53 protein-coding genes (2 of these 53 only partly in view) are annotated in these 57,671 nt (G+C 52.0%); 22 read left to right on the top strand and 31 right to left on the bottom strand.

Annotated features, from left to right (window positions below):
* Nucleotides 1-172, bottom strand: partial view of a VWA domain-containing protein gene (locus IPG22_15530; protein MBK6589699.1) — the 5' end (the start) only. 938 nt of this gene lie to the left of the window's left edge; the window shows 172 of its 1,110 coding nt (coding positions 1-172); its start codon is at nucleotides 170-172; the stop codon falls past the left edge of the window.
* 236 nt (nucleotides 173-408) lie between these two features.
* On the opposite strand from IPG22_15530, the gene IPG22_15525 reads away from it, so the two are divergent.
* A complete protein-coding gene (locus IPG22_15525) occupies nucleotides 409-2,526 on the top strand; it encodes a CHRD domain-containing protein (GenBank protein ID MBK6589698.1) in 2,118 nt (705 codons plus the stop codon).
* Between the two features lie 164 nt (nucleotides 2,527-2,690).
* Here the strand turns inward: IPG22_15525 and trxA are convergent, their stop codons facing one another.
* The 16 genes from trxA to IPG22_15445 form a co-directional block, all read right to left on the bottom strand.
* The gene (gene trxA / locus IPG22_15520) at nucleotides 2,691-3,017 is read right to left on the bottom strand and encodes a thioredoxin (GenBank protein MBK6589697.1); all 327 of its coding nucleotides are present in this window, start codon (nucleotides 3,015-3,017) and stop codon (nucleotides 2,691-2,693) included.
* A gap of 134 nt (nucleotides 3,018-3,151) precedes the next feature.
* On the bottom strand, nucleotides 3,152-3,577 hold the full coding sequence (locus tag IPG22_15515) for an OsmC family peroxiredoxin (GenBank protein ID MBK6589696.1): 426 nt from the start codon (nucleotides 3,575-3,577) through the stop codon (nucleotides 3,152-3,154).
* A 21-nt stretch (nucleotides 3,578-3,598) separates the two neighbouring features.
* On the bottom strand, nucleotides 3,599-4,633 hold the full coding sequence (locus tag IPG22_15510; protein MBK6589695.1) for an LLM class flavin-dependent oxidoreductase: 1,035 nt from the start codon (nucleotides 4,631-4,633) through the stop codon (nucleotides 3,599-3,601).
* Between the two features lie 4 nt (nucleotides 4,634-4,637).
* Nucleotides 4,638-5,708 (bottom strand): NADH:flavin oxidoreductase/NADH oxidase, encoded by a 1,071-nt coding sequence (locus IPG22_15505; GenBank protein ID MBK6589694.1) that lies wholly within the window; start codon nucleotides 5,706-5,708, stop codon nucleotides 4,638-4,640.
* A gap of 23 nt (nucleotides 5,709-5,731) precedes the next feature.
* Nucleotides 5,732-6,376, bottom strand: coding sequence for an NAD(P)-binding domain-containing protein (locus IPG22_15500; protein ID MBK6589693.1), 645 nt, complete (start codon nucleotides 6,374-6,376; stop codon nucleotides 5,732-5,734).
* An 86-nt stretch (nucleotides 6,377-6,462) separates the two neighbouring features.
* Complete coding sequence (locus IPG22_15495; protein ID MBK6589692.1) at nucleotides 6,463-7,014, bottom strand: redoxin domain-containing protein; 552 nt, start codon at nucleotides 7,012-7,014, stop codon at nucleotides 6,463-6,465.
* 2 nt (nucleotides 7,015-7,016) lie between these two features.
* Entirely contained in the window at nucleotides 7,017-8,036 is a 1,020-nt protein-coding gene (locus IPG22_15490) for an NAD(P)-dependent alcohol dehydrogenase (GenBank protein MBK6589691.1), read from the bottom strand.
* A complete protein-coding gene (locus IPG22_15485) occupies nucleotides 8,033-8,713 on the bottom strand; it encodes a YceI family protein (protein MBK6589690.1) in 681 nt (226 codons plus the stop codon). Before IPG22_15485 ends, IPG22_15490 begins: the two co-directional genes overlap by 4 nt.
* Nucleotides 8,714-8,755: 42 nt before the next feature.
* Nucleotides 8,756-9,376, bottom strand: a complete 621-nt coding sequence (locus tag IPG22_15480) for a thioredoxin family protein (GenBank protein MBK6589689.1) — start codon at nucleotides 9,374-9,376, stop codon at nucleotides 8,756-8,758.
* A 106-nt stretch (nucleotides 9,377-9,482) separates the two neighbouring features.
* Nucleotides 9,483-10,139 carry an NAD(P)H-dependent oxidoreductase gene (locus IPG22_15475; GenBank protein MBK6589688.1) on the bottom strand — a complete coding sequence of 219 codons (657 nt, stop codon included), beginning with the start codon at nucleotides 10,137-10,139 and terminating at the stop codon, nucleotides 9,483-9,485.
* 56 nt (nucleotides 10,140-10,195) lie between these two features.
* Nucleotides 10,196-10,597 (bottom strand): Rrf2 family transcriptional regulator, encoded by a 402-nt coding sequence (locus IPG22_15470; protein ID MBK6589687.1) that lies wholly within the window; start codon nucleotides 10,595-10,597, stop codon nucleotides 10,196-10,198.
* A gap of 135 nt (nucleotides 10,598-10,732) precedes the next feature.
* Nucleotides 10,733-12,505: a transglycosylase SLT domain-containing protein gene (locus IPG22_15465; protein ID MBK6589686.1), complete on the bottom strand. Its 1,773-nt coding sequence runs from the start codon at nucleotides 12,503-12,505 to the stop codon at nucleotides 10,733-10,735.
* 211 nt (nucleotides 12,506-12,716) lie between these two features.
* Entirely contained in the window at nucleotides 12,717-15,086 is a 2,370-nt protein-coding gene (lon, locus tag IPG22_15460) for an endopeptidase La (protein ID MBK6589685.1), read from the bottom strand.
* 176 nt (nucleotides 15,087-15,262) lie between these two features.
* On the bottom strand, nucleotides 15,263-15,754 hold the full coding sequence (gene nrdR, locus IPG22_15455; GenBank protein MBK6589684.1) for a transcriptional repressor NrdR: 492 nt from the start codon (nucleotides 15,752-15,754) through the stop codon (nucleotides 15,263-15,265).
* 76 nt (nucleotides 15,755-15,830) lie between these two features.
* A complete protein-coding gene (locus tag IPG22_15450) occupies nucleotides 15,831-16,883 on the bottom strand; it encodes a flippase-like domain-containing protein (protein ID MBK6589683.1) in 1,053 nt (350 codons plus the stop codon).
* 133 nt (nucleotides 16,884-17,016) lie between these two features.
* Nucleotides 17,017-18,231: an acyl-CoA dehydrogenase family protein gene (locus tag IPG22_15445; GenBank protein ID MBK6589682.1), complete on the bottom strand. Its 1,215-nt coding sequence runs from the start codon at nucleotides 18,229-18,231 to the stop codon at nucleotides 17,017-17,019.
* 106 nt (nucleotides 18,232-18,337) lie between these two features.
* On the opposite strand from IPG22_15445, the gene IPG22_15440 reads away from it, so the two are divergent.
* The 6 genes from IPG22_15440 to IPG22_15415 all read left to right on the top strand — a co-directional run bounded on the left by IPG22_15440 (nucleotide 18,338) and on the right by IPG22_15415 (nucleotide 23,561).
* Nucleotides 18,338-19,441: a M24 family metallopeptidase gene (locus IPG22_15440; protein MBK6589681.1), complete on the top strand. Its 1,104-nt coding sequence runs from the start codon at nucleotides 18,338-18,340 to the stop codon at nucleotides 19,439-19,441.
* A 31-nt stretch (nucleotides 19,442-19,472) separates the two neighbouring features.
* Nucleotides 19,473-20,666: a molybdopterin molybdotransferase MoeA gene (locus IPG22_15435; GenBank protein ID MBK6589680.1), complete on the top strand. Its 1,194-nt coding sequence runs from the start codon at nucleotides 19,473-19,475 to the stop codon at nucleotides 20,664-20,666.
* Nucleotides 20,663-21,139 carry a cyclic pyranopterin monophosphate synthase MoaC gene (moaC, locus tag IPG22_15430; protein ID MBK6589679.1) on the top strand — a complete coding sequence of 159 codons (477 nt, stop codon included), beginning with the start codon at nucleotides 20,663-20,665 and terminating at the stop codon, nucleotides 21,137-21,139. Before IPG22_15435 ends, moaC begins: the two co-directional genes overlap by 4 nt.
* A gap of 131 nt (nucleotides 21,140-21,270) precedes the next feature.
* Nucleotides 21,271-22,062: a M50 family metallopeptidase gene (locus IPG22_15425; protein ID MBK6589678.1), complete on the top strand. Its 792-nt coding sequence runs from the start codon at nucleotides 21,271-21,273 to the stop codon at nucleotides 22,060-22,062.
* A 153-nt stretch (nucleotides 22,063-22,215) separates the two neighbouring features.
* A complete protein-coding gene (locus tag IPG22_15420; GenBank protein ID MBK6589677.1) occupies nucleotides 22,216-23,313 on the top strand; it encodes a L,D-transpeptidase family protein in 1,098 nt (365 codons plus the stop codon).
* Nucleotides 23,289-23,561, top strand: a complete 273-nt coding sequence (locus IPG22_15415) for a hypothetical protein (protein MBK6589676.1) — start codon at nucleotides 23,289-23,291, stop codon at nucleotides 23,559-23,561. The genes IPG22_15420 and IPG22_15415 overlap by 25 nt, the downstream gene beginning before the upstream one ends.
* Here the strand turns inward: IPG22_15415 and IPG22_15410 are convergent.
* Nucleotides 23,543-24,349, bottom strand: coding sequence for a DUF1223 domain-containing protein (locus tag IPG22_15410; GenBank protein ID MBK6589675.1), 807 nt, complete (start codon nucleotides 24,347-24,349; stop codon nucleotides 23,543-23,545). The genes IPG22_15415 and IPG22_15410 overlap by 19 nt on opposite strands.
* Before the next feature lie 183 nt (nucleotides 24,350-24,532).
* Here IPG22_15410 and uvrA point away from each other — a divergent pair, with 183 nt between their 5' ends.
* Entirely contained in the window at nucleotides 24,533-27,370 is a 2,838-nt protein-coding gene (uvrA, locus tag IPG22_15405) for an excinuclease ABC subunit UvrA (GenBank protein ID MBK6589674.1), read from the top strand.
* An 11-nt stretch (nucleotides 27,371-27,381) separates the two neighbouring features.
* Here the strand turns inward: uvrA and IPG22_15400 are convergent, their stop codons facing one another.
* The 3 genes from IPG22_15400 to IPG22_15390 form a co-directional block, all read right to left on the bottom strand.
* Nucleotides 27,382-27,906, bottom strand: a complete 525-nt coding sequence (locus tag IPG22_15400; GenBank protein MBK6589673.1) for a GerMN domain-containing protein — start codon at nucleotides 27,904-27,906, stop codon at nucleotides 27,382-27,384.
* 8 nt (nucleotides 27,907-27,914) lie between these two features.
* Nucleotides 27,915-28,220 carry a DUF2695 domain-containing protein gene (locus IPG22_15395; GenBank protein MBK6589672.1) on the bottom strand — a complete coding sequence of 102 codons (306 nt, stop codon included), beginning with the start codon at nucleotides 28,218-28,220 and terminating at the stop codon, nucleotides 27,915-27,917.
* Nucleotides 28,221-28,310: 90 nt separating this feature from the next.
* The gene (locus IPG22_15390) at nucleotides 28,311-29,585 is read right to left on the bottom strand and encodes an MFS transporter (GenBank protein MBK6589671.1); all 1,275 of its coding nucleotides are present in this window, start codon (nucleotides 29,583-29,585) and stop codon (nucleotides 28,311-28,313) included.
* A gap of 203 nt (nucleotides 29,586-29,788) precedes the next feature.
* On the opposite strand from IPG22_15390, the gene IPG22_15385 reads away from it, so the two are divergent.
* Nucleotides 29,789-31,699 (top strand): hypothetical protein, encoded by a 1,911-nt coding sequence (locus IPG22_15385; protein MBK6589670.1) that lies wholly within the window; start codon nucleotides 29,789-29,791, stop codon nucleotides 31,697-31,699.
* Here the strand turns inward: IPG22_15385 and IPG22_15380 are convergent.
* Together IPG22_15380 and IPG22_15375 are read right to left on the bottom strand one after the other, a co-directional pair.
* A complete protein-coding gene (locus IPG22_15380) occupies nucleotides 31,686-33,098 on the bottom strand; it encodes a hypothetical protein (GenBank protein ID MBK6589669.1) in 1,413 nt (470 codons plus the stop codon). The genes IPG22_15385 and IPG22_15380 overlap by 14 nt on opposite strands.
* A gap of 7 nt (nucleotides 33,099-33,105) precedes the next feature.
* Complete coding sequence (locus IPG22_15375) at nucleotides 33,106-34,449, bottom strand: hypothetical protein (protein MBK6589668.1); 1,344 nt, start codon at nucleotides 34,447-34,449, stop codon at nucleotides 33,106-33,108.
* A gap of 356 nt (nucleotides 34,450-34,805) precedes the next feature.
* Here IPG22_15375 and IPG22_15370 point away from each other — a divergent pair, with 356 nt between their 5' ends.
* Nucleotides 34,806-36,701, top strand: coding sequence for a hypothetical protein (locus tag IPG22_15370; protein MBK6589667.1), 1,896 nt, complete (start codon nucleotides 34,806-34,808; stop codon nucleotides 36,699-36,701).
* A gap of 54 nt (nucleotides 36,702-36,755) precedes the next feature.
* Here the strand turns inward: IPG22_15370 and IPG22_15365 are convergent, their stop codons facing one another.
* Both IPG22_15365 and IPG22_15360 read right to left on the bottom strand, forming a co-directional pair.
* Nucleotides 36,756-38,051, bottom strand: a complete 1,296-nt coding sequence (locus tag IPG22_15365) for a putative DNA binding domain-containing protein (GenBank protein ID MBK6589666.1) — start codon at nucleotides 38,049-38,051, stop codon at nucleotides 36,756-36,758.
* A 255-nt stretch (nucleotides 38,052-38,306) separates the two neighbouring features.
* On the bottom strand, nucleotides 38,307-38,450 hold the full coding sequence (locus IPG22_15360) for a hypothetical protein (GenBank protein ID MBK6589665.1): 144 nt from the start codon (nucleotides 38,448-38,450) through the stop codon (nucleotides 38,307-38,309).
* Between the two features lie 76 nt (nucleotides 38,451-38,526).
* Here IPG22_15360 and IPG22_15355 point away from each other — a divergent pair, with 76 nt between their 5' ends.
* From IPG22_15355 to IPG22_15340, 4 genes are all read left to right on the top strand, one after another.
* A complete protein-coding gene (locus IPG22_15355) occupies nucleotides 38,527-38,988 on the top strand; it encodes a hypothetical protein (protein MBK6589664.1) in 462 nt (153 codons plus the stop codon).
* A 295-nt stretch (nucleotides 38,989-39,283) separates the two neighbouring features.
* Nucleotides 39,284-39,538, top strand: a complete 255-nt coding sequence (locus IPG22_15350; protein ID MBK6589663.1) for a helix-turn-helix transcriptional regulator — start codon at nucleotides 39,284-39,286, stop codon at nucleotides 39,536-39,538.
* Complete coding sequence (locus IPG22_15345; GenBank protein ID MBK6589662.1) at nucleotides 39,538-40,005, top strand: hypothetical protein; 468 nt, start codon at nucleotides 39,538-39,540, stop codon at nucleotides 40,003-40,005. Before IPG22_15350 ends, IPG22_15345 begins: the two co-directional genes overlap by 1 nt.
* Before the next feature lie 187 nt (nucleotides 40,006-40,192).
* Nucleotides 40,193-40,741: a transposase gene (locus IPG22_15340; GenBank protein MBK6589661.1), complete on the top strand. Its 549-nt coding sequence runs from the start codon at nucleotides 40,193-40,195 to the stop codon at nucleotides 40,739-40,741.
* Between the two features lie 78 nt (nucleotides 40,742-40,819).
* On the opposite strand, the gene IPG22_15335 is transcribed toward IPG22_15340, so the two are convergent.
* A complete protein-coding gene (locus IPG22_15335; GenBank protein MBK6589660.1) occupies nucleotides 40,820-41,344 on the bottom strand; it encodes a hypothetical protein in 525 nt (174 codons plus the stop codon).
* A 128-nt stretch (nucleotides 41,345-41,472) separates the two neighbouring features.
* Here IPG22_15335 and folK point away from each other — a divergent pair, with 128 nt between their 5' ends.
* The 4 genes from folK to IPG22_15315 all read left to right on the top strand — a co-directional run bounded on the left by folK (nucleotide 41,473) and on the right by IPG22_15315 (nucleotide 44,363).
* On the top strand, nucleotides 41,473-42,012 hold the full coding sequence (gene folK / locus IPG22_15330; protein MBK6589659.1) for a 2-amino-4-hydroxy-6-hydroxymethyldihydropteridine diphosphokinase: 540 nt from the start codon (nucleotides 41,473-41,475) through the stop codon (nucleotides 42,010-42,012).
* Nucleotides 42,013-42,079: 67 nt separating this feature from the next.
* On the top strand, nucleotides 42,080-42,940 hold the full coding sequence (panB, locus tag IPG22_15325) for a 3-methyl-2-oxobutanoate hydroxymethyltransferase (protein MBK6589658.1): 861 nt from the start codon (nucleotides 42,080-42,082) through the stop codon (nucleotides 42,938-42,940).
* Complete coding sequence (locus IPG22_15320) at nucleotides 42,941-43,795, top strand: pantoate--beta-alanine ligase (GenBank protein ID MBK6589657.1); 855 nt, start codon at nucleotides 42,941-42,943, stop codon at nucleotides 43,793-43,795. It begins immediately after the preceding gene.
* Nucleotides 43,796-43,856: 61 nt separating this feature from the next.
* Nucleotides 43,857-44,363: a TlpA family protein disulfide reductase gene (locus IPG22_15315; protein ID MBK6589656.1), complete on the top strand. Its 507-nt coding sequence runs from the start codon at nucleotides 43,857-43,859 to the stop codon at nucleotides 44,361-44,363.
* A gap of 43 nt (nucleotides 44,364-44,406) precedes the next feature.
* Here IPG22_15315 and maf read toward each other — a convergent pair whose 3' ends face one another.
* Nucleotides 44,407-44,970: a septum formation inhibitor Maf gene (gene maf / locus IPG22_15310; GenBank protein ID MBK6589655.1), complete on the bottom strand. Its 564-nt coding sequence runs from the start codon at nucleotides 44,968-44,970 to the stop codon at nucleotides 44,407-44,409.
* Between the two features lie 70 nt (nucleotides 44,971-45,040).
* On the opposite strand from maf, the gene IPG22_15305 reads away from it, so the two are divergent.
* Genes IPG22_15305 through gatA form a run of 4 tightly spaced genes read left to right on the top strand, consistent with a single transcriptional unit; the run spans nucleotide 45,041 to nucleotide 47,673 of the window.
* Nucleotides 45,041-45,490: a DUF721 domain-containing protein gene (locus tag IPG22_15305; GenBank protein ID MBK6589654.1), complete on the top strand. Its 450-nt coding sequence runs from the start codon at nucleotides 45,041-45,043 to the stop codon at nucleotides 45,488-45,490.
* Between the two features lie 48 nt (nucleotides 45,491-45,538).
* Entirely contained in the window at nucleotides 45,539-45,820 is a 282-nt protein-coding gene (gene gatC / locus IPG22_15300) for an Asp-tRNA(Asn)/Glu-tRNA(Gln) amidotransferase subunit GatC (GenBank protein ID MBK6589653.1), read from the top strand.
* Complete coding sequence (locus tag IPG22_15295) at nucleotides 45,817-46,275, top strand: hypothetical protein (protein ID MBK6589652.1); 459 nt, start codon at nucleotides 45,817-45,819, stop codon at nucleotides 46,273-46,275. The genes gatC and IPG22_15295 overlap by 4 nt, the downstream gene beginning before the upstream one ends.
* 6 nt (nucleotides 46,276-46,281) lie before the next feature.
* On the top strand, nucleotides 46,282-47,673 hold the full coding sequence (gatA, locus tag IPG22_15290) for an Asp-tRNA(Asn)/Glu-tRNA(Gln) amidotransferase subunit GatA (protein MBK6589651.1): 1,392 nt from the start codon (nucleotides 46,282-46,284) through the stop codon (nucleotides 47,671-47,673).
* Between the two features lie 152 nt (nucleotides 47,674-47,825).
* Here the strand turns inward: gatA and IPG22_15285 are convergent, their stop codons facing one another.
* From IPG22_15285 to IPG22_15270, 4 genes are all read right to left on the bottom strand, one after another.
* On the bottom strand, nucleotides 47,826-50,057 hold the full coding sequence (locus IPG22_15285) for an EAL domain-containing protein (GenBank protein MBK6589650.1): 2,232 nt from the start codon (nucleotides 50,055-50,057) through the stop codon (nucleotides 47,826-47,828).
* A 266-nt stretch (nucleotides 50,058-50,323) separates the two neighbouring features.
* Nucleotides 50,324-52,882, bottom strand: coding sequence for a S8 family serine peptidase (locus IPG22_15280; protein ID MBK6589649.1), 2,559 nt, complete (start codon nucleotides 52,880-52,882; stop codon nucleotides 50,324-50,326).
* Nucleotides 52,883-53,137: 255 nt separating this feature from the next.
* A complete protein-coding gene (locus IPG22_15275) occupies nucleotides 53,138-55,261 on the bottom strand; it encodes a S9 family peptidase (GenBank protein ID MBK6589648.1) in 2,124 nt (707 codons plus the stop codon).
* Nucleotides 55,262-55,391: 130 nt separating this feature from the next.
* Nucleotides 55,392-57,671, bottom strand: the 3' portion of a protein-coding gene (locus tag IPG22_15270) for a hypothetical protein (GenBank protein MBK6589647.1). 687 nt of this gene lie beyond the right edge of the window; only the last 2,280 of its 2,967 coding nucleotides appear in the window; the start codon falls outside the window, past its right edge; the stop codon is at nucleotides 55,392-55,394.

Genomic DNA, 57,671 nt, shown 5'->3' with positions numbered 1-57,671 from the left:
CCTTTAGCCCTTTCATCGGCACTCCCGCCGGAGTTGTGACCGCAAGCGGTACATCGACAAGCTGGGTATCTATCCTGATAACCTCATCCTTATCATCCGGCTTTTTGTCCTGGGCAAACGTCGAAAACGTCAGGCCAAAGCTAAACAGCAGCAATAGAAAAAACCTTTCCAAACGCATTCCAGATCACCCTCACTATATTTTTTTGATTGTAGCAAAAATTTAACGGCCGGCGGCAGTAAATCCGGTTTTTACTGTCGCATTTTGGTGGTTTTGTGCTATCCTTTTGCAAAGTTATCTTTTACAAAAAGCTAGCCAGGCGTGGAGCATTTGAAACATTGGTCACTGATTGTGCGAATTTTGCACGCCATACCTTGAAAAATACCTAACCGTTGAGGGGATTTGATCTAATGAAGAGAAATATTATTTTGGGCGTTTCGTGTTTAGTCATGGTCGTCGTTGGCACAGTTTTCATGTCCACGGCCGGCAGCTCGCAGGGGAGAGGCCTTGATGTGAACGCACCGAGTGCATCCACGACTTTGGTAATCAGCCAGGCATATGGCGGCGGTGGCGGCACCGGCACCTATTTATTTGACTACGTTGAAATTAAGAATATTTCATCAACTGATCAGTCTTTGAACGGGTTAACTCTTATGTACGGGTCGGCAACCGGACAGTTCATGAGTTCGCCCACGAATGGTTTTGCACTTCCAGATGCGACTATCGCACCTGGCAAATACTACCTGGTTCAGACTAGCTCAGCCGGAACATCCGGTGCCAATCTTCCTGTAACCCCTGATGCGACCACGACCAACATGAGTATGTCAGGAACTAACGGTAAGGTTGCTCTGGTAACTTCGGCCCTTGCAGCGAATACTTGCGGAGCAACGGCAACCCCATGTACGCTACCTCAAGCCGGCATCATCGATCTTGTCTCATGGGGCACGGCCAACAACGCAGAAGGCAATTCATCCACAAACGGTGGTGCTTCTCTGACTTCAACTCAAGGTAACGTCCGGAAGGGGAACGGCTGCACCGACACAGATAACAACAACAATGACTTCGATATCGTGACGGCTCCGGTGCCGAGAAATGCGGCGACGACCGCAATTACTTGCGGTTCTGGCGGTGCAACCCCGACTCCAACTCCGGCCCCGACCGCGACACCAACACCGGCACCAACCCCTTCGCCGACGGCAACTCCGGCTGGTTCGCCTAGATTTTTGTTTACGGCTCGCATGAGCGGTGCTAATGAGGTTCCGGCTGTGACTACAAACGGCACTGGTTTCGGACGCGTCGTGCTCAATGCGGCGGAGACACAGATCACCGCTTCGTTTTATTGGGAAGGCCTGACGAGCAACACGACTGCGGGCCACATTCACACAGGAGCCGCCGGTGCAACCGGCCCTGTAACATTCGACATGACGCCGCCAACTGGAGCGACACGTGGTTCGGTCGTAGATAAAACCTTCTCGATCACTCCTGCTCAGGTTGCAACTCTTAGGGCGGGAGGAATGTACTTCAATGTCCACTCGGCGAATAACACCGGTGGCGAGATCAGAGGGCAAATCCTATCCACTACAACCGACGCTCCGCTCGATTTCAACGGCGACGGTAAAACGGATTTCGGTGTCGTTCGCCAAACGACCGGTGCAGGCAATACCCAGATTCGCTGGTACAACCTGCTTAACAACGCAGCCGCAACCGAGGTGCAGACCGACTTCGGTGTTGTCACTGATTACATCACGCCGGGCGACTTTGACGGCGACGGTAAGGATGACATCGCTATATGGCGTCCACAGACGGACAACTCGTTCTTCTACATCCTCCAGAGCTCAACTAACACTCTTCGCACGGTTCGCTTCGGTATGCCGAACGACGATCCGTTCCTCATCGCCGACTACGACGGTGATGGCGTGGATGACCCTGCGATCTTCAGAAAGGGCGGAACAGACGGCTCCCAGAGCTTCTTCTGGTGGTACGGTAGCTTCGGCACGACCAAGAACGTTCAGGTTGTTGTGCCTTGGGGCGTTGGCGCTGACGTTGCCGCTCCTGGTGACTACAACGGCGACGGCAAGGCTGATTTCTGTGTCTTCCGGGGAATCGGAACACCCGCACGCGGCCTCTTCTTCATCCACTATGGAACCGGACTGTTCGACGCGACCAGCCCTAATGACACCGTGACTCGTTTCGGCCTGCCGACTGACGCGATCGTTCCGGGGGACTATGACGGCGACGGCAAGACTGACCTCGCTTTGACCCGCGTTGAAGGAGCGGCCCTCGCATGGTATTACCAACCGAGTTCAAACCCGACGATTACTATCCGTACGGGTTGGGGACGTGCTGCTACCGATATCGAAGTTCAGGGTGACTACGACGGCGACGGCAAGACTGACCAGTCCATCTGGCGCAGTTCTACCGGTAACCCAAGCATCTACTACGTCCTTCGATCAAGCGACGGAAGCGTTCAATATCAATTCTGGGGACTCTTCGGCGACCAGCCGGCGGCTCAGGATTCACACTTATAAACACTGGTTGATACCGGTTAAGCAAAAGGCTGTTCGGATATTCCGAACAGCCTTTTTTTCTATCAGTCCACTCGCTTAAGTTGGAGACATATCCACGCCGATATATCCCCCCAATAAAAGAGCTGCCCTTTCGGGCAGCTCTTTATCAAAAATGTTCTACCGAACTAGACGTATTTTTCGATCACCCGCGTGATCGCTTCCCTGGTAACTGCACCGACGATGCGCTCCTGCTCCTGGCCGCCCTTGAAAAGGATCAGCGTCGGAATACCGCGGATGCCGTACTGCTGTGGAACGTTCATATTCTCATCGACGTTCATTTTATAAACACCAGCCTTTCCCTGATATTCCTCAGCGACAGCCTCGACCGTCGGGGCGATCATGCGGCATGGGCCACACCATTCCGCCCAAAAATCAACAAGCACCGGCTTGTCTGAGCCCAAAACGTCTTTCTCAAAATTTGTATCTGTTATTTCATTTGCAAAATGTGCCATCTGTTATCTCCTGATAATTAAAACTCTTGAATTATAGCGCTATGAATTAGTAACCACGAAATCACACGAACAGGACACTAAATAAGAAATTACTTTTTCGTGCTATTTCGTGTTTTTTCGTGGTTACACTCTTCTTATACCAATTTCGCATGCAGCGTGATCTTGGTGGCCGCGAGTGCCTTGCTGATCGGGCACGCCTTGCTCACCGTTTCAGCGACTGCCTGAAATGCCGCATCGTCCAATCCCTCGACCGCCGCCTCGACGCTCAGGTCGATGCCTTTGATCACAAACCCGGAATCGTCCTTGCCCAAATGCACGACCGCTTCTGACTTGACGCTCGACGCCGGCGTGCCTCCCTTTTCAAGGGTTGCGTTAAGTGCCATTGCATAGCACCCCGCGAGCGAAGCACCTAATAGTTCCTCCGGGTTTGTACCCGGGTCCTCGCCAAAACGCGTTCCGAATGAGAACGAGCCTTCAAACGAACCGCTACCAAGGGCCACAGTGCCGTTTCCTTCAGTTAACGAACCTGTCCAGCTCGCATTTGCTTTTCTATCTGCCATATTTTCTCCTTGATCCCTATTTTATCCGATAGCCGCGTTTGACGATAGTTCGGCGGCATCGGCTCTAATGATATCCGCGATGATCTCATACGATCGGATCCGAGCCGCGTGGTCGAAAGTCATAGCGTTTACGATCAATTCATCCGCCTCCGTTTCCCCCAGAAGCTTTTCAAGGCCAAGCCTAACAGTCTCAGGCCCACCGATTATCGATCCGCCGAGCCTCGCCTGTACTAACGCCTTTTCAGCCGGACACCAGATCTCATCCATGTCATCAACCGGCGGCTGTATCTTTCCCGGCGTGCCGCGAATCAGATTCAGGAACGACTGATGCTGCGAGGTCGCGAGTTTTTGCGCCTTGCTATCGGTTTCGGCGGCAAAAACGTTGACCGCCACCATAGCGAGCGGCTCATCCAGAACCTCGGATGGCCGGAAATTATGCCGATATATCTCCAAAGCCGGAAGGGTATTGTCCGGCGAAAAATGAGCCGCAAAGCTGAACGGCAATCCCAACTGCCCAGCCAGCCGCGCGTTAAAATCGCTCGACCCGAGCAGCCATATCTGCAGATCCGCGCCGGAGCCCGGAACTGCCTGAACCTTTTGCCCCGCGACCGGAGTTTTTAGAAAGTACCGCAACTCCTGCAATTGCTCCGGAAAATCATCCGCCGCATCGAGCCTTCGTCGAAGTGCCCGCATCGTCGATCCGTCCGATCCCGGTGCCCGCCCGAGCCCCAGATCGACCCGTCCCGGAAACAACGCATCGAGTGTTCCAAACTGTTCCGCGATCACGATCGGAGCGTGATTTGATAACATGATCCCGCCCGACCCGATGCGTATCGATCTCGTTCCCGCACCAACGTGTCCGATCACAACCGACGTTGCCGCACTCGCGATTCCGGGCATTGAGTGATGCTCAGCTACCCAAAAACGCTTGTACTCGAGCCGCTCAGCGTGTTGTGCAAGATCCAACGAATTCCGCAATGCATCAGCCACCGTCGAGCCTTCAGCCACGGGCGATAGGTCTAAAACCGAAAACGGAATGTCTGACAACCTGCTCATAAAACTACCTCAGATCTATAGCACGGCCATATTGCCTCGGCACATCGACGCTCGCTCCTAATTCCTGAGCTGCTCGAAACGCCATATACGGCTCTCGCAGGAACTGCCGTGCGACCATGATCGCATCTGCTTGTCCGGCCTTAAGGATCGCCTCAGCCTGCTGCGGTTCCGTGATCATACCGACCGCAGCGGTCGCGATCTTAGCCTCACGGCGTATCGCTTCGGCAAATGGAACCTGATAATTCGGTTCCACCGGAATCTTAGCGTTTGAGACCAATCCGCCGCTCGAACAATCGATCAGATCGATACCGATAGCTTTCAGCTTTTTCGAAAACTCGATCGACTGCTCAAGATCCCAACCTCCCTCGGCCCAGTCGGTCGCAGAGATGCGGACAAATATAGGGATATGCTCAGGCACCGCTTCGCGAACCGCCTCAGCGACCGCAAGCGGCAGCTTCATCCGGCCCGCAAGATCTCCGCCGTATTCGTCCGTACGCCTGTTTGAAAGCGGCGATAGAAATTCGTGGAGCAAATAGCCGTGAGCGGCGTGTAGTTCTATCACCTCAAACCCTGCATTCACCGAACGTTTTGCCGCCGACACGAAATCGTCAATAACCTTTTCGATATCTGCTGCGTCCATCTCACGCGGCATCGGATAATCATCATCAAACGCGATCGCACTCGGAGCAACTACCTCCCATCCGCCATCGACGATATCAACCTTCTTCCCGCCATTCCACGGAGCCGCGGTCGAGGCCTTACGACCGGCGTGGGCGATCTGGATTCCCGGCACGCTTCCCTGATCCTTGATGAATCTCGTGATGCGTACAAACTCTTCGGCATGTACGTCCGACCAAATTCCAGAGTCGCTCGGCGAGATCCGCCCCTCGGGCGAGACAGCGGTCGCCTCAACGATCACCGCTCCCGCACCGCCAGCCGCGCGGCTGCCGAGATGCACCAGATGCCAATCCGTCGGCAATCCGTCTACACTCGAGTACTGACACATCGGCGAAACCCAAAGCCGGTTGCGAAACGTAGTCCCCCGAACCTTATATTCAGTAAATAGCTTGCTCATATTCCCCTTGTTCGGAAGATCTTCTACTTGCCAAACGCCTCATATCCAATGAGATCCGCAGCTTCCTGGGCAGTAATATCCTTGTTATAGATGGCTGAACCAGGCTGCTGTAATTTGCCGCCTTCGGCAAGAAATCCGGTATCCACCGCCGCGAAACCGATGCCCTCGATCAATCTCGACACGATCTCCTTGGCCTCCGAATCATCGCCTGCGATGAAGATCGCCCGACGCTCGCTTAGCGGCAGATCGGTATTGCCCTTCGTCTTCAGATGCTCGAACCATATTGTATTGAAGGCTTTAACAACGCTTGCACCGGGAAGATGATTTACGAGAAGCTCACTCGAAGTGGTCGATCCGTTTTCAAGTTCCGGGATGATACCATCGCGGTCCGGATAGTAATTATTCGAATCAATGACGATCTTTCCCTCAAATCCATTCGTCGGCAGAGTTTGATACTTACCGAGTGGGATAGAGATGAAAATAACATCGCCAAATTCGATCGCTGCCTCAACGCTTGCGCTTTCGGCATTGTCGCCCAGTTCTTCAACCAGATCGTTGAGCGAATCGCCTCCCCGCGAATTGCTGATCGCGACCTGATGCCCCGCTTTTACAAATAGCTTGGCTGCGTTTGAACCAATGTTACCTGCTCCGATTATTCCTATTTTCATAATTCCTCCTGTACCTGTTCTAATCATCCGACGGGACGATCATTTCCGGAGTGCTTTAGCGCACAATCACAGGTTTCGACAGATCTTTATTTCGCAAGTTCAGCTTTTAATGCCGCGACCACGCGTTCGTCTTCTGCCGTCACATCAGGGGCGATCCGGGCCGCGATGCTGCCATCCTTGCCGATCATGAATTTCTCAAAATTCCACAAAATGTCGCTCGATTTGGCACGCGGCTGGCCGATACTCGCGAGCCTTTCCTCGAACGCCGATCCGTTTGCAATGTCAGCCTCACCTTTTTCCGCCGTCAAATAGCTGTACAACGGATGCTGATCTTCGCCTTTGACCGATATCTTTTGAAATAGCGGGAATGTCACGTCGTAATTCGTCTGGCAAAAATCCTGGATCTCTTCGCTGGTTCCGGGCTCCTGAGCCAGGAAATTGTTCGCCGGAAATCCGAGTACCTCAAACCCCTGATCTTTGTATTCCTTATAGAGCTTCTCGATACCCGCGTATTGCGGCGTCAAGCCGCATTTTGACGCAACATTTACCAGCAGAAGCACCTTTCCTTCGAATTCGGCCAGCGTCGTTTCTGTTCCATCGATCTCGCTAACCGGAATATCGTAAAGTTTGTTTGCCATCCTCATTGATCTCCTATTTTTATAACGATCTTTCCAAAATGCGAGCCGCTTTCCATGTATTTTAGAGCTTCACGTGCATCTTCGAATCCAAAAACACGATCTACCACTGGCCGCAGCTGGTTTACCTCGATAGCCTTATTTAGATCTTCGAGCATTTTACGCGAGCCAACAAAGATCCCCTGTAGTCGGACCGCCTTCATAAACACGCTTATCGGATTAAAGCCCGCAGGTCCCGATAAAGCTCCGATCATGGCAACGTGGCCGCCGAGACGCACCGATGTCAGCGACCTGCCGAGCGTGTCTCCGCCGCCAACCTCGATCACATGATCGACACCTTTCTTGCCCGTCAATTCCAGCACGGCCGCATCCCAATCTTCACAGGTTCTGTAGTTGATCGTTTCGTTCGCTCCTAACTCTTTTAGTTTCGTGATCTTCTCGTCACTTCCCGAGGTCGCGATAACGCGGGCCCCAAACAGCTTGGCGATCTGGACCGCAAAGATCGAAACGCCACCCGTACCAAGCGTCAGAACTGTATCACCAGCCTTAACATTGCCGGAAACTGTCAGTGCGTTCCACGCTGTGACTGCAGCACACGGCAATGTCGAAGCTTCTTCGAAGGAAAGATGAACGGGTATTTTGACCACCGATTCTTCGTTGAATGCTCCATATTCGCGCAGCACGCCATCCCATTGTGAACCCGCCCCAAGGGACGAACGCCGCTTCTCTTCACTTGTTTCGCCGTCGAACCACTGCTGGGCGAATAAAGGCATCACGCGGTCGCCGACTTTCCATTTCGTAACCCCATCACCGAGAGCGACGACTTCGCCGGCCCCGTCAGAAAGAGGCACTGCCGGAAACTTCATCCGCGGATTGTACGTGCCTGTCACAACCATGAAGTCGCGATAATTCAGCGAAGCCGCACGAAGCCGAACCAGTACCTCATTCGGTCCCGGCTCCGGCGTTTTGCGTGTCGTCAAAACCAGCTTGTCGACACCGAACTCTTGTATTTCGAATGCTCTCATTTCTTCTTCGTGCCTTTTAGATCGAGTCTGAGCACCACGTCATCGCGGATCAGATCGTCAGCCTTGCCCGCGTAAACGATGCCGAAATCCTTACGATTGATCGAGAACTCAGCCTTTACATTAGCCTCGTCTCCCTTGACATCGATCGTGGCTGGAAAGGTGATGGATTTTTTCACGCCTCGCATGACAAGTTCTCCGGTCACGGTGTAGTTGCCATTTCCGCCCGGTGGAGGTGCGATCCCAGTAGAGATGAACGATGCTTTTGGAAACTTCTCGATCTCAAAAAAGTCACCCGTCTGAAGGTGCTTGGTCAGCCCTTCGGAATCAGAAAACAACGATGCCATTTCGATCTCAAAAGCGACGCGGCTCTTTTCCGCCTTTCCGTCGACCAGATCGATCACGCCTTTGAACGATTTGAAGCCGCCATCGTGTTTACCCGTAACCTTCGAGCCGGTAAATTCTACCTTCGATGTTTCCGGTGCGATCGTGAGCTCAGTTCCCGTTACCTTAAACCCGGCGAGCACCTCCGCATTTCCCATGTCGGTCAAAAGCGGGGCATTTGATGCCGGAGCCGCAGCAGGTGCGGTGGTCGTCGCCTTCGGCTTGTTCGCCGCCGGATCTGCGCAGGCGGACATGAACAGTGCGATCGATAGGATCGCTAAAGAAATAGTTTTCATAGAATATTTTCTCCTCAAAAGAATATGTTTATAGCGTAGCAATTATGCCGCTTCTGCAAATACCTCTCGCCGAACCCAGGCGAAAGCTTGAACAAGCTTCGCAAATTCATGCTGCAGAGACCGCGTTTTGTCAAAATTGTACCAACGCTGCATCTCTTCCAAAATAACGGCCTTTTCGGTTCTGTTAGCTTTCATTTCTTCAAATAAGGTCTGAGCCGGCGCTGGCCGTGCTCCCCACGAGCCGAGCACTTCAAGTGTGTCGGCATCTAACATGGCGAGCTTCGGTATTGAACGTGCTCCGTTCGTCAGGAAACTATCCATCAGGTCGAGGTTCTCATCACGCAAGATATATAACGTCCTAATTTTATCGTTTTCAGCCGCAATTTTCTCGATCGCGGGAATATTTTGCGCCGCATCGCCGCACCAGCCTTCGGTAATGATCAGCCAGATCATCGGCCGCGTCACTTTCCTGACGGCTTCACGGACTCCCTCGTCGAGAAAGACTGTCTTTTCCAGACGGTGCATCCGCTGCCGGTTTAGCCTTCCGTAATTCACCATCGCCTCTGACTGATTCGTACCCGTAGTTTTGCCCTCGGCAAGCAGGCCGTCGATCAGTATTTCATATTCGGCGAATGTCATCGCTTTTTCGATGTATTCCCTCATCATCAAACTCCCATGAACCTCAGAACGAGCTTAAGCAGGTCGATCGCCCTTGGTGTCCAATTAATAAATAATGTGGTCATTGCTCCCTCCTTGTCGCATCTTGCGTTCATATCCGCACGATGATCTCTTCGTCCGGTTTGCGAACCTTAGCAAGCGGTTCGAGCCAGTCATTTGCTGCGTCGCGATAACCAAGCGCCGCGATCACCGAGACCGAAAAATCAGTTAAACCTAGGATCTCGTTAAATTTCGCCGGATCAAATCCTTCCATCGGCGTCGCGTCTATGCCAAGCAAAGCTGCGGTTTCAAGCAGAAAGCCGAGCGGAATGTAAACCTGCCGCGAGTTCCACGTCTCGACATAGCCGCCGTCAACTGTCCTTTTTGCCGAGCCTTTCATCACGTTCTCGTAATCGAGCAGCGTCTCTCTCGGAGCCCCCCGAACCTCGGCAATGCGGTCGACAAAATGCTCAATATCGCCGTCGGTTAGTGTTTTCTTATACGCGAAGGCAACGAAGTGCGAGGCATCGGTTATAGGTGCCTGGCCGTATCCGGCTTCTACCTTTAGCTTCTCCCTGGTCTCCGGATCTGTGATCACGAAAAACTTGAACGGCTGGATGCCAAAGCTCGATGGCGCAAGCTTGATGGCGTCCTCGATCGTCGCCCAGTCAGCATCCGAGATCTTTTTGCTCGAATCATACGCCTTTGTTGCATAACGCCAGTTTAGGCCTTTTAATATCACTTCGTTTTCGACTAATTTGTTTCCCATTTTTCCCCTTGTAACAGATTTGTAACTATTGTTGATACAGATATATGCAAAAAAATTTAGACTTTAACCCCGCAGACCTTATCGATAAAACATGCAAGAGTGTATTCGCCAAGCTTATCGCCCACCGCGTGGTCGATCTCTTTCTGCAGATCGCACAGTGCCGCTTCGATGTTCGCACCGATCGGACAATCTTTGTTCGGAGCCTTTGAATGCAGGGCAAAAACCTCGCCGCACGATACAGCTTTGTATATCTCACAAAGCGTGATCTCGCTTGGCGGCTTTGCCAAACGCGTTCCGCCAAATGCCCCCGTCTGCGACGACACAATTCCCACCTGGCCGAGCTGGCCGAGGACGCGGCGGATCACCACGGGGTTTGTATTAACACTTCCCGCGATGTATTCCGATTTCATATTCTCGTCGCCGCCCTTAGCAAGCATCGTCAGAATGTGAACCGCCATTGAAAATTGACTATTAGCCGCCATATCTGTAACTAGTATAGTTACAATTGAATTTCATGTCAAGTATATTCTTAATTAAAGCGCAAAAAAGGCCGGTTTAGCAATCCGGCCTTTCGCTAAAGCATTAAAAAGCAATTACTTAGATGGTATCTTGATCTCGCGTCCGGCTCCGAGAACGGAGTTCGGAAGCAGGCCGTTGAACTTGGCAACCTCGGTCGGGCTCGCATTGTTACGCTCTGCAACCTTCTGAACCGTGTCACCGGCCTTGGCCTTTACGACCTTAACACCTGCCGCGACCGGCGTTCCCTGAGTCGTCGGGCGGGAATAGCTGGTGTTCTGGACATTGTTGCCCGCGACCGGCACAAAAACCTTTCCGCGCGGCTGTGACATTCCCGGATTTGCTGCCATCAGATCACCAACGCTGACGCCGGTGCGGTTAGCAATATTCTGCCATGTTTCGCCCGTCGAAGAATTCGCGAGATTCGCGTTGTTGACCTGAGTAGCAGGAATTCGTCTGAATACTGCGACCACTTCGTTCGCTTTATTCGAGGGCACGTTAATGATGTACGGCGTCGGCGGAGTCGAATTGGTGCGAAGGTGCGGGTTCAGATATCGCAGATATTGAACCGTTGTATCTGCGGCCTGTGCAACCAACGCCAGATTTGTGGAAGCCGGTACACGAACGCGATCATAAGTCAGTGGAGCCGCCGGACGAATGTGTCCAAAGCCGTACTGTCCCGGATTGTTTGCGATCAGGATCGTCGCAAGAATGTTCGGAACATAGTTACGGGTTTCCTGCGGCAGATAAGGATAGGCAAGCCAGAAATTCGCCACGCCTGCACGGCGGATAGCTCGATCGACGTTACCTTCGCCGCAATTATATGCAGCAATGCCGAGTTCCCAGTTACCGTAACGGTTGTAAAGGAATTTCAGATAACGTGCTGAAGCACGGGTCGCTTCTTCAAAGCTGTTTCGTTCATCGACATACGCTGTTCGCTGCAAGCCAAATCTAGTGCCGGTTCCCGGGATGAACTGCCAAAGGCCAGAGGCCGCCATGTTCGACATGGCACTAGGTTTCCAGGCACTTTCAACCTGTCCAAGCCACGCAACGTTCTCCGGAATTCCTTCTTCCTTGAAGATCCGGCGTGCCATACGCATGAACATCCCCGAGCGGTACAAACCAATTTCCATCGTCTGCCGTCCGCGGCCCCGATAGTAGTTGATGTACTGCTGGATCATCGGATGAACCTGAAATGAAAATCCCAGTGATTTGTTGGCAACTGCGTACTGGATATACTGATACTGAGCCTGCGCTACCGGATTTGTTTCAACATCCTGCTCTTCGGCGGTAAGTTGAAGTTTCGAAAGATCATCAAGTGGCGAAGGTTCAAACTCCTGCGAGTTAAAGCCGATCTGGTTCGCAGCAGGAAGCGTCGGGCCATTGATACCGGCCGCTGTGCTGGTCGACGGTTGTGAGACCGGCTTGTTGAACGAATTCCTGGCGATGGCCGTGATCCTATCAGCAAGCGTCGCGTCAATATTCGTCCAGCCGCACGTCAGCGAAAGGTTTCGCACCTGTGGCAGATGGCTTTCGGTTGGAAATTCAATTCGGTAAACGGTCTCGATCAACTGGTTGTAGCAAGCCTGAAGCTTTGCCTCCCGCTGAATATTCAGCGTTGACATAAGAAAAGCCTCGACAGACTTGTTGAACTTCTCAGCCGCGACCGGCAATTTCTTATCTTCGTACGCAAGTAGGCCTTCTCTAAATGACGTACCGGCCTTATCCAGAACATCATTGACCGCTCTCTGCGCGGCAACAACTTCGGGAGTCTGAGCTTTCGCAACTGAACCGAATACCAAGAATATAAATGCTGTAAAACTTAGGACTTTGTAAATACTTTTTTTCATTAATCTTAGCTAATATTATCTCCGCCGCAGCTGCCCCGAATAGTGACAAAGGTCACCAGCCGAGAATAATTTTAACGCTTTCGACCGTTAAAAGTTTCATACGCCGAACCACAGGTCCGGAACGACGCTTATCTTTCAAAGATAACACTTCCCAGAAAACCGCGCAACCCTCGATAAAATAAGGACATCCGCGTTTTTTATATCAAACTCGTTAAGCCTTTGAAGCCTTAGCTTTAGCCTTATCGGCCGGCACTTTGGCCTCCCGTAGAGCGACGTCGAAAACCTGACGTACATTCTCCACAAATATAAACTTCAAATCGTCCCTAACTTCCTGAGGAAGATCTTCGAGATCGCGCTCATTCGGGGCGGGCAGGATCACCGTCTTGATCTTCGCACGACGTGCCGCGAGCAGTTTTTCTTTGACGCCGCCGACCGGCAGCACGTTGCCGCGCAATGTGATCTCGCCGGTCATCGCCACGTCTTTACGAACCGGACGCTGCGAAAGCACGGAAACAAGAGCGGTCGCCATCGTTATTCCGGCACTTGGACCATCCTTCGGTATCGCACCTTCGGGAAGGTGAATGTGGATGTCGAAATTGTCCAGCACCGTCTCGTCTATGCCGAGATCCTTCGATCGGGCCTTGGCATACGAGAATGCCGCCTGCGCCGATTCCTGCATCACATCGCCAAGCTGTCCCGTGAGCATCAGCTTGCCTTTGCCCTTAGTTTTAATGGCCTCGATGAAGAGAATATCGCCGCCAACCGCCGTCCAGGCGAGGCCCGTGACGGTTCCGATCTCGTCTTTTTTGAGAGCCCCTTCGTTAAAGATCCGCGAAACACGAAGGAAATCCTTAAGATTATCCGGCGTTATCTTCATCGGCTTGAAATCATCTTCCTGCTCCGCCTTAGCACGCGCGACCTTACGGCAAACCTTGCCGATCTCACGCTCGAGCTGTCGAAGCCCCGCTTCCTGCGTATATTCCGAGATGATCTTCGTCAGAGCTTTACGGTCAAATTTAACGTCTTCCTTCTCAAGCCCGTTCTCCTCAACCTGTTTGGGAACGAGGTGACGCTTGGCGATCTCAAGCTTTTCTTCTTCCGTGTAGCCCGAGAGCGAAATGATCTCCATTCGATCGCGAAGTGCCGGCTGCACCGTATCGAGCACATTCGCCGTCGTCATGAACATCACGTTCGACAAATCGAACGTCACGCCCAGATAATTATCGCGAAACGTCGCGTTCTGCTCCGGATCCAAAACCTCGAGCAAGGCCGAGCTTGGGTCGCCCCGAAAATCAGCGCCGACCTTGTCGATCTCATCAAGCATGATCAGCGGATTGTTCGTCTCAGCCTGTTGAATTCCCTGCAAAATACGCCCCGGCATTGCTCCGACATATGTACGGCGATGGCCGCGGATCTCAGCTTCGTCATGCAGTCCGCCGAGTGAAAGGCGAATGAATTTGCGGTTCAGAGCACGAGCGACCGAGCGTCCGAGCGATGTCTTACCGACTCCCGGAGGGCCTACGAGACACAGGATCGAGCCTTTCGGCTTCTCGCGAAGCTTCCGCACCGCGAGAGCTTCGACGATGCGTTCCTTGACGCGTTCGAGGCCGTAATGGTCCTCATTCAGGATCTTTTCGGCTTTCTTGAGATTTAAGTTGTCCTTAGAAGCTTTTGACCACGGCAGGTCGGTCATTATGTCGAGCCAATTGCGGAGCGTCGCAGTTTCCGCGGTGTCCGGATGCATCCGTTCAAGCTTTTTAAGCTGACGAAGTGCCTCTTCCTCGGCACTTTCTGGCATTTTTGCCTTCAGGATCTTGTCGCGATACTGCTCGATCTCTTCATAAAGCTCATTCCCTTCCCCGAGTTCAGACTGGATCGCCTTTAATTGCTGCCGCAGGAAGTATTCACGCTGCGACCTGTCGATATCGGCACGAGCCTGCGTATTTATCTCTTGCTGAACCGTCAAAACATCGATCTCTTTGCTCAAAAGATCATTGACACGGCGAAGCCTCGGGGTCGGATCCTCGACATCGAGAACGCTCTGCCCGTCTTCAACCCGAAGTTCAAGATTTGAAGCGGCAAGATCGGCGAGACGTCCCGCATCATCGAGATTCGCTATTATTGCGAGAACCTCCGGTGAAATATTCTTCCCAAGCGAAGCCGCACGCTCCATCGAACCGCGAACGTTGCGCACCAAGGCCTCGACCTCGAGCGAATTTTCCGGCGCAAGCGGTTCGACGATCGGCGTGACGCTGGCTTTTACATACTCGCCCTTGCCCGTTACGGAATCTACACGGCATCGCGAAAGCCCTTGGATCAGTATCCGAATACGTCCATCGGGCAGTTTAAGCATCCGCATGATGATCGCTACGGTTCCAACTGTGTATAGGTCGTCCTGCTCTGGTTCCTCTTTATTAACATCCTTTTGAGAAACCAGCAGGATCATGCGGTCCTGGCTTAGAGCCTGCTCCACAGCACGGATCGACCTGTCCCGCGAGACAAACAGCGGAACGATCATGAAAGGATAAATAACAATATCGCGGAGAGGGAGTACCGGCAGTTCCGCCGGTATCTGCATCATCGGCTCGATAGCGTCGGATTCGGAAAGGGCAACCGGGAATTCGTCGAGATCAACCATAATCTCTTATGTTAGGGAAAATAACAGGAAAGGGCAATCACGAGAAATACGCCACATTAGCGAGGTTTACAATGAACAGATCGCGAGAGGTCAATTTTTCACCGGGAAATTTTCGATCTTTATTTTTTCTTTTTTTTCTTAGCCGCCGCCATTGGTGTGCGGGTTCCCACGAGAACCTTAAGCTCATCCATGAACTCGGAAACATCAGCAAACTCAAGATAGACAGATGCAAATCGAACGTAGGCGACCTTATCGAGCACCTTCAAACGGCGCATAATGATCTTGCCAACCTCGCTCGTAGCAAGTTCGCGATCGAGAGAATCCTGCACGTTTTTTTCGACTTCATCAACGATCTCTTCGAGCTGTCCGGTCGATATAGGGCGTTTCTCGGAAGCTCGAAACAAGCCGGCGAGGACTTTATTGCGATCCCAGCTTTCACGTTTGCCGTCCTTTTTGACGACCATGTACGGGATCTCGTCAATACGTTCATAGGACGTGAAACGGCGACCGCATCCAAGACACTCTCGCCGACGGCGGATAGAATCGCCGTCCTTCGATTCACGCGAATCGACGACCTTATCCTCAATATGTGAACAAAATGGACAGCGCATAGGCAGTTGTCGGTAGACAGTGATCAGTAGTCGGCGATCTGGTTAAAGAGTATTCCATCCGGCCACCGGCCACTGCTCAAACAAAATCCGGAGAATCTGATTCGATCTCCTTTTCGGCATTTTCGCTGGATAGCAGGCTGCGAAACCGCTCAATACTTATATCACCATGAAAGAGATAATATAAGCCAAAAAACACCGCCGGAGCGAAATAGATCAGGTGCATAATGATCGAGACAGCAAAAGCCTGTTCACGCTCGACGCTCAGGAGCATCAGGCTGCTCGCCGTCGCTCCATGAAACGCCCCTGCAGCACCTCCCGGCGTTGGTATGAGCGAACTTAGCGACGCGACACCCATAACAAAGATGGAATCCACGAATCCCATCTTTAGATCAAATGCCAGGATCACGAACCACGTCGGCAGAGCGATCGAGAGCCACAACGCCAATGTCCAAAAGCTCGCCCAGAATATCTCTTTTGGGCTTTTGAGTATGTTGAGGGCAGTCGCGAGCTGCTCCATCAAACTCATTATGATCTCCCGAAGCCGCTTTGGTATGAACTTATGATCCGTCAACCGCGACATCAAGTCGATAAACACAGGCGAATACCAGTGATAAACAAGCAGCCCGACAATGCCTATGATGACACAGGCGAGCATCAGATTGCCCGCCCATTCTATCGATGCGAGTTCAGCTTCACGCCCTGGCGGCGTGCGGAACCAGATCAAACTTATCGAAAAGAAAGAGATCAGTGAGGCGAGATCGAAGACACGTTCGACAAAGATCGTCACCACCGCCGCACTCGGCCTGACTCGGCGATCACGCATCGGCAGCCACATCGGCCGGACGATCTCGCCCGCTCTGCCAACCAAAAATACTGCAGAAAAACCGACGGTCGTCGTCGCAAAAAGCTCTCTCAAACTCGCCGGTGTGATGGGCGCAAGAAGTACCTGCCATCGCACGGCTCGTAAAAAATACCCAAGACAGATCCCGATAAACGCGAGCGATAACCAGAGCGGGTTTGCCTTTCGCAAACTCGCACTGACTTCCTGCCAATCCAGATTCCGGGCAAAAAACCACAGAAGAAAGACAGCAAAGAGCGAAAGTAAAATGAATTTTAAGTATTTTCGCAAACCGCTCGTTCCCGGCCAGGTCGACCGGTTCCTTTTTTACAAACTCAAAAGATACTCTATTTTAGGGAAAACGAAAAAGCGGTCCTGCCTTTTCGGGGAAACCCAGATCAGCCGAACCGCTTGAAAGAAACTCCTATGCCGAAGCCGAAGCCGCGTATGGCGGCAAAACTACTCTCGCGGCCTTTTCCTTTTTCAGACCGAGAGCCCAGTCAGCTTGCATAAGTGTGTGGATATCGCGGGTCCCCTCATAGATCACAGCAGCTTTGCAGTTTCTAAGGTAACGTTCGACTGGATAGTCGTTCGTATAGCCGTTCGCTCCGTGAACCTCGATCGCCATCGACGCAGCCGTCTCAGAACGAGTTGTCGCCTGCCATTTGGCCATACTCGCGGCCTTTGCCGACGGCAGTCCCATGTTCTTGAGGTATCCGCATTTCAGCCAGAGTAGATGGGACATCTCGTAATCGGCTGCCATATTAGCGATCTTCTGCTTGACGAGCTGAAAATTGGCGATCGTCTGTCCCTGCACCTCACGAGTGTTCGCATACGCCACGGACGCATCTCGGGAAGCACGGATGACGCCGGTAGCTCCGGCTGCAACGGTGTAACGCCCATTCTCCAGCGAGAACATCGCGATCTTAAATCCTTCGCCCTCCACACCGAGCATGTTCTCTTTCGGAACTCGAACATCCTGCAGCGAGAAATAGCCCGTGTTTCCAGCACGGATTCCTAGTTTGCCATGCAGCGTACCGCTCGAGAAACCAGGCATTGAACGTTCAACTATGAAGCACGAAATGCCGCTGTGGTCGCGGGCTTTTTGCTTCTCAGGATCGGTCCAGCAAAAGAACAAGAAATTATCAGCAACATCGGCGAGCGAGATCCACATCTTTTCGCCGTTCAGGATCCAGTCGTCACCGTCGCGTTTCGCGTACGATTTCATTCCGATAACGTCCGAACCGGCGTTCGGCTCTGTTAATCCGAACGTCGCGAGCTTTTCGCCCTTTGCCTGCGGAACGAGATACTTCTGTTTCTGCTCCTCAGTTCCCCACGAATACAAACTCAAGCTGTTGAGTCCAACGTGCACCGACATCGCCACACGCAAAAACGTGTCACACGCCTCGAGTTCCTCGCAAACGAGGCCCAACGAGATATAGTCAAACCCTGCCCCGCCGTATTCTTCAGGGATACATACGCCGAGCAGCCCAATCTCCGCCATTTTGTCAAAAACGCTTCGGTCGAAAAGAGCTTTCTCATCCCATTCCTTGATGAAAGGAGCTACTTCACCCGCGACGAACTCGCGTACGGTGTTCTGCAGGGCTTTGTGTTCTTCGGTTAATTCTAGTTCGATCACTTCTTTATATTTCCTCGCTAAATTGGGTTATATGATAGAATTCTGCTCGTTATATCAAAGAAGGAGTCTATCATTTTGCGTACCTTCTACGAAACGTGCGGACCCAGTGACGGAACACATCGTTCCGCCAATTCCGATCGTCGGCCGCCGTGACCTTTTCATTTTCATCGACCGCGGAGAACGCTTAGAACGTATCGCTGTGGTTCGTTATCTCGAAGAGCGGCTAAAGAACCATTACACCGTATTGAACCCGCCCCGCGCCGAAATGGCGGCTGCTCTCAAGAAACTCGTCGATGAGCGAAACCCAAAAACAATTGCCCTAAATATGGGTGGTTCACGAGGTCAGCAAAGCGGCCTGACGCACGACGGTTACAAGTTCCTGGCTGAAACGCTCGGCCCTGAGAATGAAAAGAAATTTGTCTCGTCCGCAAAACTTCTGACCGACTATTTCGACACCAGGCTCCCGGAGGAACTAACACATTACGAAAAAGCTGTCCTCGCAACCGATGTTATCACAAGACGTGCGTTCTCAAATGAGATAATTAGACCCGGAAAAACGACGGTGGGCGACGTTCGTTGGTGGATGATGCAGCAGGTCAACAACCTCGGACTCGGCATCTGGTTTCAGCCGGATATGCGAGTTCAGCGACAGGCAAAAACGACGGCAACGTCGCAGCAATTCCTCAGCGTTGCCGACGAGAAAATGGTACTCGAGCCCGGCGATCTGATCCACGTCGATTTCGGCCTGATCTATATGGGCCTCAGCACCGATTGGCAGAAGCACGGCTATCTGCTAAAGCCCGGCGAAAAAGACGCTCCGGCAGGATTAAAAGCAGCTCTCAAGAACACGAATCGTCTCCAGGACATTTTGTTTGGCTTCGCACGTGCAGGAATGACCGGAAGCGAGGTTTACGATGCCACGATGGCAGAATGCAAAAAACAAGGTATCGAAGCGATGATATATTCGCACCCGATCGGTGCCCATGGCCATGGTCTCGGTGCCTCGATCGACTTCCGACGAGGGATCGGAGGTGACGAAGACCGCCTGCGGCTCGATGCATTCACGTCGATCGAGCTCAACACATCCACCGCCGTTCCGGAATGGAACGGTCAGAAGGTTACAATAATGGCCGAAGACGACGCTGTGATGACCCCGACCGGCTACAAATTCATCCGTCCCCGACAAACAGAATTTTATTTGATTCGATAAGTGGAGCGCGGGCATCCCGCCCGCGAGTCTTATGATCCCGATCGCCAAAGCGATAAAGTTCATCGAAAAGGAAGTTTCTCCTCTCACAAGCGAGAAGATCGATATCTCCGGCACAGTCGGCCGCGTTCTGGCCGAGAATATAATCGCGGACACCGACCTGCCGCCGTTCGACCGTTCGCAAATGGATGGCTACGCAGTCGTCGCCGCGGACACCGAAAATGCACCGGCCACACTCAAGATCGTGGGCGAATCCGCCGCCGGCCGCGGATGGCACAAAACGATGAGATCCGGCGAGGCAGTTAGAATAATGACTGGTGCTCCGTTGCCAGACGGTGCCGATTCTGTCCAGAAGTTCGAGTTAACAAAGGAAGTCAACGGTGAGGTCGAGATATTCGACCGGACTGAAAAGAACCGCTATATCATCCGCCTGGGCAGCGAGATCAAGAAGGGCAAGACGATCCTCAAACCCGGAACGAGGATCACCGAAAATATGATCGCCACGCTTGCCGCTTTCGGTTACGCAAAAGTTAAAGTAACAAGAAGCCCATGCGTCTCGATCATCGGGACCGGCAGCGAGATAGTCGAGATCAACAAAAGACCCGGCCGGGACCAGATACGGAATTCAAATTCAATTATGCTCGACGTCCTCTGCCGCAGATTTGGAGCCGCTCCGGCGATCCTGCCGAACGTCAGAGACGAAATTTCAGATCTCAAATCTCAGATAACAAACGCGACCAAAACATCCGAGATCGTGATCCTGACCGGCGGAGTTTCGGTCGGAAAATACGATCACACAAAAACAGCTCTCGCTGAACTCGGAGCGACCATTTTTTTTGAAAAGGTAAGGCTTAAACCTGGCAAACCTGCGGTGTTTGCGAAACTCGGCAAGACTTTTATCTTTGGGCTGCCAGGCAACCCTGTTTCGGCGGCGGTGACGTTTCATCTATTTGTCCGAAAGGCGATCTTGATGCTGCAAGGAGCGATCAGTTCTGATCTGGAAACAGGATTTGCCGTGCTCGCGTCCGACGCAAAAGCGGCTCGCGAACGCGATGCATATTTGCCTTCGAGATTGGAGACGAACAAAATGGGGCAATTGGTCGCGCATACGCTAAAATGGTCTGGTTCCTCTGATTTTATTGGATTTGCTCATTCAGATTCGCTTGTCATTGTTCCGCGAGATAAGAGTATCGCAGCAGGCGAGGTCGCCGAGATCGTTTATTTATGAACAACCTGTCGCATTTCGACGAAACCGGAAAGATCAGCATGGTCGATGTTTCCCAAAAAGAAACGACCACACGGCGAGCGGTCGCGTGCGGAAAAGTCCTGCTTTCACCAGAAACACTTGAAACTCTCCAAACTCAGCCAAATAGAAAAGGTGATCCATTAGAGATCTCGCGAATCGCGGGCATAATGGCGGCAAAAAAAACCTCGGAGTTGATACCGCTTTGCCATCAGATCAATCTGTCGAAGGTCAACGTCACCGCCGCATTTCGAGATTTCGGCATCTATCTCGAAGCCGAAGCCATCACCACCGCCCAAACCGGCATCGAAATGGAAGCCCTTACCGCCGTCTCAGTCGCAGCTTTGACGATCTACGACATGTGCAAAGCCGTGCAGAAAGACATCGTGATCTCGGAACTTAAATTGATGTCGAAAACAGGCGGGAAATCCGATTATGAAGCGGACCGTGATGCCTAAGCCCGCGCGTAAGCAATGGCGAATCACGCGCGTTGAATATTTCGCCCTTGCTAACGCGCGGGCTTCTGCACAGGAATTGAACTTTAAGCTACAATAAGCGTATCCCAAAGTAGCCAAGTTGAGGAGTTTTTATGCCGATAAATTACAAGCTCGCCGAAGACGCCAAGCCGCAGATCACTTTGCTTTTGATCGCAACGGCGATCAGCGTCGGACTTTGGATGATTGGATGGTACTTGCCGATCGTCGGCTACATTGTCTATCCGATCCAGCTTTTTGCGACATTCGTTCATGAAAGCTCGCATGCTATGGCGGCACTGATCACCGGAAATTCCGTCATGAGCCTGACCGTATCGCCCGATACGAGCGGAATGGTCTGGTCGCAATCCTCCGGCTTTTCGTCGCTCTTCATCTCAAGTGCTGGCTATGTGGGCACGACCCTTTTCGGTACGCTTTTGCTCGTTTGGATGCGTTTCGGACTGAAATCACGGCTCGCACTGTATCTTTGTTCGGGGTTGATCGCAGTAATGACCGTCGTTTTTGGCTTTATCGCCCCGTTTTGGAATTTTCTGGCAAACGTCACATTCGGCAGCATGGTTTTCACAGTGTTTTCCGGTGCCATCCTTACCGCCGGTCTGTTTGCTGTCGCCAAATTCGCGACCGACAAATGGGTCAACTTCTCGCTCGCATTTCTCGCCGTCCAGTGCCTGCTAAACTCATTCTTCAGCCTTAAAACGCTGTTCGTTATCTCGGCAACCTCCGACGCCTCGTCCGATGCCGCAAATATGGCCGCCGCGACCGGAATTCCCGCCGTTCTTTGGGTACTTCTCTGGATCGCGATCTCCGTCGTAATGATGGCCGTCGGCGTGAGGCTGTACGCGAGCAGAGGCTCAAAAGCGGCTGCTGATTCGCTGTTTGTTAATTGATAAATATCAGAGACGGGTGGGCAAGCCCGCCTTCCTGACTGTCTGTTACAAGCCCGGGAAGATTCTAGAAACAATAAACTTGCAGTCAGGAAGGCGGGCTTGCCCCCGCAACTTCGGAATGCAGATCACTGCTTCTCGGCAAGGCCTTTCAATATGAAAGCATTTCTCATCTTCATGGCTCTCCTTTCCCTGAGTCTCGTTACATATGCCCAGATCAAAAAGCCCGAACCTTCGGCTCAAAAGCCCGCCTTCAGCAAATCGACACAACTGATCGTCGTAACCACCGACGACTGGGACAAGATCAACGGAACTGCCGCTCTTTACGAGAGAAAAAACGAGAAAAGCGATTGGAAAGCAACCGGCGACAAGTTCCCTGTCGTCCTCGGCCGCAGCGGGCTTGGCTGGGTTCGGGAATACGATGTCGCGGTCAACAACGCACCTGTTCTCGGAAAGCTTTTCAAAAGAATTTGTACTGCTCTGAAACGAGGAGATGATCAAGTCCTACGTCAGCTATATTCAAGAGAAACGCTGAGATTTTTGGAAATGGGGATGAGGGAAGAGGGGATAACCAAGATTAGCAAATATCTGGAAGACGATATATCAGATAACTGTTTCGCAAAGAACGAGTCGTTCATTGGTAACGAAGCCTTTGCATCTATCTACGGCAGCCAGTTTCCAAATGGAATTTGGGTGAAATTTGTTTTTGAAGACTCCAGATGGAAGGCGACGAATGAATCACCTGGCTTGGCGGCATTGGACGAAGGTCTCCGAACAGGCAAATCGGAAGGTGACGGTCGATCACCCGCCGGACTGTTTCCGCTGACCGAGTCGTTCGGCACGGCTTCAAAACCGGTGGGCGTTCAGATGCCCTACACAAAACTCGACGAATTCACGGAATGCGTCGACGATCCGAAATCGAACTTTTACAATCGCATCGTCAACCGCATGCAGGTCGGCAATTTTGACTGGAAAAGCTCGGAGAAAATGCTTGAGATTGGGCCGGAATATGATCTAGGCGTTTTCGTGGGGTATAACACGTATCCGGTCGAAAAAAATCGCGGTTCCTGTATCTTTCTCCACATTTGGAAAGACGCAAATTCGCCAACCGCAGGCTGCACCGCGATGGAACGCCGAAACTTGGAACGCATCGTTGCGTGGCTTTCACCCGCAAAAAATCCGTACCTTGTGCAGATGCCGAAAAAAGTATACGATTCACGTCGAAAAGCGTGGAAATTACCGAAACTCAGATAGCCCTCGACAAGCTGACCACCGGCTCACGACTGATCGTCCGTTCTCGCACCGACTGGCGGTTCGCGGCGGTTTCAAAGATCGTCGAAGGTCGTGTCACGCTAACAGTCTGCTCCCCCTCAGGCCGCACATATCGACTCCGCCGCGATCTAAACGCCGAACTTCTAATGGAAGGCATCATTCCTGTCCTGCCCTACGACACTGACGACACCTGGCGAGACAACTTCTGCGGCTACGATACCCGCTGGTAGCCAACTGACTCAACGGCCAACACCTTAAAACTTTCGTTTTCCTGAATAAATACCACATATCTGATGTTCTCGATCTTCCACTCGCCGTTGTGCGGAATATTCCGTTCCATCTTTACGCCTGTTTCTCCAGCTTTGAGTTTGCCGATTGGGATAAGCTGCCTCACAACGGAACTATGCGCGAGGTTTGCCCCTGCGTTTTCGCCGCTTCGCACCTTTGTCACGAGGCCGCTTTCGGCAACGGCGAGATAGACCGTCGCACCAGAATGTGCAGCGAGGCCGGTGATATCTGCCGATAATTTCCCACTATTTAGACTCAGATCTATAACGCCCAACATCTCCGACGAGGCTCCATCGACAGCATCGGTAGCCTTGGAGCGTTGAGATCCCACGAATTCTGCTGAGCCATTAACGACCATCTGCGGCGTATAACTAGAATCCAGCTTAAATCGCCGGGCGTACTGCTCTTGACGCTTCGAGAATACCGGTGAAGAGAACGGATCTTTCCAGCCCAGGTAATTCCAATAGTCGACGTGAAAGGAAAGCGTGACCACATGATCATTCCCGTCCTGCTGCAACTTCGTCAACAACCGATCAGCCGGCGGACAGCTTGAGCAGCCTTCGGAAGTAAAAAGCTCGGCGAGGACAGGACGTCTGGCTCCCGTGTGGTGCGAGACATTCGATCCTGCCTCTACGGTTTCCACGCCGCTATTCTCACCATTGCCGGCAAAAAACCAAGCAGTCGAAATGCTGCAAACTGTTATGAGTACGATCAACATAAAGTATTTCATAAAGCTAATATGCGGGATCGAAGCTGGGTTATTCCGTAACGTTGCATGTATAATACAGTTATTGACACATGCAAACAGCCTTTTGCCGGGCCTTCGAGCAAATACTGGTTGATCGATTCTTTTTTGAACAAGAATTGCGGAATGTTAAGATATTTATTTGCCCACAGCTCCGGGAACTGAACTATGCAGGCTGCTAAACAGATAGAAGAAGAACAGATCATCGTTCGCGGAGCCCGCGTTCATAATCTTAAAAATATTACGGTCTCGCTGCCGCTCAATAAACTGACGGTCGTTACCGGCGTTTCGGGTTCGGGCAAGTCTTCGCTTGCGTTCGACACTCTGTACGCCGAGGGGCAACGCCGATACGTCGAATCGCTCTCGGCTTACGCACGTCAGTTTCTCGAACGGATGGATAAGCCGGATGTCGATGAGATCCTGGGCATCGCTCCGGCGATTGCGATACGGCAGAAGAATACGACCAAGAATCCACGCTCCACCGTGGCAACACAGACCGAGATATACGATTACCTGCGGCTGCTCTTCGCCCGGGCGGGGACGACCATCTGTAACAAATGCGGCCGCGAGGTGAAAAAGGATTCGCCGGAATCGGCGGCAGACGAGATCATTGCCGAACTCGCCGAAGGAACGAGGTTTTACGTTCTCTTCCCTATCCAGGACGAGATCTCACGCGAAGTCGTTCGTGCCGCCCGCAAGCCAAAAGTAAAATCGACAGAAAAGGCGCTCAGCACTGCGGCGATGGTGATCGCGTTGATGCAGCAGGGTATCACGCGGTTATTCCGCAGCGGCGAGATCATAGAACTCCAAAAACCGGAGGATTATTCCTTTAACGATTTCGACAACACGTTTGCCCTCGTCGATCGCCTTACGGCCTCGCCCGATATCCGTCAGCGTTTAGTCGATTCGCTGGAAATATGTTTTAGAGAGGGTCATGCTGCGGTGATCGAGACCGTTGGAGAGAAAAAGCACCCCCTTAAATTCTCCGACAGCTTCGTGTGCAAATACGACGGCACGCGTTACGAACAGCCCGAACCGCACCTGTTCAGCTTTAATTCGCCATTCGGAGCCTGCCCGACTTGTCAGGGTTTTGGGAATACGATCGGGATCGATTACGGGCTGGTGATCCCAAATCCGCTGTTGTCGTTAAAGCAAGGTGCGATCGAGCCGTTTACGCGGCCAACACACGCATGGGCACAGAAGGAACTTGTAAAATACGCAGCCCACGCCGGGATCGACATGAACACGCCGTATGCCGACCTGCCCGAATATCAGCAGAACAATATCATCTACGGCGACGATGGCTGGCGAGGTTTGAAGGGCTTTTTTGAATTCCTCGAAACCAAGAAATATAAGCTCCACGTCCGTGTTTTCCTCGCGAAATTCCGCGGTTACACCAAATGCCCCGATTGCGGCGGACAGCGTCTGCGGCAGGAAGCCCGCGACGTAAAGATCGGCATGCATTCGCTGCCCGAGATCATTGAGATGCCGATCAGCGATGCTTTTACGTTTTTCGAAAAGCTGGAATTGACGCCTGAGCGGGCATTGATCGCCGATAAACTGCTGCTCGAGATCCGCCGCCGTCTCAAATTCCTCGTCGAGGTCGGCCTTGATTATCTGACGCTTGGGCGTCTCGCAGCAACACTATCCGGCGGCGAAGCCCAACGCATCCAGCTCGCGACCAATCTCGGTTCCCTGCTCGTCGGAACGCTCTACGTGCTCGACGAACCAAGCATCGGCCTGCATCCGCGCGATAACTCGCGGCTCATCAAGATCCTCGAGAACCTCCGCGACATCGGCAACACACTGATCGTCGTCGAGCATGACGAAGAAACGATGCGTGCGGCCGATCACATTGTCGACATCGGCCCGCTGGCGGGAGAATTTGGCGGAGAGCTTGTTTTCGAGGGCGATTTTAAGGCTCTGATGAAGAGTAAAACATCGCTCACGGCAAAATACCTTCGCGGCGATGCCGAGATCAAGGTTCCGCTAAAACGCCGCACCGTCACCAAGCGAAAGATCGAGATCATCGGGGCCCGCGAGCATAATTTGAAGGACGTTTCGGTCGAGATACCGCTCGATATGCTTGTTTGCATAACCGGCGTTTCCGGTTCCGGCAAATCGACGTTGGTTCACGATGTTTTATACGCAGGGCTGAAAAAGAAACGCGGCGAATGGAACGCTCCGGTTGGTTTTGTCAAAGAGATCAGAGGGGCGGATTACGTCGATGACGTCATTCTCGTCGACCAATCGCCGATCGGCCGTACACCGCGTTCGAATCCGGTGACGTACATCAAGGCATACGACGCGATCCGCGAAACCTTTGCCGCGACGAACGGTGCGAAAACCAAAGGCTACAACGCCTCGCATTTCTCGTTCAATGTGCCGGGCGGACGCTGCGAGATCTGCCAGGGTTCGGGAACCGTGACCATCGAGATGCAGTTCCTCGCCGATGTCGAACTGACCTGCGAAGACTGCCGCGGAATGCGGTTCAAGCAGGAAGTTCTAGACATCAAATACAAAGGCAAAAACATCCACGAGGCCCTTCAGTTAACGATCCGCGAGGCGATCGTCTTCTTTAAGGACGTGCCGAAATTGACTTCGAAACTGAAGGTCTTGGATTCGGTCGGGTTGGGATATCTGCGGCTAGGACAATCGGCAACAACTCTCTCAGGCGGCGAGGCTCAGCGTGTGAAACTTGCATCGCATCTGGCTCAGAAGACGACATCGGAAACGCTCTTCATCTTTGACGAACCAACAACGGGACTACATTTTGAAGACATCAACAAACTCTTGTCCGCGTTTCGTGCCCTCATCGACAACGGCGGCAGCATCCTCGTCATCGAGCACAACATGGACGTCATAAAAACCGCCGACCACATCATCGACCTCGGCCCCGAAGGCGGCTTCGGCGGCGGCCGCATTTTAGCAACCGGCACGCCGGAAGCGGTCGCAAAGGTCGATGATTCCTTTACGGGTAGATATTTGAAAACCTATTTGAAATAGATCGCGGCTGGCTACTTGAAGTTGCTCTTCGCACAGTGCTTCCCATACGGACACTCGCCGACTTGCATCCACTCGTAAAAATCGTTCGTGTTGCCTTCGACGGCGTAGTAAACCTTTTTGATGCTTGGGAATTGGGTCAGCGTTTTCTCGACCATTGGGAAAAAACCCGCCCCGCAACTGGTTGTTGCATTGCCAAGAGTTTCGAAGGCTCGTTTCGTGAAATTGAGATAAGCGGCTTTGTTTTTAACGTTTAGGCTCTTAACAATTCCCGTCGTTGATTCCCGGTCGAATGACCAGAAGCCTTTAGATTTTTCTTCGTCAGTCACGCCCTTGAATAGTTCATCCAAAGCGGCTCGTGCCGGGGTGGTCGTTTTCGGGATCGTTCGCGTGGTCGGAAACGCCTTTGTGCAATCCATCATTTCGGGGTTCAGCTTTTCGTTATGAAAATAAACCTTGATCGCCATCGTCGACCCCTTCTGGCCGAACGCGATGGTTGAAAAGGCGATGAGCGTGAATAAAAGTGTGATGACCTTCATATTCGTGTTTAGTCGTCTCCAAATTTCGCCCGCCAGATCGGAGCGATCTCAGCGAGCACCTTGCAGTCGCAATAGCCGCCGTTATCGTTCAGCCATGATGTGATCTTGCCAAAATCGAGCCGGTTTTCCATCATGTACCGCATCGAATATTGCAGGCTGTGATTGCATTCTACTTCGTAAAGCTCGTCCTCGACAAAATCAAGCAGTTCGCTGATCGTATGCTGAGCTGCAGGAAGCGAATCAAGAAATGCCTTTAGCTCCTCGCCGCTGAGTTGTTCGAGATTCTCGATCTCGCGTTTTCTTAGGATTGCCATATATGACTGGAGGGCGAGCATCTTGCTCGCCGTTAAATGTTAAATCAGATCGGGTGAACTTTACAGGCGAGCAGGATGCTCACCCTCCAGTCAAAATTCCGCTTCCGACACGCGAGACATTTCGGCTCGTTCGGCCTCTTCGAGTTCACGCTGCTTGATGCCTTCACGGCCATCGTAGGCGGCGAATTTTGGCAGAAAGAGGGCTGAGCCCGCAACCGCGACAACGCAAAGAATACCGCCGCTTACGATCGCATTTTGAACCCCGAACTTTTCTGCAACGATGCCCATTTTAGCACTTCCGAGCATCGGGCCGGTCAGATAGCTCATCATTTCAATACTCGCAAGACGTCCACGGAGGAAATTCGGAATGGTCTGATTCCAGATCGCACCCCGAAAAATGCCCGATATCATATCAAAAAAACCGGCCGCGGCGAGCAGCAATAATGCGGGAACAAGGCTGTTCACGAGACCGAAAAAGAAGATCGCCACGCCCCACAAAACAGCCGCTGCGATCACCATTAAACCGTGCCGGTGAACATTCTTGGTCCAGCCCGAGGTAGCACTCGCGGTCAGTGCTCCAACGGCGATCGCTGCCGGGAAAAACCCGACATATTTTTCGCCGTAAATGACAGCAAGAGCCGGATATAGTGCCTGCGGAAAGGCAAAGAACATCGCGGCGATATCGATGAAATACGTCCCCACCAGTTCCTGACGGCTGAAGGCGTATTTCCAAGCCTTCTTGATCGCTGCAAAACTCGGCTTCTCAGCATTCTCAGGGGGCGGCACGAATCGAAGCATGAAAACCGCCGTTAGCGAGGCAATGAATGTCACGAGATCGATCGAGTATGCGATAGACGGACTCAACTGAGTGGCAATAACGCCGGCCACGGCCGGGCCGACAATCATTCCGACCGAGAATCGGATCGAGTTTAGAGCCATCACCGCTGACATCATTTCAGGCGGGATGACCTTTTGAATGAACGACTCGAACGATGGTCTCTGTATCGCCGCAAAACCTGCATGCAGAGCGACGGAGAGAAACAATACCCAGATCTGCGGGGTTGGCAGCAGAGAATTTATCAGCAGAATGGCAGTAACTAAGGTTTGCCCGATCTCTGTCAGTCGCAGCATTTTTCGCTTGTCGAGAAAATCGGCCATCGCTCCGCCGACAAAAGCCAGAGCGACCATCGGGATAAACTCAGCGAGATAGATGTAGCCGACCATCGCCGACGACTGCGTGATCTGATACATCTGCCAGGGCACGACAATAAACGTCATCATCGAGCCGAAAAAAGATACAAGCTGGCCTGTGAAAAGAAGTCGGTAGTCGCGCGAGGCTTTTAGGGGTGAGAGGTCCAGTAACATGATCGGATCAGGGGCGTAGAGAGAATTCTAACGAATGTCCCCAACTTTTCCTAGCCGCCAGATCGAGCATAAACAGATGCGTTCATAGCTTTCATTGACACTGTCAACTCGCTGTTCTAATCTCACGTAATAGTTCGAACATTGTCCCCCAAAACGGTCAGCCCGCAGTTTTGAAGTAGTTCAGAAGTAGTTCATTTATCTTTATGGGCGGAATCTTATTTTTTGTCGCATCGATCCTTTTCGGCATAGGCCTAGTCAGGAAACTACTCCCATTTGCTAACGGGCCGGAGAGGCTCTTTTGGGGTACTACGCTCGGCATCCTGCTTTCAACGTGGCTGGCGTACTCGATCTCAAGACTTTTCCTCGATGTAAATCAATTCGCTCTCATAACCCTCACAGGTGCGATGTGGATCACTGTGATACTTCTTTTTCGCCGCGACCTGCCGGATCTTAAAAAGATAAGGATCCCGGACTTACTGAGGGAGAATAAACTCCTCGTCCTGCTCCTGATACTGGTTCTTCCGATATTCATCTACTTTTTCTATGTAGGCATGTTTCGTCAACAGCCTGACGGCCTATACCTAACTGCCACAAGTTGGTACGACATGGCTCTGCATGTTGCAATAGCGAATGGGTTTGTTTACGGTGACAACTTCCCGCCTATGTACCTGGTTCTGCCGGGAGAACCGTTACGTTATCCGTTCTTACCCGACTTTCACGCGTCGATCTTTTTAGAATTCGGATGGAGCCTTTGGACAACTTTTGCCGTGACATCATTGGTCGCATCGATCGCCTTGGTCGGAACATTTTTTTGTTTTGCCCGACGCGTGGCGGATTCGGCTTCGGCCGCATTCCTTGCGTCACTGATCTTTCTTTTTAACGGGGGACTCGGGTTTATTTTGTTCTTCAGAGACTGGTATGCGGGTGACCGATCGTTGCTCACCAACCTCCTGGACCCTAAAGAAAACTATACGGATATGTTTTCACAGGGGATCAAATGGGTCAGCCTAATCACCAGCGGCGTGATCCCGCAAAGGGCAATGCTCTACGGGATGCCGATTGCATTTTTCATTCTTGCACTAATCACGATCGTCTGGCGTGATTGGTCTGAAACTGACAAGAACGATAAATGGAACGGTGCTCGGATTCTCTTCATCGCCGGTATTCTGACGGGACTGCTTCCCCTTTTTCATGTTCATTCCTACATGTCGTTGGGCTTGATATCCGGTTTCTTGTTCATGATAAACCGCCGATATGCGTGGATAGCTTTTTGGATACCTGCAGTCCTGCTCGCTTTACCACAACTACTCGGCTCCGGGGGCGGCCTCACGGCGAGCGAATTTCTGCACGTTCAACTCGGTTGGATGAGCGGCATTAGCAGCAATTTCTTTGTTTTCCTTCTCTTCAACTTTGGATTACCGTTGCTGCTGATCGTTCCAGCGCTATTCGCAGCCCCGCGATATCTGAAAACTCTCTATTTTGCCTTTGCGTGCTTGTTCGTTTTCAGCTTTATATTTCGGATATCTCCGAATGATTTCGACAACATCAAACTCCTCTATTACTGGCATGCGGGAACAGCGATCCTTGTCGCGAACTGGCTGAGCAAGATCGGTCAAAGGTTCGCTTTAAGGCCAGTGGTCGCCTTTCTGGTGCTTGTCTGCGTAGCCTCCGGGCTCTTGGCTACGATCCGGGAGACGAAACTCATATATCGCGTTTTTTCACCAGAAGAAATTGAGGCAGGGATCTTTGCGCGTGATAAAACGCCGCCGAGATCATTGTTTTTGACCGGTCAAAACCACAACCAGCCAGTCTTGTGCCTCGCTGGAAAGCCGATCATGCTGGGATTTGAGTTTTGGATCATGAGCCACGGCTACAGCAGACAGGCCTATGATCTGATGCTGAAGGATGTTAAGGAAATGTACAGCGGGAGTGCCGCTGGAGCGGAATTGTTGACAACACACAAGATAGACTATGTCTATATTAGCCAGGGTGAGAAGGACGCTCTTCGAGCTAACGAAGCATATTTCGCTGCGAACCATACCTTGGTGTACAAGAACTCAGCTATTTCGATCTATCAAATAAAAGGGCAGGCATCCGACATCAGTCCGCAGTGATCTGGCTCTCCACAGAAACTCTTCGAGAAGCTTGAGGCAGATTCCTAAGGAAGAAATATCCCACCATAAGAGTCGGGATAAAAAGCCATCGGAAAAGCGGGAACGTGCCGAGTTCGCCTTTCTTGATCATATCAAAGTGCGGTTTGAAAGCGTGAGTACCGAGGTCACAATACATCGCGCCGCCCATGGCTCCAACCGTGTTAATTACTACGCCCACGACGCCCGAGAGCAGCAAAGCTCCCACCCAAAGATTTCGGGTCGCTCCCGCTGGAAGATAACCAAATCCGACGACGCCAATGCAGCCTAACCCCATCAACGGCAACAAATACCTTGGCCCATATTCACAAGTGCCGACTGAATCGATATTAAAGATGTAGGCACACAGTAGAATTACTGATAGAACGATCGCGATCTTCTCACGTATCAGAGTCCGCGGAATCAGCCACAGTGCTCCGAATCCGATCAGTATGACCGGAGCATATGTGATAGAGCCTCGTAAATAAAAAGCGGCTTTATCAAGAAAATTGCTGACGGTAAAGTGAAAAAAGGTGTCCGAATAATTACCCGCGAAATTCGGTAGGAGTATTGGATTTCCAAAGTTCACGGTGTCGTAGATGAGCAACGGCAGTACGCCGACGGTTCCGCCGATCAGGAAAAACGGCAATTGCCGCCATCGGAAAAACGAAAGGTAATAAATGCCCACGGCTAGTGCGGGCGAAAAAACCAGCATCGATGTCGTTACGACGAGCCCGAGAAAGACGCCAACCAGAACGGAATAAAAAAGCCCTGATCCCTTCTCATCGCGCCCGAAACGCACGGCAAAATAGAACGCGATAACCAGATACGACGATGCGATCGCATCGTGATGAGCGATGCCTGCATACGGTAATGCCGTAGTACCGAAGGCATAGAATAAAGCGGCCAGAAGGGGTAAAAAAAGAGCTTCCTTTTCAGGCGAGAGTAATCGAGCCGTGCGAAACACAGCTATCGCCGAGATCCCAACGATAAGCGATGTCGAAAAGAAGGTGACCAGCGCCGAGGTCATAAGGTAGTCAGCAACGTAATTTAGTCCCAACAGGCTTATGAAAAAGTAGAAGATAGCCCCGATCATGAATTGACCGGGCTGTTTTGCGGCGTATTTATGGCCTTGATAATCGAAGACATCGCCGATCGGCTGCAATTTGGGCGATTGCGAGCCATCAACGTAAAAAACACCGCGTTCGACGATCGCCTCGACTCCCATCTGCTGCAGGTTGAAAGCATCCAGATTTCTTGAGTTTATTGTCAGTCCAATGACAAACCAGACAAAAATAACGAGAAGGATCTCAAATCTATAGACACCAAAAAAGCCAGGTGCTTTTTTACCGTGGACCGCCGCGTCTGTTGGGAACTCATTCATAGATTCGCTAGGGCTTCATATAGTCCGACCAATGGTAAAGCCAGATGGTATAGATGCCGAAAAGAAAGGAAATTGTATAGGCGACCCATTCGATCGTCGCTAACTTCCGCCGGGCTGTTTCCAGGAGAAGTACAAAGATCCACGGTAAAAGCACCATCGCGTAACGGTAGCCAAACTGCCAACCGCCGGAATTTCCATGCATCCAGAGTAGTATCGTGAGGAATAGGATCGCAATCCAAGCACCGTATTTTATAGCGTAATCCCTGGCTCCGTCACGAAATGCGAAAAGCAGGAAAGGGCTGCTGACGAGTATCGTATTCCCAAACCCATTCGGCCTCAAATACGGAACTGAATCTCGCCATTCCCAACCTTTTATCAGCATTTCCCACATCTGCCTCGGTATGTAGTAGATGGAAAATATCCCGTGTTTGTACCATGGTTCATCTAGCACGCCGTTTATCCGGGCATGTCCGAAATCCGAGATCGAATCGAATCTGATGAAGTTGTAATAGAGTGTCGCGACACCCAGCAGAAACGGAATTGCGCAAAACGCGGCCGTACGAGCAATGCTGAACTGAGGAAAATACTTTGCGACAAAGCCTTTCGATCCTGGGAGATCAGCATCAGTTACCTCGGCCGGATCAGTCGCCTCATCGCCTTTCAGCCGTTCGTCGGGCGAGTATTCATCTCTTGCCAGAAGGAAAAGGAAAACGGGAGCCGTTAAAAGATTCTCCGTCCGGTTGCCAAATGCCAGGGCGAAAAACAGCCCGGCGAGGAATGGACGGCGGTTATAGACCGTAAAATATATCGCCCCAGCCTCACCGACCATCGCGAACCCCAAAGCGAGCTGCCATGCACCGCCGAATGTAAGGTTGGCCCACATGAACGTGCCAAGTAGGATCGCAAGCGTGTAAAGAAGCCGTCGAGAAAACGAGATATCGTACTTCTCAGCAATTTTCAGCAAAAAGTAAGACAGCCCTGCCGCCAGTATACCAACGATCAAGGCCACAGGAGCAACTTTGACAAACCCAAGCATCTTCAAAAGCGCGAACGGAACCATCGATAGCACCGCACCCAACGAGAAAACCGTGTGGTACGCTCCGTTAGCTAACACAAATTCGTTAAGCCATGACGGCGGCTGTTCGGTAAAACTAAGATTGCCGCGCATCAGGTTTTCCGCAACCCGAAACGTGTAATCGAACGGGCTCTGATCGCGCGGGTTCGAAAAGAAATAGATAACGCCGATAATGAGCGAGGATAACCCCATTTTACGGCTTGAATTTAAAGGTTCGGATTTATCAACAACACTTGGCTCATGTTGCTCTTCGACAAGGTGTTCCGGTTCTTCCATTTTGTGATTAACCCCTTCCCTTAAACTAGGCCGCCACCTCATCGCGCAGAAGGTTTTCCAAGCGAGGGGCAGTGACAGCCAGTCTCTGTTATTCCGTGTAGATATTCACACAAACGCCGTTTCAGGTCAATATTCTCGGTTGGTCAGAGCAATTTTTCTCGACGAATCCGAAACTCGAGTGAGCCCGTACCTGGCGGGCGGATAAATTGCAAAAATTGAATATCGGCTTTATATTGAAAACACGTTTAAAGGGTTATTAGCAAACCTGACAGAATAAGACTTCTGTTTAAATTAACAGACCATCTTACGTCCGTATTAAATACGCATTGAAGTAGAGGCCTGAGAATAAAAAAAACATGGGATTCATATTTCTACTAGGATCAGTACTGTTTGGTGTGGGTCTTGTACGGCGTATCTTTCCCTGGTCGACTGTTGCGGAACGGCTATTTTGGGGCATCACAACCGGAGTCGTTCTATCAATTTGGGCGGTATACTTACTAAGCCGCGTCGCGTCTGAGTTGCACCTTACCTCTATTGTCATAATTAGTATTTCAATGTTGGGCGGCTCTGGGTATCTCTGGTGGAATCAGCCTCCTGCCTTCGATCGCAGATCGATAAAAGAATCTCTACTGGAAAACATCCCTCTGCTAACTCTCATAGCCTTCTTCCTGCCTGTATTCATATACATTTTCAGCATTGGGATGTTTCGCGAACAAGGTGATGGCTGGTATTTAGCGGCCGATTATTATGACATGGTCTTGCATTTATTGATCGCAAGCTCCTTCTCTTTTGGAAAAAATTTTCCTCCATCTTACTTATTGATGTCGGGTGAACCAATGCGATACCCATTCTTGGCGGACTTTCATGCATCAATATTTTTGACAACCGGATGGGAAATTTGGTCAAGCTTTGCGATAACCGGCATCCTACTATCCTTCACCTTAGCAGGAACCTTCTACTGCTTCGCCAAGCGGATTAGCAAATCTGGCTGGGCGGCTTTTTACTCCGGCTTAATCTTTTTACTTAATGGAGGATTCGGATTTGTTTTTTTTCTTCGCGATTGGTATTCCGGCAACAGATCACTATATGAGTCTTTTTTCAACCTAAAAGAGGATTATACCGCTTGGGAAAAACACGGCTTGAGTTGGGCGAATATCATACCAACAGTAATGGTTCCGCAGAGAACGATGCTCTATGGTCTACCAATTGGATTTACAGTGCTCGCGCTGATCGCCATATACTGGTTCTCTACTGAAGAAGAGGACAGAACAAAGGAAACTAAAATCGACCCGCGTCTCGTTCTGGGATTTGCTGGTGTATTGACCGGTTTACTTCCTTCTTTCAATATGCACTCGTATATGTCAATTGGGATTATTGCGGGAATACTCTTTCTTTTAAGATGCCGAAAGGAGTGGATTTACTTCATTTTACCTTCCGTTATCCTAGCAATTCCACAGGTATTTTCGTTGGAGGGAACTTTCGGATCGAGTTCTTTCTTTCACCTACAGCTTGGGTGGAAAAGTCATCTTGTGAATAACAATGTACCTTATTTTATATTGTTGAACTTCGGATTACCGATAGTCCTTATTTTCCCTGCACTTTTTTTTAGCCAAAGAAGTGTCCGCCTTTTTTATATCCCTTTTCTTGCTCTTTTCGTAATTTGTTTCGTATTCCGTATTTCACCAAATGACTCTGATAACTCAAAGCTTCTGTTTTTTTGGTATGCAGCAACGGCGGTTGTCGTAGGTTCTTGGCTGCACCGGGCTTTGTCGAAGGCGATCTTTACCCCCCTACTTTTACTTATTCTCCTTACCTGCACATTTGCCGGAATATTGTCAACTAAGCGTAATTCCGCACTGATTTGGAGGATTTTCAGTCCGGAAGAGATTGAAGCGGGAAAATTTGTTCGTGACAGGGTAGAGCCAAAAGCAAGATTTCTCACCGGACAATATCACAACCAACCGGCACTGTGCATTGGTGGCCGACCATTGATCCTCGGCCACGACTATTGGATCTGGAGCCACGGATATAGTCGGGAATATATTGATAGTATTAAACGGGAAATACCCAGAATGTATAGTGGTGGGCCGGAAAGTCCTGGACTCCTTAGAAAGTTCGGCGTCGATTACATATTCATTGGCCCAAAAGAGAGGGATGAGTTCAAACCTAACGAGGGATACTTCACGGCTAACTACGAGCAAGTCTTCAAAAACGCAAGCATCTCAATTTACAAAATCCCGAAACAGGAATAAAAGCCCGGTTTAATTGCAAAAATTCTACTCTGGGGCTTCGAACAGAGATAGCCGCTAAGCCGCAAAGATCTTCAGCTTGAATTCGTCGTTCGCGATATAGATCTCCGGCTTGCGGCCGGAGAAGAGGTTCGACTGTCTCAGGATCATCGGAAGTCCGCCGTGGGGGACGTTAATTCCGTATTCGCGGCGGGTGAAAATGGCTGAAATTTGGGGGTTTAAACGCTGTGTAATGCCGTAGCGGATAGCCCGGGCAGCGGGCGGTGAAAAACCGTTCGTCCGCCGCGGATTTATAAATTCTATCGCATTGTCGTAAATGTTTATTCGTGTCCGGATGTCTCGCAGGGCGAGGTCGCGGTGCATCAGGAGATTTATTATCGCCTCAGCCACCGAGTAATAATGATAATGCCCGCGTGCCTGGACCACCGGGTCTGTGACGAGCGAAAGTTTGCGTTTCGGACGCTCTTTTCCGAGGTCGGTGTAGCGTTTTATAAACTCCTGAATGGTCTCGAACTGCGTCAGCAAATTCCCCTTAACCTCAACCGCTTCAATGAGTTGAGCCGTGCCGTTGTCGCCTGAGAAGCGTGCGACCGTGACATTCGATCTCGGCAGCAGTTCGGCGACGCGGTCATTCTTTCCAAACAACAGCAAGGCGGCGACGGTCGGGAAAAATTCGTCCGTTTGGCCGACGGCGAGCAGCAGGTCTTTGCGGAGGAAATCGCTGGTGTTGTAGAGGTTTTGGTTCGGCGCGTTGTCGTCAAATCCGTTCGCGAAGGACCACAACAGCGAATCGTCAAAATCCTCTTCCGCCACTCCCTGGAGCGGGATATTTTCAAAGCCGAGCGGCCGGATCTCGTCGAGCCAGGCTGAGAGTTCGCCGCGTGAGACTTCCCTCTTTTCGGCACCGATGCGGAGATAAAAACGGCCGTCGCGAGTGCGGTACGGGCGGCGTTTTCCGTGAATATCGAGAGCCACGATGCGCTTTCCGCTGTCGAACGCGATCGTGTCAAGCATAGGAATAATGGGGGGAACGATGTCCTCGCGGCAGATCCGGGCGATCTCGGTTTGGACCCATTCGGGGTTCGAAACCCCTTCGATCCGGAGCTGATCATTGACCCCAAAAATTATCGTCCCGCCGTCCGTATTTGCCAGAGCGACGATGCCCTGGGCGATGCGCTCGGAGTTAGAAAGCTTAACTTTTAGCTCAAGATAAGTGTCTTCGCCACCGCGGATCAGGCGCAAAAGTTCGGTCCGTGTGGTGGCCGGGGCGTCGTTATTTACGAGGTATTCCTGAAAGGATTGGTCGCTTGGTGAGTCAAAACGCTGTGTGTGACGAAATTTTCTTCGCGGCATCAGTGTTCGGCGTGAGATTTATGTAAAAAGACGGACACGCTTGCCGCCCGAATGCCCGTGAGGTTGGCATTGCTGGAGTAAAATTTCAACAACCTTATTGAAACATCGAACCGGCGAAAAGTAAATCCGCACCCGAATTTTCAGGAGCGTCCCCGATGCGTCCCTCGTAGGCGAAAAATGTGTCCCTCGCCTGACCAAAACGCGAAAAGTATGACCGCTTTTTTCGCTGTCCGCGATTTTCGATCCCTTCAATGATCAAGTCCCGGATATTCTGGTAACAGAACGCCTTATCGCTGCCAATACCCCGCCGCCTATCGTGCCGTCGAAGGCTTCGTCCATCGCATCCGCCGCCGATCCGGTACGCAAAGTACGCAAAACCATACAATTTGAGAAAAACATATCAATGTGTGCATAACATGTCGATCTGTGCAAAATGGCATTTCAAACCGGTGGCGAAGTGTGTAGGATGCTGAACTTGCAAGGAGAAATTTTTATGAAAACAACCTGGAAAGAAGTACCGCGTGACCACGTCCAGAGCCAGTGGGCGGCATTTTACGTAACTATGAACCGCAAAGGCGAGATCGTTATGAGCCGCGTCACGCACGATCGCCTCGGCGCGCCGCGGGCGTTCCAACTATATTACGACACGGTCAACAACCGCATCGGCCTAAAACCGGCCGCCCTCGCCGCCCGCAACGCCTACCCGGCCGGGCCGAGCGGCAATCGCGGCGGCCGCGTGGTACGTGCCTACCGCCTGATGCAGGAATTCGGTGTGATCATCAACGAAACGCTGCAGTTCAACGGCGTCGAGATCGACTACGACGGCCTCCTCGTCCTCGACGTCCGCACCGCCCGCATCTCACCCCGAGCCGTCGGCAACCGCTACAACCGCGCCAAACAACGGATCCCCACCCCACAACCGCCACCCGAACTATAGATCCCACCAAACCCTGGCTGACGACCCAACCCTCGTCAGCCACGGCCATTGATCTTTGACAATTTAATTTTCGTTTTTTGCGATGAGCAGGAACGCGAGATCCATCCTTTCCGTGGGTTTTCACCCACGGCTACAATCAGGCGTCGCGATGCGACGACATCAAGAGAAAGAAGCACAAACCCGACAAATGAGACTTATTGTATGTTGATCGCTGCATACAATACGTATAGTTTTGATCCACATGGGTCAGAACCGGGAGCGACGGCGTCCGGGTTCTTCGCAGCCGTTCTCCACAATGCTCAACCAAACTCTCATCACCGAATTCGGCAAAAGGATCAGACAACTTCGGACCGAGCGAAAACTCTCCCAAGAAGAACTCTCATTCCAAACCGGCTTCCACCGCACCTACATCGGCATGATCGAACGCGGCGAACGAAACATCTCGCTCTCGAATATTGGTGTGTTCGCGAAGATTTTTGAGATGTCAGTTTCAGAGTTGATGGCATTCGGCCAGGAAGAAATTACCAACAAACAGCGAGGTGATTCCTAATGCCCGACCATTCGTTCACCATTACGCTCTCAAACAATCGCACCGAAAAAGACGGGATCGAATACCTAATCGAACACGAAACCGGATTCTTCTACGTCGATAGTGAAACGCGGAAGAAGATATTGGAAATGCTAGGATTACCGCGAACCTACGCCCGAGCCTTCGATATGATATACATCCCGCGTTATGCCGGAAAAGTCGCGACCGAAGAAGTCATCAAAACGCATCTCGACGAGATATTCCTCGTCGAACTTAAAACGACTAGAAAATATCTCCCCGAAAATCCAAAGGGTTTCTTCTTCGGGGCAACCCAAAACGAATTCGACTTCGGCGAAAGACTAGGCGACAAATACCGCTTCTGTTTCGTCTGCCTTCATCCAGATTCGCGGTCACACGCACTTCTTTCTGTGCCTGAACTCGAAGCGATAATGCGTACGAAGCGGATTCAGTATCAAATAAATCTTTGACGAGCTTTTCTTCAAGGTTTTTTATCGCGTAGCGATATATGATTGTAGCCGTGGGTGAAAACCCACGGAAAATTGAGTTAAGATGTCCCCGTTACCTTTTCGCGGCTTTGCCGCTCTATTTGCGGAAAAGCTATGCTTTTCCGGTAACACCCCTTAACTCTCGCGGCTACGCCGCCGCCCACGTCGAATGTTTCAAGTCTCAAGAGACAATCCCGCATACTACCTAACCTCAGTGGCACACCATCGTCTGCCGATCTTTCAGAAAGATGCAATCAAAAAAATCGTCTGCGACGCATTTGATGAAGCGAGAAAGTCTGCAGGAATAATGATATTCGCGTATGTCATAATGCACGAACATACGCATGTACTGACGGACAATGCACGGGAAATGAAAGAAGTTTTGCGATACCTGAACGGTATTTCCGCAAAACGCTTGATCAACTATCTGAAAGAGAACGGTTACGAAAGTTCGCTTGCGAAACTCCGCATACGAGATCGCGGGAAGAATCATAGTCATTCGGTTTACGAACATCATCCGAATGCTCTACGGATAACGGGCGAAGACGCAGTGATGCAAAAGGTCAACTATATTCACCTAAATCCGGTTCGTGCGGGGTTGGTCGAGCATCCGGATGAATATTTATATTCGAGTTCTCGTCAATGGCATGGACGGTCGATAGAAAATGAGCCGCTAATGACCGACCACAAACAGATCAAATGGAGACCGGCGGCGTAGCCGCAGAAATCTTGGGGGAACACGCCGGAAAAGCGTAGCTTTTCCGCAAATAAGGCGGCAAAGCCGCGAACCGTGCTTTCAGCCCGGCCACAATTCTAACGGTTCCCATTTCGTCCAGACAAAAGCGGTGTTTTCGTCTTCGAGGACGTCTTCGGTCGTGAGGCCGTCCCAGAGATCGTCTTCCCCGTAGCCTTGGGAACGCATATCCAAAAGGCTTGGGCCGTCGCCGGCGTAGCCATCTAGGAAGAGCATTGCGACTTCGCCGCGTGTCAATGGGATGCCGCCGCCTTCGCCGGTTTTTGGTCGGGCGAGAATGGTTTTGACAACATCGGAGTATGAGGGTTGAGGCTTCGTCGCTTTTGTTCTTTTTGGATTTTTCAGTTGGTATCCGCGGATTTCGAGATAGGTTACGTGTTTTTCGGCTGTCGCAGAGGCGGTCACGCGGACGAACTTGTCATCGTGTCGTTCGAACGATGCCTTGACCCCGACGCGAGCCAAATTCTTAACGGCGGCTCGTGCCCGAAAGTCAGGACGGCGACCGTTACACAACTCATAGAAGTTTGCGGTTAGGAAATATCTTTCGTAAGTTCTTGGCTTCATCATTCAAGAACATATCGATCGTCAGGACGATAGTCCAAATTCGACTATTTCAGAAACAAGGCGGTCGGCATTCATTTTGGGTTGATTGACATCTGGTTCGGATTGGACTATTTACTATGTAGCGAACTCACGTGGATACAGGACATACAGTTGCATACATCGGGCTCGGGTCGAATTTGGGAGACCGGGCCGGGAACCTCTTGATGGCCGTTCGCGGGCTGATGGAGGCGAGTTTTGTCGTGCACAAGCTTTCGGGGATATATGAGACCGAGCCGGTGGGCATCGAAACGGACCAGAAATTCCTGAACATGGTCGCCGAGATCCACGTCACCAATGTGACGCCGAGCCAGATGATGGCCCGGATGATGAGGATCGAATACCTGCTGGGCCGCACCGACAAATCCCTGAAAAAACCCCGCACGATCGACCTCGACCTACTGCTCTTTGGCGACGCAATTATTGATACAGAATTACTTACGCTGCCGCACCCGCGGCTGCACCTGCGGCGTTTCGTGCTCAAGCCGCTCGCAAAGATCGCCCCGAATCTCGTCCATCCCGTTCTGCACCAGGAGATCGCCGACATCCTCGAAAACCTCGACGACCCAAGCGAAGTGACCCGTTGGAACCCGAATAACGGCCACGAAGCCGCCCACGCCGAAGCCGGCGTGTAGCCACGCGCCGGGCCGCCGCATTTTCGCTAGACTTAAAGTACACAAAAAGCTAGACTTTAGGGAATTTATGGCATATTTACAGCCTGATAAAGAGGGCAAAGTCTATCTTCCCGCGATCCGTGCCGCTAAGGAACGCGGCGAAAAGCTCGTCTGCCTGACCGCGTACGATTACCCGACCGCCCGCATTGTGGACGAAGCCGGCGTTGATATGATCCTCGTCGGCGACAGCATGGGCAATGTCATCCACGGTTACGGCAACACCATTCCCGTCTCGCTCGACGAGATCACCTCAGCCTGCATCGCCGTCAAACGCGGCACCGAACGGGCTATGGTCATTGCCGATATGCCGTTCGGAACGTATCACGTCAATGAGGACGAGAGCGTTCGCAACGCCCTCCGGCTGATGAAATACGGCGGCGCCGAAGCCGTCAAGATCGAGGGCGGCCGCAATCGCGTCAACCTCGTCAAACGCCTCGTCAGCGAAGAGATCCCGGTCGTTGCCCACATCGGCCTGACGCCGCAATCCGTCTATAAAATGGGCGGCTACCGCGTTCAGGGCCGCACCGCCGAGCAGGCAAAACTCCTCATCGAAGACGCCAAAATGCTCGAAGACGCCGGAGCCTTTGCCGTCGTACTCGAACTCGTCCCGCGTGAGGTCGCCGGTATGATCACCAGCGAACTCGAAATTTCCACCATCGGCATCGGCGCCGGACTGGAATGCGACATTCAGGTACTCGTGCTCCACGATCTGGTCGGCATGACTTTCGGCCGGCAGCCGCGTTTCGTCAGGCAATACGCCAGCGTCCGCAACGTCATGACCGAGGCCATCCAACACTGGACCCGCGACGTAAAAACCGGAGCATACCCAAACGACGAAGAATCATACGGCCTCACCGAAGAAACGAAAAAGGAGATGGCGGCTTCATAAATGGAGATCATGAGCCGTCGTCAACGCATGTTCTCGATCTCGCGCAAATTGCGGCGGGAATCTAAGACCGTTGGCTTTGTCGCGACGATGGGAGCTCTGCACGAAGGCCATTTGACGCTCGTCAAAGAGGCACGCCAGATGTGCGATGTGGTGATCGTCTCGATATTTGTTAACCCGACACAGTTCAACAACAGCATAGATCTCGAGAAATATCCGCGTGACCTGACGAGCGATGTGGCGCTGTTAGCCGAATACGAGGTCGATTACGTTTTTGCACCCGAGGAGAACGAGATCTATCCGGATGGGTTCTCGACGTATGTTAACGTCCAGAATGTGACCGATACGCTCGAGGGAGCCTCGCGTCCGGGGCATTTCCGCGGCGTCGCGACCGTGGTCACGATCCTCCTGAACACCATAAGGCCCGATCATGCATTTTTCGGCCAGAAAGACGCTCAGCAGGTCGCCGTCATTAAACGCCTGACAACCGATCTCGGATTTGAGACGGAGATCGTCGTGATCCCGACCGTGCGAGAGGCGTCCGGGCTCGCGATGTCGTCGCGTAACGAAAGACTGTCCGCCGAGGAACGTGAGAAGGCTGTAATTATCATTACCGCTCTACGCGAAGCCAAGATGGCCTTCAAAAAAGGTGAACGAAATGCGTCAGAGCTCACTCAAATCGTAAAAGACCGCATTTCCACGGAACCGCTCGCAAAGCTCGATTACGTCGATGTCGTCGATCGGTATTCCCTGCAAAGCCTTGAAAAGGTTGGGGATGAAGAATCTTTGATCGTCATCGCGGCCTATTTTGGCGACGTTCGGCTGATCGATAACGTCATCCTCAATCGAAAGCAGTAGTTTGGTCTGAAACTTGCATCAAATGATTATGAAACAGCCCCGTTTGGCGTTTCATAAATATATGAAAACACTTAAAGGTGTCATCGTTGGTTTGAGTTTGATGTTGGCCGTCGCGTTCACCGTGTCGGCACAGACGAATCTGACCGCGCTTGACGGCTCCCGCGTGAACGTCGAAGGCCAGGCCGGAAAGGTTGTCGTCATGGCGATCGGTGCGAGCTGGCTGCCGCTTTCGGATAAGCAGGCTGAGTTTACAAACGCACTGGCCAAGAAATATGCGGGCAGGAATGTAGTTTTCTACTTCATCGCGACCGATTCATTGAACGCTAAATCGAAGAATTTCGCGGCCAATGAGGCGATCCTGAAATTTGCCACTGAAAACAGACTGACCGCGACAGTTCTGAGGGATTCGGATGGAGCGGCGACGTTCAAGAAGTTCAACATAGAACAGGTTCCGTCGTTCGTCGTCCTCGACAAGAGCGGCAAGCAAGTGGGCGACCCTTTCGGCGGTATCGACCCGAAATACGACATCACGATCCCGATCTCAAAGGTGATCGATAGGCTGCTGTAATTTTGTAACCATTGATGTTTCAGGGTGTAACACTTTTTAGGTGTTACACCTTTTTCATTAGCGAATAGACCAGGCTGATCGGCAGGCCCACGACGTTCCAATAATCGCCCTCGATTCCCTCTATAAACAACGCCGCCTGGGCCTGAACGGCGTATGCCCCGGCCTTGTCGAGCGGATCTCCTTTTTCGGCCAGGAACGTGATCTCTGCTTCGGACATCGCGGTGAATTTCACTCGCGTACTCTGAATTCCTGACCGCGTTTCACCGTTGTCAACAACGGCAACACCGGTCAAAACCTCATGCCAATGCCCGGAAAGCATCGATAACATTCGCTTTGCATCATCTAGATCGAGCGGCTTGCCGATTATCTGACCGTCGATAACGACGGTTGTGTCGGCCCCGAGAACGATGCTGCCGGGATAATTCACGGCGACGGCCTTGGCTTTTTCACGGGCCAGGCGGACGACGTAATCGGCGGGAAGCTCGCCCACCCGCTCCGTTTCGTCGATGTCGGCGACGTGTTTGGTGAATTCCCAGCCGACGGACGTGAGTATCTCGGAACGTCTCGGACTTCCCGAGGCGAGGATCAGTTTTGGCAGTTGTATCATCTGTTTTGGGGCGTTTAGCTTTTCGAAGTGTTCTCGACTAAAATGATAGTAGATTGACGGTAAATGACAAATGGAACAGCTTTTTGGTGCAATTCCAACGGTAATCGGCGGACTTGAATCGCACGATAAAGTTACCGAAGCTGTGGTGTTTGCGGCGTGGTCACGCTGTGCCGGCGAGATGCTTCGCGAGCGGACCGTTCCGATCAGTTTTGACAAAAAGCGTCTGACGATCGCCGTCGCCGACAAAACTTGGCAGCGGCATCTAGAGGAACTCAGCCCGCAGATGATCGCTAAGATCAATGGGTCACTCGGACAGGGTACGGTCAGATTCATTGAGTTTCAAATTGATGAAAAGACCGTCAAAAAAGCATGCGAAGATCGTGTATCCGAAAGTAACAGCCGGTCAAATGCCGTCACTCCGGCACTTGCGAAGGCGGCATTGGCGATCGCTGACGAGAATTTAAGGAAACATTTTTTGGATGCTGCCGGAAGTTACCTGGAAAGGCAGAAAAATTCCTAATCTTTGGGTGGGAGATCTGAAATTTCCGATCTGAAACTTGAGTATCGTATGGACGTAAGAAAAGTAGCAAAACTCGCACATCTTGAGATCTCAGAAGCTGAGGTTGAGCTTTACACGCCGCAGATGGCGAACATCGTTAAATATGTCGAGCAGCTCAATGATCTGGATATCGAAGATATAGAACCGATGCTCGGCGGCTTGACGGATGAGGGCGAGGCGACGTTTACGCTGCGGGACGATGTTCCGGGCGGCTCGCTCGGCCAAACGGCGGGCCTATCGCAGGCTCCGTCGAGCGTTGCGGGGCATTTTCAGGTGCCGAAAGTCTTATGAGAAGAACGGCCAGTTGTCAGTGGTCATTGGTAAGGCGAAAGGCTTTAATCTGCCTGCTGCTTGCGGTCTGCTGCCAGTTAGCTTGCACGATCCCGAATCTCGAAAAGCCGCAGTGCACCGCGGGGCGTGATGTGGTGAAAAAGTTCTATTCGTTCCATTTCGGCACCGATATGGGCTCTTCACCCGAGAATCAAAAGAGGCGTGAACAGTATCTGACAAGCAGCTTGATCACCGAGTTGGCCGCCGCGGGTGAAACCAAGAAAGATTACTTCACCGCAACGGAGGATTTTCCGAAAGCATTCAGAGTCGGTGAGTGCAGGGTGAATTCGGATGAAAAGGTAACGCTGCAAGTCCTCCTTCTGTGGAGAAACGACGATCGAACGGAACAGAAAGAGGTAAGTGCCGAAGCCGTTAATGTCGACGGTAAATGGTTGATAAATAAGGTTTTTAATTGATAGATCATGTCGATTCGTACAAATACTGAAACAACTCTCGATAACGCCGAGAAACTCAATTCGCAGCTTAATTCGTTCCTCTCCATCGAGCGCGAACACGCACTGGCTCGGGCTGATTATCTGGAATCAACCACCGGTACACGATTAGCTGGCCTTGCGGTCGCAGTTAAGGACAACATCTGCACGAAGGGTTTGCGCACTTCGTGCGGCTCTCGCATCCTGGGTAATTACAAGGCCCAATACGATGCGACCGCGATAAAACGCCTGAACGATGCCGGAGCGATAATCGTCGGCAAAACTAACATGGACGAATTTGCCATGGGTTCATCAAACGAATCTTCGGCGTTCGGTGCGGCGAAGAATCCGTGGGATGTGACCCGCGTTCCGGGCGGCAGCTCGGGCGGTTCGGCGGTGGCGGTCGCTTCGGGTGTCGTTCGGGCGGCTTTGGGCAGCGAAACCGGCGGCTCGGTCCGTCAGCCCGCTTCCCTGTGCGGCATCGTCGGGCTTAAGCCGACCTATGGACGCATTTCGCGTTACGGGCTCGTCGCTTTTGCTTCTTCGCTAGATAATATAGGTATTTTTGGCCAAACCTCGCTGGATGTCGCGAATGTACTCGGCGTCATCGCCGGGCGCGATGAAAAAGATTCCACCTCGGCGGATGTTCCGGTTCCCGATTACGCGGCAGCGATAGATGCGGATATTGCCGGCAAAACTATCGGTATTCCAAGAGCACTTTTTGGTGACGGACTGGACGACGAAGTGCGTGAAAAAACGCTAGCGGCTATCGCCAATTTTGAAGCTCTCGGAGCCAAGACCCTAGACATCGAGCTTCCCTATGCCAAATACGGCATCGCCGTCTACTACATCATCGCGACCGCCGAGGCCTCGTCAAATCTCGCCCGTTTTGACGGCGTCCGTTACGGATTCCGTGCCGAGGATGCTCCCGAACTTCGCAAGATGTATTCCAAGACCCGCGAAGAAGGCTTCGGGGCCGAGGTCAAACGCCGCATTATGCTCGGAACCTACGTTCTTTCGAGCGGATACTACGATGCATATTACGCGAAAGCTCAGAAGGTCCGGGCTCTGGTAAAACGCGATTATGTGAATGCTTTCAAAAGCTGCGATGCAATATTGACGCCGACCTCGCCGTCGGTCGCATTCAAGATCGGCGAAAAGAGCGATGACCCGATCGCTATGTATCTGAGCGATATTTACACGGTTTCGGCAAATCTCGCCGGCGTTCCGGGAATCAGCGTTCCGTGCGGCTTATCGCAGGAAGGCCTGCCGATCGGCTTGCAGCTGGTCGGAAATTTCTGGTCCGAAGGCACCTTGCTCAATATGGCCCACAGATACGAGACGGCACATCCATTGGGTGCGAAGCCGGCGGTTTTCGCATAACGCAACCTCCTTTTCATCATTCTCAACAGTAAGAGGAAGTTTGAAAGTCAGAGTAAGAATCAGATAACCACGAAACAACACAAAAAAACACCAAAAGATCAATTCTTTTAGTGTTCTTTTTGGTGTTATTTGGTGGTTATTCTTTTATTGGTTTACTGAGCCAATCTTAGATGGGCGATATCGCGTCCCGGCGGCATGACGGGCATTCCAGTGCTCGGCAGGATGTTCTGCCAGCGATTATTATCGGCAAGGAGCCGTTCGATATCGGCGACCGGAAGCGGTTTGGAAAATAGATATCCCTGTCCGTATTCGCAGCCGAGGATGCTCAGTTGATGGAATTGGTGGATGCTCTCGATGCCTTCTGCAACTACTTTAAGCTTGAGTGCTTTAGCGAGAGCGATGACGGTTCGGACGATCTCGCCGTTCTCGGTATTTTCTTCCATCGCACTGACGAATGAACGGTCAACTTTCAAGAGGTCGATCGGGAAGCGGTGCAGGTAGCTAAGGCTCGAATATCCGGTGCCGAAATCGTCAATACTGACCCGCACACCCGTTTCTTTGATCTGTTTAAGCATCAGGATCGCCGTTTCGGCGTTGTCCATAACGGCGCTTTCGGTGAGCTCAAGCTTGAGGCTTTCAGGATTGATCCCGGTTTCCGCGATGACGGTTTGGATCTGCTCGACCAGTGCGGGATGCCCGAAGTGTTTACCGGATAGATTGACCGCGATGCTGAGCGGTTCTGAAAGGTTCGACCTGGACTGCCATTTAACGACCTGCGAACAGGCGGCATGCAGGATCTGAACCGTCATCGGAATGATCAAGCCGGTGCTTTCGCTGATCGGGATGAATTCGTTGGGCGGCACAAGACCGCGTTGCGGGTGGTTCCAACGAACCAATGCCTCAAATCCGCTGAGGGCCGCCGTATCAAGACTTATGATCGGCTGATAATATAGCTCAAATTCGTTCCGTTCGATCGCAAACCGCAGATCTGTTTCGAGCTGCAGGCGGGTCACCGCCCGGATATGCATTTTTTGGTCAAAGATAACGTAGTTCTCCTCGTTATCTTTTGCGTAGTACATCGCGATATCGGCGTCACGCAGAATGTCTTCTGCTTCCGGATATTTTGAATTACCATACGCGATACCGATCTTGGCACTCGTGAAAACCTGCCGCCCGTCGAGGGTGTAGGGTTCTGCCAGACGTCTTGCGAGGCGGTCAGCAAAAGCTGTCGCTTCCTCGCGGCTAAGCAGGTCAGTGAGAATGATCCCAAACTTGTCGCCGCTAAAGCGGGCCGTCATATCTTCCTCGCGAACGAGGCCGGAAAGACGCTTTGCAACGTTCTTGATAAGCCGGTCGCCCATCGAATGGCCGAGACTGTCGTTGATCGTCTTAAAGCTCTTGAGATCCAAAAAGAGAACAGCGAAATTGACCTCGGAATTCTCGCGGCTCTGCTGGAGCAGCCCTTTGAGGGTGTCCATGAAAAAGTTTCGGTTCGGGAGGCCGGTGAGGGCGTCGTGATAGGCGGCGTGGCGGAAATTCTCGTGGCTTTCCTGCAAAGCTTCACCGCTGCGTTCGAGTTCGGCAACATAATGCTGCAGTTCACCGACGTGCTGCTCAGCCTGCTCGGCACGCTCGCGTTCAGCCTGCTTTGCTTTCTCTACCGTTTTCTTGACATCCTCAACGAAGCGACGGAAAGTCAGGTAGATGATGCCAAAAAACCCGATGACCGCAGCAATGATAGTGATGTTAACCTGCTCGATCGACAAAGTAATATACATCACTCCAGCGACAACGGCTCCAGTTAGATAGATCATAACCGCGCTAAAGCAGTTCTCTGTCCACACCTTCCAGAACGATCGTTCCTTCTTGAGCGATGAGAACAAAGCGACGAAGATCGAGTTCACCAGGAACATCGAAAGAGCCATTACCGCAACCAGCCAGATGATCGCCGTCGGCTCGTTGCGTTGGCGGATCAACTCGACCGGAAGGAAAATAAAGGAAATGACCTTTGATGCCGCAAAAACTGCGATAGCCGCGAAGTAGGAATTCAGTACGATCGTCTTTGGCTTGATCGACACACCCTGACGAAGAATGTTGAGCGACGCGAGTGTCGTTTCGATCACTGCGATCAGGAGAGCGATCTCTCCTCCATAAAGAAGCATGGCCAGAATGACCAATCCATCAGAAATAGTGACGTGAATATTTACCCGAGGCAGTTGGATTCGTAGATAGCAGCTGCAGAAAACGGTCAGCACCGCCAACGTGATGACTCCGCTGTCGATCTGATCGCCGGAAATGCCCCGGAGAGCCCACACGACCGCCGCAATGGCGATCGGGGTAAGCAGGGCGATGAAGATGTTGATGGATCTTTCCTTAGACAACATTAGTAAAGGGTAGGTCTGCGACGTTTAGGCGGGCTATTTTAGGGCAAGGAACGTTCCCCTGCAAGGAGGAGAATCGGCCGGAGTTCGCCGGACAGAAACTATTATTCATTAAACTTTGTTATTTTTCAATAAAAATCTTTCAACATCATCTATTTTCTTTCGTTTGATCTCGGATTCTCGGTATTTGCGTGGAGAAGCGCGTGCTGAATGTGCAGCACGCGCTCTATCCGACGCACTATTTCGTCTAAGTTAGGACGAATCTCCAACTAGTGCATACAGGCCGTATTATCGCCGTTGACCATTGTTCGCAGGCTAAGTGTCATCGCCGCATCGCCGGTTATGATCCCGTCGCTGACCAGAATGCCGTCGCTGACGAGGATGCCGTCGGCGATCGGGCCGTAGTCGATCATGGTCGCGGAGCTGCTAAATAACATGCTCGACGGTCCGATCGATGTTCCGCGTGCGAGTGTCTGATAGCCATTCGGCGACATTCCGTTTGCAAGCAGGACACCGTCGCTGACGAGGATGCCATCGCTCACGAGTATCCCGTCAGAGACGAGGATGCCGTCGCTCACGAGGATCCCATCACTCACAAGAATACCGTCACTCACCAAGATACCGTTGCCGTAGATCTTCTGATATTTCATTATCAGATCGGTCCCGGTCATTGTTCCGTATCCGGCAGCCATGCCGCCTGACCACTGAAAGCGGGTTCCCGCGATGGTCGTGAAATGATCGGGGATCGTGCTGGTCGTCAGCATCGGCGTACTGACAGGTGTCGAAGTCGACATATCCTGACGGATCAATTTAGCAACGCGAACGGCTCCCTCGATATTGAGCTCTCCGGCTCCCTGCTCCAGCATATTGAATCCGGCAAGGGGCTGTGCCGTATATTCGAGGAGCATCTTGACCATGTTCGGCGTCAGTTTCGGATTTGCCTGCAGAAGGAGAGCGGCTGTACCGGAAACGATCGGAGCGGCCATTGAGGTACCGGAGAGGTACATCATCGTGACTTCATCGCTGCCGGAGTTGGTCGGACTTACCTTTAGGCCAGGATTTCCTCGAAGGATCTCGCTGTTCTTGCCGATCGCGGAAATGAGCTTGTTGCCCGGTGCGACGAGGTCTGGTTTGATCAGGTGGTCATAAACCTTTTGACCGGTCGTGTTCGTGTAATACGAGCGTGTCGGGCCGCGCGAGCTGAATGTAGTAACGCCGTCATCGTCGCGGGCGTCTGTACCGTAAGTATTGGCGGCTCCGACCGTGATCACTGATGGATCATTGCCCGGCGAATGGATCGCACCATACATTTTCTGTCCGGCTGCATTCTTACCGTTGTTACCGGCGGCGGCAACAACCACGATACCTGCGTCAACCAAGCGGCGAGCGGCACGGCAGAGTGGATCATTTCGCCACGATTCGATTGCCGGTGTGCCGAGACTCAGGTTGACGACCTTGATATTGTATTGCTGGCGGTTCGCGAGAACCCAGTCCAGGCCCTGAATGAGCGATGCTGACGTACCCGTTCCATTAGAGCCAAGGACGCGGACGTTGATGAGATTGGCATTAGACGCTACACCGCGATATTCGAGCAGTTCAGTGTTCGTTCCTTTGCCGCCAGAGATCAATCCGGCCACGTGAGAGCCATGGCCATAGGGATCTCGGTTCGTGCTCGATCCGCCATTGTTTGTAAAGTCAACATTCTTAACCACGCGGTCGCTGCCCAGGTAGCTGATCGAATCCGCGAACGACCTATGATCTTCAAAAATGCCAGAATCGAGGACGGCGATGCCTATTCCGGAACCATCCAACTGACCGCTCAGAGTATTGATCACGCCGCCAACAGCAACTGTATTATTCAAAGCACGTACCTGCGACACGCCGGTGGTTGTTTCGATGTGTCCCAAAACTTCAACCTCGCGTTCGAGCGAAAGGTGTTTTGCATTCTGCAGAGCCGCGACCTGTTCGGCAGCACGCACGGGCAGGTCGATGAACATCATATCCATCGCGGCCGCACGGTCGCTGATCACAACACCGTTCCGCCGGAGTACGCTCAGTAAATGTGGATTGTCTATATCATCCGATTGGAGAATAACCTTGACGGTCCTATTCTGATCGGCACCATTTACGAGTTCTCTCAGGTCTGGCGAAAGCTTATCGCCAACAAATGAATCTTCGCCGCTGTCCTCGGAAAATTCGACACGTTCGAATTTCGACCGGAGCTTTGCGTCGCCAGCGATCTGACGTTCAAAGCTCGCAGCGTCGGCGGCGCTCAGGATCTGCATCTTGCCGGCCGAAAGAGTTTTATATAGATCGCTGGCGACCTTTGCGCCAAGCACGGGCGTTTCTGAAGAAAAGCTAGCTATGTCATCGAGGTAGATGACCATCTTGCCCTTCGCCGCTTCGACCGCGGAGAGTATCCCTTTCAGGGTGCGGTCAAATGTATCCTGGTCCTTAGCTGCGGTAAATAGAGCATTCCAATTGATCCGGAAGAGCTTTTTCCCTTTGTTTTCGGCGAGCCGTGTAGCGACATCTTGCAGCACGATCTCTCGCGTGTATCCGAATTCGTCGATCAGAACTGCATTCTTCGTCGTTTTGGCTGACAGAATATGTGCGATCGACTGGGCTTCTTTGCTGTAACTACGGCTGGCGTCGATGCTTCCCGATACCTCGGTAAGATATGCGGCAAAGTCAGGAACTTCGATCTGGGCTGGTGTCGCCTTCGCCTGTTCCTTATTACCCGCATTCTGGCCAAAGGCCAGTGTCGAGAACAGCAACGTGAATATCAGCAGATATGCTGTTGCCATTGGACGTCGTCGGTTATTCATATATAAGCCTCCTGAGGCGAAGCGTCCAAATTGTTGGAGCTTTGCCACGGCCCTTATTGGCAACGCCCGTGCCAAGGATCGCGGAAGCGCTCAACTCACCATGTTTACTGGGTCTTTCTGCAAACAGAGGAAGAGCGCTTAATGTATCGGCGACTGAGATTCGGTCAACCTGACCGAATTGTCCAGGTCAGATTGGAAGAAAAAAGGGCGAGGCCGCTGATCCGGCATCGCCCTAATCGTTGTATTTACGAGCAGTTACTTGGTGATCCCAACCTGTGTCAGAGCATAAGCATACTCGAAAGCGACCTCTTTCAAACGGTCGTATCTGCCCGAGGAACCGCCGTGTCCGGCTCCCATGTTTGTTTTGAGCAGGACCACGTTCTTATCGGTCTTCATTTCGCGAAGTTTGGCAGCCCATTTCGCACCTTCCCAATACGGTACCTGACTGTCGTTAAGCGAAACCTCGATCAGCATGTTCGGGTAATTCTGCTTTTTGACGTTGTCGTAGGGTGAATATTGAACCATGTAATCCCACGCTTTTTTCTCGTTGGGATTTCCCCACTCGATCCATTCCTCGGTCGTGAGCGGAAGTGTGTCGTCGAGCATCGTATTCATCACATCAACGAACGGCACCTGAGCTATCGCCGCCTTGTATAATTCGGGAGCCTGGTTGACGACCGCACCCATCAAAAGCCCGCCTGCCGAGCCGCCCTGAATAACTAGCCGATCGCTCGCGGTGTATTTATTGGAAACAAGCCACTTCGAACAGTCAACGAAATCATTAAAGGTATTGAGCTTGGTATACATACGGCCGGCCTGACGCCATTTTTCTCCAAGCTCGCCGCCGCCGCGGATCTGAGCAATGCCGTAGATCATGCCGCGATCGACAAGGCTGAGACGTGCGGTCGAGAAATTCGGCGTCATCGAAATGCCGTATGAACCATAAGCGTAAAGCAGCATCGGAGCCTTGCCGTCGAGCTTGGTTCCCTTCTTCATCACAACAAGGATCGGAACCTTAACTCCATCGCGGGCCGGTGCCCAAACGCGCGTCGTTTCGTACTTTGTCTTGTCGTAGCCCGAAGGAATCTCCTGCTGCTTGAGAAGAGTACTCTGTCGCGTTACGAGGTCAAATTCATACGTCGATTGCGGAGTGATCATCGACGAATACGAATATCGGATCGTCGGCGTATCATACTCCGGATTGTTACCTAGGCCCATCGTGTAAACGGTCTCAGGCGTAGCAATGCGGGCACTCGCCCGGCGGGTCTTGCGGTCCATGACCTTGATGTATTCAATGCCATTCTCGACCTCGCTGACAACAGCGTAATTCTTGAAGAAGCTGATGCTCTCAACCTTGATCTCAGCATTGTATGGGATAAAATCCTGCCAGTTCTTCTCTGACGGATCTGCTGCCGGGGCCTTTACGACCTTGAAATTCTCAGCGTCCTTGTTCGTCCGGATGTAAAACTCGCCCATGTCAAAATTGGCGTCGTACTCATGGCCCTCGCGGCGAGGCGTGACGATCTTCCATTCGCCGTTGGGATCATCAGACGGGAGATAGCGATATTCGGTCGAGGTTTTCGCACCGGAGCCGATGAACAGCATCTTACCGTCACGCGAACGCCCGACCCCTACGTTGTAAAGTACATCCTTCTCGTTGAAAACCTGAACAGGCTTGCCCGACCCGAGTACATGTTTCCAGACAAGATCTGAACGTTTTGAAACGTCGTCCTCAGTGCCGAAAAACACGGTCTTGTTGTCCGGCGTCCAGACAAAGCTCGTCACACGCTCTGCCTTGTCAGTCAGGATCTGCCCGGTTCTGAGGTCCTTGAACTGCAGCGTGTACTGCCTGTAACCCGTGGTATCGGTCGAAAACGCGAGGATATTTCCGTCGTCACTGACGTCAAATTCGCCGATCGCGAAATACTTCAACCCTTTTGCCATCTCGTTCTGATCGAGAAGAACGACCGCATCGCTTCCGTCTTTGGCTTTGCCGCGAAGATAGGTCGGATATTGTTTGCCTTCCTCGGTCTTGGTGAAATACCACCAATCACCTTTTTTATAAGGAACGCTCGTATCGGTCTGCTTGATACGGTCCAGCATTTCCTTATAAAGCGAATCAACGAACGGTTGATGCTGGCCCATGAAGGACTCAGTGTATTTATTCTCAGCGTTCAGGTAGTCGATAACGGCCGGATCCTTCTCTTTATTCCTGTCACGCATCCATGCGTAATTGTCGGTTATCTCGTAACCATGGATCTTGAGGACCTTCGGAACTTTTTTTGCGACTGGTGGTTTCATATCTGTTTGGGCAACGATCACCGTATTACCGATCACGATGATGATGAATAAAAAAGCTATCGAGAGCAATCCTTTCATATAATGGCGAACTCCTTATTTCACTGTGTTTTCCTGCTTCCTTATACGTCATATTCTATCTGGTTGTTTCGCGGCAAACAAAAAGGCCCCGCGGTAAACGGAGCCTTTCGTTTCGGAAGATAAAGGATGATCAATGTTCGTGCTCGAAAACCTCGTCTTCGCCCGCCGGACGCGGTGGTCCGGGAGCGGCACGGCCAATGCCGAGACTGTCGAAGTTCAGGATCGCATTGAATAGCAGTGAAAAGCTGCCATGCGTCTGGTGCCGCCACATCGGATTGTTCGCGAACATTACAACGTGGCCCTTTCCAACGGGAACGTCAACGACAGCAGCCTTTCCGGCAAGTTCGGCACCGCCGGCCAGCATTCCGCTAACAAGCAAGTCTCTTTCCGCTGCAGCGAATCGCAGAACAACACGCGGCTGTGACGCCGCCGGTGGAGTCTGTCCCTGACCACCGCCAAATCCAGCTCCTCCACCAGCACCGGGTGTAGGCGGAGCATCAGGTTTGCGGCCCTGAACAACGTCAGGGTCTGTTAGCGTTCCGCGGCCGGTTGGACGGCCAGCATTGGCACCTGGCCCTTGGCCGCCACCTGCCCCGCCACCAAATCCGCCTCCAACTTGTAAAATTGGCGACTGGTTAAAATAGACCGCGAGGCTCTCGTCATAGCCGTAAGCGATCGGGCTGCGGCGGTCGCTAAATGTCGTGCTTACAACAGATCCGCGAGCTTGAAGCTGAGTGGAATTCTGTATCGAAACACCGGAAACCATACCGAAATCGATCGGCAGCGAAGCGTTATCCGCCACAGTTACAAACAATCCACCAGCCTCAATGAACTGCTGCAGATTCGCCACGCCCCGAATCCCGAGACCACCCCGAATATCATCGGTCGTGTCAGGAGACATTCCCATATTTGGCGTCAATTCTGACCCTTTCCACGGGATCGGAGCTTCTGTATCACTGAATTTTGCCGTGCCGCGGACGAGGTTCTGGGCACTCGTGCGGATCGGACCGAGAATGATGACGTCATATTTCGAACGAAGATCCGCCATCCGTGAGACGTCCTGATCCGACACGTAATCATAAGGAATTCCCAGCCGGTCGAATTCGATGCGGTACCAGCCTTCGTCCTGGGTGTTGAGCCATGTATGAACAAGAGCTATGCGCGGAACGCCGACGGCGTGACTTGCGACATCGGGGATCTTATCAACGGCGGTTGCTGTTAGGCCGAGATCCGTGGCTTCTTTCGTGAGGCGAGCGGCCAGATCGGCCGGATTTCCTTCCGACTTGATTATGAAGGAACCAGGGTTATAGTTTTTGTCACCAACCTTGAAAGCAGCGTCCGCGACGGAGAATTTTACGTCCTTCAAACGATAGCGTAGCTGCGTGTTCGCACTCTCCGCATTGTGATTGACGACAAAACCAGCGGCTCCCGAACCTTCAACTTTTCCAGTGACTTTTGCCGGGCCATTGGTCATTGTCATCGCCGCATCGAGGATCTTTTCGTCTTTTACGCGAATGGTCTTCACGTTGCGAAGCGGCCCCAGCGTCCAACCCGTATCGTCATAAGGACGCGGGTCGTTGACGTTGTAATACTGCGTGTCGAGCAGCATATCCGCCATGCGCGAATATGGCTGATCCATCCTAACTACATAGCTGCCAGCCGGGAATTTGCCGTCTTTGGTATCGACCTCGCTGTTGAGTTTCTGAACCTCAACACCCTGCATTTTCAGTAAGTTAACGAGATCTGCGGCCTCGGTCGGACGCGTGTCGGACGACGGCAGAACGTATGCTGCCGGGCCTTCGGTCTTGCCCTTGGCGATCGAGCGTTTGCTTTTCAGATAGAAGTTGTTGAGGAATTTTTCCTTATTGTTCGCTACATAGTTCATCGCCAACAGCAAGGCACTCTGCTGCATGTTCACGTTGTTGCGAAGCGACCATTTCACACGCGGAAGCGGCGGATTTGGACGGAACCAGTCGCGCTGTGATTGTGCTCCGACAACACGGTCCTGAGTATCGGCACCGCCATTTCCGTAGGTTTCGTAGAAACGTCCGATCGAGTTATGGCCGTTAGCGACGTAGAACATGTAGTTCGGGGCCCAGCCGTCGTAAAATCCGTGTGTCCACACGCCGGGAACGCCGCGTTTTGTCATTTCCTCGATCTCGTAATACGCGAGGTCCTGCCATTCATTGATCACTATCGGATCGAGCCAAGCATTGTACGGCCCGGTTCCGGTTGAGGTGTAGAGGAACGGCACTGATTCGTGCAGATCGTGCAGCACTGTCGGATGAAAATCGAGGAAGATCGACATCTGGTTCCGCGTGAGAGCCAAAGCCATTCCCATCGAATCGCGGTTGTTATCGTGAGCGACATATTTGCCCCAATAAATAAGGCCCGGAGCCCGTTTTCCCGG

This window comes from Acidobacteriota bacterium (genome assembly GCA_016703965.1).
GTDB lineage: Bacteria > Acidobacteriota > Blastocatellia > Pyrinomonadales > Pyrinomonadaceae > OLB17.
Note: the sequence above shows the minus strand (reverse complement) of the source record. Positions and strands in the feature narration are given on the sequence as shown.

Bases quoted from the DNA above. Each gene is read 5' to 3' on its own strand.
- IPG22_15525 (MBK6589698.1), top strand. From the start codon at position 409: ATGAAGAGAAATATTATTTTGGGCGTTTCGTGTTTAGTCATGGTCGTC.
- trxA (MBK6589697.1), bottom strand. From the start codon at position 3,017: ATGGCACATTTTGCAAATGAAATAACAGATACAAATTTTGAGAAAGAC.
- IPG22_15515 (MBK6589696.1), bottom strand. From the start codon at position 3,577: ATGGCAGATAGAAAAGCAAATGCGAGCTGGACAGGTTCGTTAACTGAA.
- IPG22_15510 (MBK6589695.1), bottom strand. From the start codon at position 4,633: ATGAGCAGGTTGTCAGACATTCCGTTTTCGGTTTTAGACCTATCGCCC.
- IPG22_15505 (MBK6589694.1), bottom strand. From the start codon at position 5,708: ATGAGCAAGCTATTTACTGAATATAAGGTTCGGGGGACTACGTTTCGC.
- IPG22_15500 (MBK6589693.1), bottom strand. From the start codon at position 6,376: ATGAAAATAGGAATAATCGGAGCAGGTAACATTGGTTCAAACGCAGCC.
- IPG22_15495 (MBK6589692.1), bottom strand. From the start codon at position 7,014: ATGGCAAACAAACTTTACGATATTCCGGTTAGCGAGATCGATGGAACA.
- IPG22_15490 (MBK6589691.1), bottom strand. From the start codon at position 8,036: ATGAGAGCATTCGAAATACAAGAGTTCGGTGTCGACAAGCTGGTTTTG.
- IPG22_15485 (MBK6589690.1), bottom strand. From the start codon at position 8,713: ATGAAAACTATTTCTTTAGCGATCCTATCGATCGCACTGTTCATGTCC.
- IPG22_15480 (MBK6589689.1), bottom strand. From the start codon at position 9,376: ATGAGGGAATACATCGAAAAAGCGATGACATTCGCCGAATATGAAATA.
- IPG22_15475 (MBK6589688.1), bottom strand. From the start codon at position 10,139: ATGGGAAACAAATTAGTCGAAAACGAAGTGATATTAAAAGGCCTAAAC.
- IPG22_15470 (MBK6589687.1), bottom strand. From the start codon at position 10,597: ATGGCGGTTCACATTCTGACGATGCTTGCTAAGGGCGGCGACGAGAAT.
- IPG22_15465 (MBK6589686.1), bottom strand. From the start codon at position 12,505: ATGAAAAAAAGTATTTACAAAGTCCTAAGTTTTACAGCATTTATATTC.
- lon (MBK6589685.1), bottom strand. From the start codon at position 15,086: ATGATGCAGATACCGGCGGAACTGCCGGTACTCCCTCTCCGCGATATT.
- nrdR (MBK6589684.1), bottom strand. From the start codon at position 15,754: ATGCGCTGTCCATTTTGTTCACATATTGAGGATAAGGTCGTCGATTCG.
- IPG22_15435 (MBK6589680.1), top strand. From the start codon at position 19,473: ATGATCCCGATCGCCAAAGCGATAAAGTTCATCGAAAAGGAAGTTTCT.
- moaC (MBK6589679.1), top strand. From the start codon at position 20,663: ATGAACAACCTGTCGCATTTCGACGAAACCGGAAAGATCAGCATGGTC.
- IPG22_15425 (MBK6589678.1), top strand. From the start codon at position 21,271: ATGCCGATAAATTACAAGCTCGCCGAAGACGCCAAGCCGCAGATCACT.
- IPG22_15420 (MBK6589677.1), top strand. From the start codon at position 22,216: ATGAAAGCATTTCTCATCTTCATGGCTCTCCTTTCCCTGAGTCTCGTT.
- IPG22_15410 (MBK6589675.1), bottom strand. From the start codon at position 24,349: ATGAAATACTTTATGTTGATCGTACTCATAACAGTTTGCAGCATTTCG.
- uvrA (MBK6589674.1), top strand. From the start codon at position 24,533: ATGCAGGCTGCTAAACAGATAGAAGAAGAACAGATCATCGTTCGCGGA.
- IPG22_15400 (MBK6589673.1), bottom strand. From the start codon at position 27,906: ATGAAGGTCATCACACTTTTATTCACGCTCATCGCCTTTTCAACCATC.
- IPG22_15395 (MBK6589672.1), bottom strand. From the start codon at position 28,220: ATGGCAATCCTAAGAAAACGCGAGATCGAGAATCTCGAACAACTCAGC.
- IPG22_15390 (MBK6589671.1), bottom strand. From the start codon at position 29,585: ATGTTACTGGACCTCTCACCCCTAAAAGCCTCGCGCGACTACCGACTT.
- IPG22_15385 (MBK6589670.1), top strand. From the start codon at position 29,789: ATGGGCGGAATCTTATTTTTTGTCGCATCGATCCTTTTCGGCATAGGC.
- IPG22_15380 (MBK6589669.1), bottom strand. From the start codon at position 33,098: ATGAATGAGTTCCCAACAGACGCGGCGGTCCACGGTAAAAAAGCACCT.
- IPG22_15375 (MBK6589668.1), bottom strand. From the start codon at position 34,449: ATGGAAGAACCGGAACACCTTGTCGAAGAGCAACATGAGCCAAGTGTT.
- IPG22_15370 (MBK6589667.1), top strand. From the start codon at position 34,806: ATGGGATTCATATTTCTACTAGGATCAGTACTGTTTGGTGTGGGTCTT.
- IPG22_15365 (MBK6589666.1), bottom strand. From the start codon at position 38,051: ATGCCGCGAAGAAAATTTCGTCACACACAGCGTTTTGACTCACCAAGC.
- IPG22_15360 (MBK6589665.1), bottom strand. From the start codon at position 38,450: ATGTTTTTCTCAAATTGTATGGTTTTGCGTACTTTGCGTACCGGATCG.
- IPG22_15350 (MBK6589663.1), top strand. From the start codon at position 39,284: ATGCTCAACCAAACTCTCATCACCGAATTCGGCAAAAGGATCAGACAA.
- IPG22_15345 (MBK6589662.1), top strand. From the start codon at position 39,538: ATGCCCGACCATTCGTTCACCATTACGCTCTCAAACAATCGCACCGAA.
- IPG22_15340 (MBK6589661.1), top strand. From the start codon at position 40,193: ATGTTTCAAGTCTCAAGAGACAATCCCGCATACTACCTAACCTCAGTG.
- IPG22_15335 (MBK6589660.1), bottom strand. From the start codon at position 41,344: ATGATGAAGCCAAGAACTTACGAAAGATATTTCCTAACCGCAAACTTC.
- panB (MBK6589658.1), top strand. From the start codon at position 42,080: ATGGCATATTTACAGCCTGATAAAGAGGGCAAAGTCTATCTTCCCGCG.
- IPG22_15320 (MBK6589657.1), top strand. From the start codon at position 42,941: ATGGAGATCATGAGCCGTCGTCAACGCATGTTCTCGATCTCGCGCAAA.
- IPG22_15315 (MBK6589656.1), top strand. From the start codon at position 43,857: ATGAAAACACTTAAAGGTGTCATCGTTGGTTTGAGTTTGATGTTGGCC.
- maf (MBK6589655.1), bottom strand. From the start codon at position 44,970: ATGATACAACTGCCAAAACTGATCCTCGCCTCGGGAAGTCCGAGACGT.
- IPG22_15305 (MBK6589654.1), top strand. From the start codon at position 45,041: ATGGAACAGCTTTTTGGTGCAATTCCAACGGTAATCGGCGGACTTGAA.
- gatC (MBK6589653.1), top strand. From the start codon at position 45,539: ATGGACGTAAGAAAAGTAGCAAAACTCGCACATCTTGAGATCTCAGAA.
- IPG22_15295 (MBK6589652.1), top strand. From the start codon at position 45,817: ATGAGAAGAACGGCCAGTTGTCAGTGGTCATTGGTAAGGCGAAAGGCT.
- gatA (MBK6589651.1), top strand. From the start codon at position 46,282: ATGTCGATTCGTACAAATACTGAAACAACTCTCGATAACGCCGAGAAA.
- IPG22_15285 (MBK6589650.1), bottom strand. From the start codon at position 50,057: ATGTTGTCTAAGGAAAGATCCATCAACATCTTCATCGCCCTGCTTACC.
- IPG22_15280 (MBK6589649.1), bottom strand. From the start codon at position 52,882: ATGAATAACCGACGACGTCCAATGGCAACAGCATATCTGCTGATATTC.
- IPG22_15275 (MBK6589648.1), bottom strand. From the start codon at position 55,261: ATGAAAGGATTGCTCTCGATAGCTTTTTTATTCATCATCATCGTGATC.